Source organism: Actibacterium sp. MT2.3-13A, from assembly GCF_018139985.1.
Taxonomy (GTDB): domain Bacteria; phylum Pseudomonadota; class Alphaproteobacteria; order Rhodobacterales; family Rhodobacteraceae; genus JAGSOU01.
In genome coordinates, this window is sequence record NZ_JAGSOU010000010.1 from 1 (window position 1) to 56,545 (window position 56,545).

Annotated in this window: 51 protein-coding genes and 1 tRNA gene (1 of these 52 cut by a window edge); 35 read left to right on the plus strand and 17 right to left on the minus strand. The window is 68.7% G+C overall.

Annotated elements, in window-relative coordinates:
- From KCI33_RS10335 to KCI33_RS10395, 13 genes are all read left to right on the plus strand, one after another.
- A partial coding sequence (locus tag KCI33_RS10335) for an acyl-CoA dehydrogenase family protein (RefSeq protein ID WP_282960731.1) occupies positions 1-157 on the plus strand: 157 nt, incomplete at its 5' end.
- Positions 157-1,275 (plus strand): CaiB/BaiF CoA-transferase family protein, encoded by a 1,119-nt coding sequence (locus KCI33_RS10340; protein ID WP_212524714.1) that lies wholly within the window; start codon positions 157-159, stop codon positions 1,273-1,275. The genes KCI33_RS10335 and KCI33_RS10340, both read left to right, overlap by 1 nt.
- 283 nt (positions 1,276-1,558) lie before the next feature.
- Positions 1,559-2,590 carry a quinolinate synthase NadA gene (gene nadA, locus KCI33_RS10345; RefSeq protein WP_212524840.1) on the plus strand — a complete coding sequence of 344 codons (1,032 nt, stop codon included), beginning with the start codon at positions 1,559-1,561 and terminating at the stop codon, positions 2,588-2,590.
- A gap of 12 nt (positions 2,591-2,602) precedes the next feature.
- Positions 2,603-4,174 carry an L-aspartate oxidase gene (locus KCI33_RS10350; protein WP_212524715.1) on the plus strand — a complete coding sequence of 524 codons (1,572 nt, stop codon included), beginning with the start codon at positions 2,603-2,605 and terminating at the stop codon, positions 4,172-4,174.
- Complete coding sequence (nadC, locus tag KCI33_RS10355; RefSeq protein WP_212524716.1) at positions 4,171-5,025, plus strand: carboxylating nicotinate-nucleotide diphosphorylase; 855 nt, start codon at positions 4,171-4,173, stop codon at positions 5,023-5,025. The genes KCI33_RS10350 and nadC overlap by 4 nt, the downstream gene beginning before the upstream one ends.
- Before the next feature lie 179 nt (positions 5,026-5,204).
- A complete protein-coding gene (locus tag KCI33_RS10360; protein WP_212524717.1) occupies positions 5,205-5,954 on the plus strand; it encodes an SDR family oxidoreductase in 750 nt (249 codons plus the stop codon).
- Between the two features lie 21 nt (positions 5,955-5,975).
- The gene (locus KCI33_RS10365; protein WP_212524718.1) at positions 5,976-7,184 is read left to right on the plus strand and encodes an acyl-CoA dehydrogenase family protein; all 1,209 of its coding nucleotides are present in this window, start codon (positions 5,976-5,978) and stop codon (positions 7,182-7,184) included.
- A gap of 31 nt (positions 7,185-7,215) precedes the next feature.
- A complete protein-coding gene (locus tag KCI33_RS10370; RefSeq protein ID WP_212524719.1) occupies positions 7,216-8,823 on the plus strand; it encodes an AMP-binding protein in 1,608 nt (535 codons plus the stop codon).
- Position 8,824: 1 nt separating this feature from the next.
- Positions 8,825-9,859, plus strand: coding sequence for a phosphotransferase family protein (locus KCI33_RS10375; protein WP_212524720.1), 1,035 nt, complete (start codon positions 8,825-8,827; stop codon positions 9,857-9,859).
- A gap of 92 nt (positions 9,860-9,951) precedes the next feature.
- Positions 9,952-10,275 (plus strand): hypothetical protein, encoded by a 324-nt coding sequence (locus KCI33_RS10380; RefSeq protein WP_212524721.1) that lies wholly within the window; start codon positions 9,952-9,954, stop codon positions 10,273-10,275.
- 50 nt (positions 10,276-10,325) lie between these two features.
- Complete coding sequence (locus KCI33_RS10385) at positions 10,326-10,889, plus strand: cytochrome c (protein WP_212524722.1); 564 nt, start codon at positions 10,326-10,328, stop codon at positions 10,887-10,889.
- A gap of 1 nt (position 10,890) precedes the next feature.
- Entirely contained in the window at positions 10,891-11,811 is a 921-nt protein-coding gene (locus tag KCI33_RS10390) for a cytochrome c (protein ID WP_212524723.1), read from the plus strand.
- Entirely contained in the window at positions 11,808-13,184 is a 1,377-nt protein-coding gene (locus tag KCI33_RS10395) for a multicopper oxidase family protein (RefSeq protein ID WP_212524724.1), read from the plus strand. The genes KCI33_RS10390 and KCI33_RS10395 overlap by 4 nt, the downstream gene beginning before the upstream one ends.
- 49 nt (positions 13,185-13,233) lie before the next feature.
- Here the strand turns inward: KCI33_RS10395 and queF are convergent, their stop codons facing one another.
- The 5 genes from queF to KCI33_RS10420 all read right to left on the minus strand — a co-directional run bounded on the left by queF (position 13,234) and on the right by KCI33_RS10420 (position 17,062).
- Positions 13,234-13,701 (minus strand): preQ(1) synthase, encoded by a 468-nt coding sequence (queF, locus tag KCI33_RS10400; protein ID WP_212524725.1) that lies wholly within the window; start codon positions 13,699-13,701, stop codon positions 13,234-13,236.
- A gap of 22 nt (positions 13,702-13,723) precedes the next feature.
- A complete protein-coding gene (gene queE, locus KCI33_RS10405) occupies positions 13,724-14,461 on the minus strand; it encodes a 7-carboxy-7-deazaguanine synthase QueE (protein WP_212524726.1) in 738 nt (245 codons plus the stop codon).
- Entirely contained in the window at positions 14,458-14,814 is a 357-nt protein-coding gene (gene queD / locus KCI33_RS10410; RefSeq protein ID WP_212524727.1) for a 6-carboxytetrahydropterin synthase QueD, read from the minus strand. The genes queE and queD overlap by 4 nt, the downstream gene beginning before the upstream one ends.
- Positions 14,814-15,515: a 7-cyano-7-deazaguanine synthase QueC gene (gene queC / locus KCI33_RS10415; RefSeq protein ID WP_212524728.1), complete on the minus strand. Its 702-nt coding sequence runs from the start codon at positions 15,513-15,515 to the stop codon at positions 14,814-14,816. The genes queD and queC overlap by 1 nt, the downstream gene beginning before the upstream one ends.
- Before the next feature lie 92 nt (positions 15,516-15,607).
- Positions 15,608-17,062 carry a hypothetical protein gene (locus KCI33_RS10420; RefSeq protein ID WP_212524729.1) on the minus strand — a complete coding sequence of 485 codons (1,455 nt, stop codon included), beginning with the start codon at positions 17,060-17,062 and terminating at the stop codon, positions 15,608-15,610.
- A 185-nt stretch (positions 17,063-17,247) separates the two neighbouring features.
- Between KCI33_RS10420 and KCI33_RS10425 the strand changes: the two genes are divergently transcribed.
- The 5 genes from KCI33_RS10425 (at position 17,248) to KCI33_RS10445 (ending at position 22,319) form a co-directional block, all read left to right on the plus strand.
- Complete coding sequence (locus tag KCI33_RS10425) at positions 17,248-18,063, plus strand: class II glutamine amidotransferase (protein ID WP_212524730.1); 816 nt, start codon at positions 17,248-17,250, stop codon at positions 18,061-18,063.
- A gap of 35 nt (positions 18,064-18,098) precedes the next feature.
- Positions 18,099-18,566 (plus strand): Mut7-C RNAse domain-containing protein, encoded by a 468-nt coding sequence (locus KCI33_RS10430; protein WP_212524731.1) that lies wholly within the window; start codon positions 18,099-18,101, stop codon positions 18,564-18,566.
- 93 nt (positions 18,567-18,659) lie between these two features.
- A complete protein-coding gene (locus KCI33_RS10435) occupies positions 18,660-19,517 on the plus strand; it encodes a helix-hairpin-helix domain-containing protein (RefSeq protein WP_212524732.1) in 858 nt (285 codons plus the stop codon).
- On the plus strand, positions 19,510-21,186 hold the full coding sequence (locus KCI33_RS10440) for a DNA topoisomerase VI subunit B (protein ID WP_212524733.1): 1,677 nt from the start codon (positions 19,510-19,512) through the stop codon (positions 21,184-21,186). Before KCI33_RS10435 ends, KCI33_RS10440 begins: the two co-directional genes overlap by 8 nt.
- Positions 21,183-22,319 (plus strand): DNA topoisomerase IV subunit A, encoded by a 1,137-nt coding sequence (locus KCI33_RS10445; RefSeq protein ID WP_212524734.1) that lies wholly within the window; start codon positions 21,183-21,185, stop codon positions 22,317-22,319. Before KCI33_RS10440 ends, KCI33_RS10445 begins: the two co-directional genes overlap by 4 nt.
- Here the strand turns inward: KCI33_RS10445 and KCI33_RS10450 are convergent.
- Complete coding sequence (locus tag KCI33_RS10450) at positions 22,316-23,347, minus strand: MBL fold metallo-hydrolase (protein WP_212524735.1); 1,032 nt, start codon at positions 23,345-23,347, stop codon at positions 22,316-22,318. The genes KCI33_RS10445 and KCI33_RS10450 overlap by 4 nt on opposite strands.
- A 268-nt stretch (positions 23,348-23,615) precedes the next feature.
- On the opposite strand from KCI33_RS10450, the gene KCI33_RS10455 reads away from it, so the two are divergent.
- Both KCI33_RS10455 and KCI33_RS10460 read left to right on the plus strand, forming a co-directional pair.
- Positions 23,616-25,184, plus strand: a complete 1,569-nt coding sequence (locus KCI33_RS10455; RefSeq protein WP_249139018.1) for an inorganic phosphate transporter — start codon at positions 23,616-23,618, stop codon at positions 25,182-25,184.
- A gap of 52 nt (positions 25,185-25,236) precedes the next feature.
- Complete coding sequence (locus KCI33_RS10460; protein ID WP_212524736.1) at positions 25,237-26,931, plus strand: Na/Pi cotransporter family protein; 1,695 nt, start codon at positions 25,237-25,239, stop codon at positions 26,929-26,931.
- A 79-nt stretch (positions 26,932-27,010) separates the two neighbouring features.
- Here the strand turns inward: KCI33_RS10460 and KCI33_RS10465 are convergent, their stop codons facing one another.
- From KCI33_RS10465 to KCI33_RS10490, 6 genes are all read right to left on the minus strand, one after another.
- Positions 27,011-27,316 (minus strand): hypothetical protein, encoded by a 306-nt coding sequence (locus tag KCI33_RS10465; protein ID WP_212524737.1) that lies wholly within the window; start codon positions 27,314-27,316, stop codon positions 27,011-27,013.
- A 221-nt stretch (positions 27,317-27,537) separates the two neighbouring features.
- On the minus strand, positions 27,538-28,446 hold the full coding sequence (locus tag KCI33_RS10470) for a glycosyl hydrolase (protein WP_212524738.1): 909 nt from the start codon (positions 28,444-28,446) through the stop codon (positions 27,538-27,540).
- Positions 28,418-30,313 (minus strand): glycosyltransferase family 2 protein, encoded by a 1,896-nt coding sequence (locus tag KCI33_RS10475; RefSeq protein WP_212524739.1) that lies wholly within the window; start codon positions 30,311-30,313, stop codon positions 28,418-28,420. The genes KCI33_RS10470 and KCI33_RS10475 overlap by 29 nt, the downstream gene beginning before the upstream one ends.
- Positions 30,297-31,295 carry a UDP-glucose 4-epimerase GalE gene (gene galE / locus KCI33_RS10480; protein WP_212524740.1) on the minus strand — a complete coding sequence of 333 codons (999 nt, stop codon included), beginning with the start codon at positions 31,293-31,295 and terminating at the stop codon, positions 30,297-30,299. The genes KCI33_RS10475 and galE overlap by 17 nt, the downstream gene beginning before the upstream one ends.
- Positions 31,292-32,275 (minus strand): UDP-glucuronic acid decarboxylase family protein, encoded by a 984-nt coding sequence (locus KCI33_RS10485; protein WP_212524741.1) that lies wholly within the window; start codon positions 32,273-32,275, stop codon positions 31,292-31,294. The genes galE and KCI33_RS10485 overlap by 4 nt, the downstream gene beginning before the upstream one ends.
- 299 nt (positions 32,276-32,574) lie before the next feature.
- Positions 32,575-33,336: a CbiX/SirB N-terminal domain-containing protein gene (locus tag KCI33_RS10490; RefSeq protein ID WP_212524742.1), complete on the minus strand. Its 762-nt coding sequence runs from the start codon at positions 33,334-33,336 to the stop codon at positions 32,575-32,577.
- A 68-nt stretch (positions 33,337-33,404) separates the two neighbouring features.
- Here KCI33_RS10490 and KCI33_RS10495 point away from each other — a divergent pair, with 68 nt between their 5' ends.
- Genes KCI33_RS10495 through KCI33_RS10505 form a run of 3 tightly spaced genes read left to right on the plus strand, consistent with a single transcriptional unit; the run spans position 33,405 to position 37,314 of the window.
- Entirely contained in the window at positions 33,405-34,580 is a 1,176-nt protein-coding gene (locus KCI33_RS10495) for an NAD(P)-dependent oxidoreductase (protein WP_212524743.1), read from the plus strand.
- A 14-nt stretch (positions 34,581-34,594) separates the two neighbouring features.
- Positions 34,595-36,328: a hypothetical protein gene (locus tag KCI33_RS10500; protein WP_212524744.1), complete on the plus strand. Its 1,734-nt coding sequence runs from the start codon at positions 34,595-34,597 to the stop codon at positions 36,326-36,328.
- A 2-nt stretch (positions 36,329-36,330) separates the two neighbouring features.
- On the plus strand, positions 36,331-37,314 hold the full coding sequence (locus tag KCI33_RS10505; RefSeq protein WP_212524745.1) for an SUMF1/EgtB/PvdO family nonheme iron enzyme: 984 nt from the start codon (positions 36,331-36,333) through the stop codon (positions 37,312-37,314).
- 66 nt (positions 37,315-37,380) lie between these two features.
- Here KCI33_RS10505 and KCI33_RS10510 read toward each other — a convergent pair whose 3' ends face one another.
- The gene (locus KCI33_RS10510; RefSeq protein ID WP_212524746.1) at positions 37,381-38,268 is read right to left on the minus strand and encodes a hypothetical protein; all 888 of its coding nucleotides are present in this window, start codon (positions 38,266-38,268) and stop codon (positions 37,381-37,383) included.
- Between the two features lie 284 nt (positions 38,269-38,552).
- Here KCI33_RS10510 and KCI33_RS10515 point away from each other — a divergent pair, with 284 nt between their 5' ends.
- The gene (locus tag KCI33_RS10515; protein WP_212524747.1) at positions 38,553-40,004 is read left to right on the plus strand and encodes a UbiA family prenyltransferase; all 1,452 of its coding nucleotides are present in this window, start codon (positions 38,553-38,555) and stop codon (positions 40,002-40,004) included.
- 16 nt (positions 40,005-40,020) lie between these two features.
- Complete coding sequence (locus tag KCI33_RS10520) at positions 40,021-40,407, plus strand: GtrA family protein (protein ID WP_212524748.1); 387 nt, start codon at positions 40,021-40,023, stop codon at positions 40,405-40,407.
- A gap of 12 nt (positions 40,408-40,419) precedes the next feature.
- Here KCI33_RS10520 and KCI33_RS10525 read toward each other — a convergent pair whose 3' ends face one another.
- On the minus strand, positions 40,420-41,199 hold the full coding sequence (locus KCI33_RS10525; RefSeq protein WP_212524749.1) for a 3-keto-5-aminohexanoate cleavage protein: 780 nt from the start codon (positions 41,197-41,199) through the stop codon (positions 40,420-40,422).
- Positions 41,199-42,518 (minus strand): aspartate aminotransferase family protein, encoded by a 1,320-nt coding sequence (locus tag KCI33_RS10530; protein WP_212524750.1) that lies wholly within the window; start codon positions 42,516-42,518, stop codon positions 41,199-41,201. The genes KCI33_RS10525 and KCI33_RS10530 overlap by 1 nt, the downstream gene beginning before the upstream one ends.
- Before the next feature lie 107 nt (positions 42,519-42,625).
- Between KCI33_RS10530 and KCI33_RS10535 the strand changes: the two genes are divergently transcribed.
- The 8 genes from KCI33_RS10535 to KCI33_RS10570 all read left to right on the plus strand — a co-directional run bounded on the left by KCI33_RS10535 (position 42,626) and on the right by KCI33_RS10570 (position 52,000).
- Positions 42,626-43,489 (plus strand): MurR/RpiR family transcriptional regulator, encoded by an 864-nt coding sequence (locus KCI33_RS10535; protein WP_249139020.1) that lies wholly within the window; start codon positions 42,626-42,628, stop codon positions 43,487-43,489.
- Between the two features lie 44 nt (positions 43,490-43,533).
- Positions 43,534-44,502, plus strand: coding sequence for a TAXI family TRAP transporter solute-binding subunit (locus KCI33_RS10540; protein WP_212524751.1), 969 nt, complete (start codon positions 43,534-43,536; stop codon positions 44,500-44,502).
- A 101-nt stretch (positions 44,503-44,603) separates the two neighbouring features.
- Positions 44,604-47,216, plus strand: a complete 2,613-nt coding sequence (locus KCI33_RS10545) for a TRAP transporter permease (protein ID WP_212524752.1) — start codon at positions 44,604-44,606, stop codon at positions 47,214-47,216.
- Complete coding sequence (locus KCI33_RS10550; protein WP_212524753.1) at positions 47,213-47,644, plus strand: universal stress protein; 432 nt, start codon at positions 47,213-47,215, stop codon at positions 47,642-47,644. Before KCI33_RS10545 ends, KCI33_RS10550 begins: the two co-directional genes overlap by 4 nt.
- A 76-nt stretch (positions 47,645-47,720) precedes the next feature.
- Positions 47,721-47,794, plus strand: a tRNA-Gly gene (locus KCI33_RS10555).
- Between the two features lie 77 nt (positions 47,795-47,871).
- Positions 47,872-49,668, plus strand: a complete 1,797-nt coding sequence (locus KCI33_RS10560; RefSeq protein ID WP_212524754.1) for an ABC transporter transmembrane domain-containing protein — start codon at positions 47,872-47,874, stop codon at positions 49,666-49,668.
- A 126-nt stretch (positions 49,669-49,794) separates the two neighbouring features.
- A complete protein-coding gene (locus tag KCI33_RS10565; RefSeq protein WP_212524755.1) occupies positions 49,795-51,690 on the plus strand; it encodes an acyl-CoA synthetase in 1,896 nt (631 codons plus the stop codon).
- A 106-nt stretch (positions 51,691-51,796) separates the two neighbouring features.
- Positions 51,797-52,000: a DUF2892 domain-containing protein gene (locus KCI33_RS10570; protein WP_212524756.1), complete on the plus strand. Its 204-nt coding sequence runs from the start codon at positions 51,797-51,799 to the stop codon at positions 51,998-52,000.
- 301 nt (positions 52,001-52,301) lie between these two features.
- Here the strand turns inward: KCI33_RS10570 and ettA are convergent, their stop codons facing one another.
- Positions 52,302-53,969 (minus strand): energy-dependent translational throttle protein EttA, encoded by a 1,668-nt coding sequence (gene ettA / locus KCI33_RS10575; RefSeq protein ID WP_212524757.1) that lies wholly within the window; start codon positions 53,967-53,969, stop codon positions 52,302-52,304.
- Between the two features lie 119 nt (positions 53,970-54,088).
- Here ettA and KCI33_RS10580 point away from each other — a divergent pair, with 119 nt between their 5' ends.
- Together KCI33_RS10580 and dacB are read left to right on the plus strand one after the other, a co-directional pair.
- The gene (locus tag KCI33_RS10580) at positions 54,089-54,691 is read left to right on the plus strand and encodes a nicotinate-nucleotide adenylyltransferase (protein ID WP_212524758.1); all 603 of its coding nucleotides are present in this window, start codon (positions 54,089-54,091) and stop codon (positions 54,689-54,691) included.
- A gap of 88 nt (positions 54,692-54,779) precedes the next feature.
- Complete coding sequence (dacB, locus tag KCI33_RS10585; protein WP_349252202.1) at positions 54,780-56,387, plus strand: D-alanyl-D-alanine carboxypeptidase/D-alanyl-D-alanine-endopeptidase; 1,608 nt, start codon at positions 54,780-54,782, stop codon at positions 56,385-56,387.
- Position 56,388: 1 nt separating this feature from the next.
- Here the strand turns inward: dacB and KCI33_RS10590 are convergent, their stop codons facing one another.
- A protein-coding gene (locus tag KCI33_RS10590) for a tellurite resistance TerB family protein (RefSeq protein ID WP_212524759.1) crosses the window boundary here: on the minus strand, positions 56,389-56,545 show its 3' portion. 263 nt of this gene lie beyond the right edge of the window; the window shows 157 of its 420 coding nt (coding positions 264-420); its start codon lies beyond the right edge, outside the window — the gene reads right to left on this strand; its stop codon occupies positions 56,389-56,391.

Sequence of the window (56,545 nt, forward strand, 5' to 3'; positions counted from 1 at the left end):
GGCGCGCGACATGCACGGCGGCAACGGGATCTCCGAGGAGTTCCAGGTCATCCGCCACATGCTGAACCTGGAGACCGTGAACACCTACGAGGGCACCCATGACGTGCACGCCCTCATCCTCGGCCGAGCCCAGACCGGCCTGCAGGCGTTCTTCTGATGGCCGGGCCGCTCGCCGGGCTGAAGGTCGTCGAACTGGCGCGCATCCTGGCCGGTCCCTGGATCGGCCAGGTCCTTGCCGATCTCGGCGCCGAGGTGATCAAGGTCGAGGCGCCCGAGGGCGACGACACCCGCCGCTGGGGGCCGCCCTTCATCGAGCGCGACGGCGACCGCTCCGCGGCCTATTTCTACGCCGCCAACCGCGGGAAAAGCTCGGTCGTCGCCGATTTCCGCACCGAGGAGGGGCGCCAAAGGGTCCGCGACCTCGTGGCGGAGGCGGATATCCTGGTCGAGAATTTCAGGCGCGGCGGGCTGGGGAAATACGGGCTCGACTATGACAGCCTCAAGGCGCTCAATCCGCGGCTGATCTACTGTTCGATCACCGGCTTCGGCCAGACCGGGCCCTATGCCGACCGCGCCGGCTACGATTTCCTGATCCAGGGCATGTCGGGGCTGATGTCGATCACCGGCGAGCCCGGCGGCCAGCCGCAGAAGGTCGGCGTCGCCGTGACCGACGTGCTGACCGGGCTTTACGGCGCGATCGGGATCCTCGCGGCGGTCGAGCAGCGCCACGTCACGGGCCGCGGCCAGCATATCGACATGGCGCTGCTCGATTGCGCGGTGGCCGCGATGGCCAACCAGGCGATGAACTATCTCGTCACCGGGCAGTCGCCGATGCGGCAAGGCAACAGCCACCCCAACATCGCGCCCTACCAGGTCTTCGCCACGGCCGACGGTCATGTCATCGTGGCGGTGGGCAATGACGGCCAGTTCGGCCGGCTCTGCGATGTGCTGGGGCTGGACGGGCTGCCCGCCGACCCGCGGTTCGCCGAGAATTCCAGCCGGGTGCAGAACCGCGACGCGCTGACCGACCTGCTGTCGGCGGCGCTGGCGGGCTGGACCTCGGCGGCGCTTCTCGAGGCGCTGGAACGCGCGCTGGTCCCGGCCGGGCCGATCAACAGCATGGAACAGGTCTTCGCCGACCCGCAGGTCGCCGCGCGCGGCCTGCGAATCGCGCCCGAGGGCGTTCCCGGCGTGCGCGGCCCCTGGCGCTTCTCGGAGGCCGAGCTGAGCTTTGAGCGCTCCGCGCCGCGCCTCGGCGCGGCCAAGGCCACCTAGACCAGGCAGAAGAACCGCCGCGCCGGGGCTGCGCCCGGTCCCCTCGGGGATCGGCGCGGCCCCGCGCCGCGTTGGTGTGAAAAGCGGTTGTCTCCCCGCCCAAGTTTCGTTTTATTGCGCTCTTCGGGGTTGACCTTTCGTCGGCTCCGGTTACAGCGCGCCATTACGAACTGCCACTGCGAGGACGCAAAAGGGCCTCTCCGACCGATCCGGTTGAAAGAAAATTGCCTGGCGCGTCGCGGAACTGCTGACTGAGGAGCTGAAGGTGCTCGACCACTCGACTATGAGAGTCTCCCTGAAAGAACACTACGATCTCGAGCCGTCCGTCGAACTGGCCGAGGCGACGCGCGAGATTTACGACCGGATGGACCGCGTGGTCTCGCCGCCGGACTGGGCGATCTACGCCCCCTATGTGGTGGCCATCAACAAGCTCAAGAAGGAACTGGGCGCGGTCATCCTGGCGCATAACTACATGACGCCGGAAATCTATCACGGGATCGCGGATTTCGTGGGCGACAGCCTGCAGCTGGCGGTCAAGGCCACCGAGGTCGAGCATGACATCATCGTGCAATGCGGCGTGCATTTCATGGCCGAGACCTCGAAGATCCTGAACCCGTCCAAGACCGTGCTGATCCCCGATCTCACCGCCGGCTGCTCGCTGGCCGAGTCGATCACCGCGAAGGACGTCGAGGCGATGCGCGCGAAATATCCCGGCGCGCCGGTCGTCTCCTATGTCAACACCACCGCCGAGGTGAAGGCCGCCTCCGACATCTGCTGCACCTCGGCCAACGCGTTGCAGATCGTGGACGCGCTGGAGGCCGACACGGTGATCATGACGCCCGACCAGTATCTCGCGCAGAACGTCGCCAACGCCTCGAAGAAGAAGGTCGTGTTCTGGGCCGGCTCCTGCATCGTGCATGAGCTCTACACCGCCGAGGACATCCGCGCCTACCGGGCCGATCACCCGGACGTGGCCGTCATCGCCCACCCCGAATGCACCCCCGAGGTCGTGGCCGAGGCCGATTACACCGGCTCGACCAGCGGCATCGTCGACTGGGTCCAGCAGCACCACCCGAAAGAGGCGATGCTGGTCACCGAATGCTCGATGGCCTCGAACATCGCGGACGAGCTGCCGGACGTGGAATTCTCCAAGCCCTGCAACATGTGCCCCTACATGAAGAAGATCACCCTGGAAAAGGTGCTCTGGTCGCTGCACACCATGTCGGCGCAGGTCGAGGTCGAGGAACAGACCGCGGCCAAGGCCCGGGTGGCCATCCAGCGGATGCTCGACCTGTCGAAGAAGCTGGGGCTGTAAGGTCCGCCCGCGATGGAGGAGCTCTCAACGCGCCGCGTCATCATCGTGGGGGCGGGGCTGGGCGCGCTCTATGCCGCGCTTGCGCTGGCGCCGCGCCCGGTGCTGATGATCTCGCCCGAGAGGCTGGGCGAGGGGGCCAGTTCGGCCTGGGCGCAGGGCGGCGTCGCCGCCGCGATGAGCGCCGAGGACAGCCCCGACAGCCATGCCGCCGACACCGTGCGTGCCGGCGCGGGCACCGTCGACGCCGAGGTCGCGGCGCGGACGGTGCGCGAGGCGCGCGAGCATATTCTTGCCCTGACTGATCTGGGCACCCCTTTCGACCGCACGCCCGAAGGCGGCTATGTGCTGTCGCGCGAGGCCGCGCACAGCTTCGCCCGCGTGGTCCGGGTTCGGGGCGACCAGTCCGGCGCCGAGATCATGAAGGCCCTGGTCGCGCAGGTCCGCGCCACGCCCTCGGTGCAGGTTCTGGAGGGCGTGAAGGCGATCGCGCTCGACACCGACGGGGGCCGCGTCACCGGCGTCGCGGTGCAGCGCTCCGGCCCCGAGGGTTCCGCCCCCGCGATGCTGCGCGGCGCGGCCTATCTGCTGGCCGGCGGCGGCTCGGCGGGGCTTTACGCCGTGACCACCAACCCCGCGCGCATCCGCGGTCAGGTGATCGGCATGGCCGCCCGCGCCGGCGCCGTGATCGCCGACCCCGAATTCGTCCAGTTCCACCCCACCGCCATCGACGTGGGCGAGGATCCCGCCCCGCTGGCCACCGAGGCGCTGCGCGGCGAGGGGGCGGTGCTGATCAATCGCCACGGCGAGCGCTTCATGCAGGCCCTCCACCCCGACGCCGAGCTTGCCCCGCGCGACATCGTGGCCCGCGCGATCTATGCCCAGGCCCAGGCCGGGCTGCGCCCGATGCTGGACACCCGCGCGGCGCTCGGCGCGCGGATCAAGACACAGTTCCCGGCGGTCGCCGCGGCCTGCGCCCGCAACGGGCTCGACCCCGCCGAGGCGCCGATCCCCGTGGCCGCCGCCGCCCATTACCACATGGGCGGCATCGCCGTTGACGCCGAGGGGCGCGCCAGCCTCGGCAATCTCTGGGTCTGCGGCGAGGCGTCCTCGACCGGGCTGCACGGCGCCAACCGGCTGGCCTCCAACGGGTTGCTGGAGGCGCTGGTCTATGCCCGCGCCTGTGCGGCGGGGATCGGCCGGGCGCTGGGCCCGGACAGTGCCGGCGCCGGGGAACTCCACCCGGAGTTCCGCCCCGGCGGCGTCATGCCCGACCCTGAGGCCATCGCCGCCCTGCGCCGGGTGATGACCGACCATGTGGGCGTGGTCCGCAACGCCGCGGGCCTGAAGGCCGCGCTCAGAGAGATCGCGCGGCTGGAGGCCGGGCAGCCGGACTGCCCCGCCTTCCTGAACATGACGGCGACCGCTACGCTGATCGCCGCCGCCGCGCTGCGCCGCGAGGAAAGCCGCGGCGCGCATTACCGTGACGATTTCCCCGCCCCCCGGGGCGGGGCCGGCACCCGCACGCGCATCACCCTGGCCGAGGCCCTGGCCCTGCGCCAACAGGTAGAGAAGGAAACCCCATGAGCCACGCAACCGTTCCCGACCTGATCCTCGAACCGATGGTGCGCGGCGCGCTGATGGAGGATCTCGGCGCCTATGGCGACCTGACCAGCCGCGCGGTGATCGCGCCGGGCACCACATACCGCGCGCATCTCAACGCGCGCGAGGCGGGAATCGTCTCGGGGATGCAGATCGCCGCGATGGCCTTTCGCCTGGTCGATCCCGCCCTGCGCGTCACGACCCATGTCGCCGACGGCAGCCCCTGCCGGCCCGGCGATCTGCTGATGGAGATCGAGGGCGACGCCGCCGCGATCCTCTCGGCCGAGCGGGTCGCGCTGAACTTCGCCGGGCGGTTGTCGGGCATCGCCACGCTGACCGCGCGTTTCGTGGCCGCGGCCGAGGGCACCGCCACACGCATCACCTGCACCCGCAAGACCACCCCCGGCCTGCGCCTCGCAGAGAAGCTGGCGGTGCTGCACGGCGGAGGGTTCAACCACCGCTTCTCGCTGTCGGACGCGATCCTGATCAAGGACAACCACATCGCGGCGGCGGGGGGGATCGCGCCGGTGCTGGAGGCGGTCAGGGCCGCCGCCTCGCACATGATGCGGGTGGAGATCGAGGTTGACCGGCTGGACCAGCTCGACGAAGTGCTGGCGGTGGGCGGGGCCGACGTGGTGCTGCTCGACAACATGGACACGCCGACGCTGCGCGCGGCGGTGGAGCGGGTCGCGGGGCGGATGGTGACCGAGGCCTCGGGCAACATGCGGCTCGAGCGCATCGCCGAGGTGGCCGCGACCGGCGTCGACTACATCTCTGTCGGCGCGCTGACCCATTCGGCGCGCACCCTCGACCTCGGGCTCGATTTCGGAGCCTGACCCCAACCGATGCCGCCCCCCCCGCGCCACGGTTTTCCGCCGGGTGCGGGGCTGAGCGCCGGCACGGCAGGAAGGGGGATTACAACCGGCCTCCCGATCGTCCATCATGACCCGGCGGCACCGACCCTCCCGCGGCTCGCGGGGGAGGTTTGCCGCCGGATGGACAGGGGAGGAACCGAATGCTGAAAGCTGATCTGGCGGGGCGGAGGGCGCTTGTGACGGGCGCCTCCTCGGGCCTTGGCCGGCATTTCGCGGGGGTCCTGGCCGCGGCCGGGGCGGAGGTCGTTCTCGGCGCGCGCCGGGCGGAGGCGCTGGAGGAGGCCGTCGCCGGGATCGTGGCCGAGGGCGGACGGGCCTCGGCGGTGCGGCTGGACGTGACCGACGCGGGATCGGTCGCCGCGGCGCTGGCCGGTCCGGCCTTCGACATCGTGATCAACAATGCGGGCGTCACCCATGACGGCCCGGCCCTCGGGACCGCGATGGCAGACTGGGACCGCGTGATCGACACCGACCTTTCGGGCGTGTTCCGCGTGGCGCAGGCGGCGGCGGAGCGCATGGTGGCCGAGGGGCGCGGCGGCAGCATCGTCAACGTGGCCTCGATTCTGGGTCTGCGGGTGGCGGGCCATGTCGCGGCCTATGCCACGGCCAAGGCCGGCGTGGTGCAGCTGAGCCGGGCGCTGGCGCTGGAATGGGCGCGGCACGGCATCCGCGTGAACGCGCTCTGCCCCGGCTATATCGAGACCGACCTGAACCGCGACTTCTTCGCCTCCGATGCCGGCAAGGCGCTGATCCGGCGCGTGCCGCAGCGGCGGCTGGGGCGGCTGTCCGATCTCGACGGTCCGCTGCTGCTGCTGGCCTCGGAGGCGGGCAGCTTCATGACCGGAACCGAGATCGTGGCCGATGGCGGCCACCTTGTTTCATCGCTCTGACCACCCGGAGGGACACACCCCATGGATTTCACCATTTCGCCGCGGATCGAGGATTTCCGCGCCCGCATCGCCCGTTTCGTCGAGGACGAGGTCCTGCCGGTCGAGGCCGACCGCGCCGCCTGGGACGCGCATGGCAACATCCGCGAGGATTATCTGGAGCCACTGCGCGACAAGGCGCGCGGCGAGGGGCTGTGGTGCCTTCAGCTGAGGCCCGAGACCGGCGGGCAGGGCCTCGACAAGGTCGGCATGGCGGTCTGCTACGAGGCGATGAACCGCTCGATCTTCGGGCCGGTTGTGTTCAACTCGGCCGCGCCCGACGACGGCAACATGATGGTGCTGGAAAAGGCCGCAAAGCCCGCGCAGAAGGCGCGCTGGCTGGCGCCGATCGTGGCCGGAGAGGTGCGCTCCTCCTTCGCCATGACCGAGCCGCATCCGGGCGGCGGCTCTGACCCGTCGATGATGCTGACCACCGCGACGCGCAAGGGCGACACATATGTGATCCGCGGGCGCAAGTGGTTCATCACCGGGGCCGACGGGGCGCAGCATTTCATCCTGGTCGCGCGCACCTCGGACGACCCGCGAAAGGGGCTGTCGGCCTTCCTGTTCGACGCCGACCAGCCCGGCTGGCGGATCGAGCGGCGCATCCCGATCCTCGGCCCGGAGGAGCATGGCGGCCACTGCGAGCTGGTCTTCGAGGGGCTGGAAATCCCGGCCGAGAACATGCTGCTGAGCGAGGGTGACGGCCTGAAGCTGACGCAGATGCGGCTGGGGCCGGCGCGGCTGACCCATTGCATGCGCTGGCTGGGGCTTTCGCAGCGCTGCGTCGAGATCGCGCGGACCTATGCCGGCGAACGCTTCGCCTTCGGAGAGCGGCTGGCCAACCGCGAGAGCATCCGCATGATGCTGGGCGACCTGGCGATGCAGATCGAACTGGGGCGGTTGCTGGTGATGAAGGCCGCCTGGGCACTGGACCAGGGCAGCTACGCGCGCAAGGAGGTGTCGATGGCCAAGGTCCATGTGGCCAACCTGCTGCACAAGGCCGCCGACACCGCGATCCAGATCAACGGCGCGCGCGGCTATTCGACCGATACCCCGCTGGGATGGATCTACCGCTACGCGCGGCAGGCGCGGCTGGTGGACGGCGCCGACGAGGTGCACAAGATGGTGCTGGAGCGCAATCTCGCCAAGGAGGGGCGCGATTTCTGGCGCTGGGATGTGTCCGGGGACTGACGCGAGGACAGCGAGAAAAGGGAGGTTTCTCATGCGCAACGAACCGCATCTGGCGCCGCGTGCCGCCAATCACCGGCCGCTCAGCCCGCTCGATTTCCTCGACCGGGCGCTGGCCGTCCATCCCGGGCGCCGCGCCGTGATCTGGCGCGGCCAGAGCTGGAGCTACGAGGGTTTCGGTGCGATCGTGGCGCGCATGGCCGCCTGGCTGGCCGAGCGCGGCGTGGGCGCGGGCGACGTGGTCTCGGTCATGGTGCCGAACCGGCCCGAGATGCTGGCCGCCCATTACGCGGTTCCGCTGCTGGGGGCGGTGCTGAACACCATCAACACCCGGCTCGACGCCGAGGTGGTGGCCTATATCCTCGGCCATTCCGAAAGCCGGCTGCTGCTGGCGGACGCGACCTGTGCCGGCGTGGCGCAACAGGCGGCCTCCGCGGCCGGCGTTCCCGCCGCGATCCTGGCTGAGCCGGGGGAGGGGGCGGGGAAACTCGACCTGCTGTCGGGCCCCGCGCCGGCGCTGCCCGATATGCTGGCGCGGCTGAGCGACGAATGGCAGCCCATCTGCCTGAACTACACCTCGGGGACGACCGGGCATCCCAAGGGTGTGGTCTATCACCATCGCGGCGCCTATCTGAACGCGCTCGGCAACCTGACGGCGCTGGGGTTCACCCGCGAGACGGTCTATCTCTGGACGCTGCCGATGTTTCACTGCAACGGCTGGTGCCACACCTGGGCGGTGACCGCGGCGGGGGGCACGCATCTGTGCCTCGACCGGGTCGAGCCGGCCGAGATATTCGCCCGGATCGCGGCGCATGGGGTCACGCATATGGCCTGCGCGCCGGTGGTGCTTTACATGCTGCTGAACCACCCCGAGCGGCCGGCGCGCGATCCTTCGGCGCCGCGGGTGACGGTCGCCTCGGGCGGCGCCGCGCCCTCGCCCGCGCTGATCGCCGGGCTCGAAGAGATGGGGTTCGAGTTCGTCCATCTCTACGGCCTGACCGAAAGCTTCGGCCCCGCCACGATCTGCGCCCCCGACGCGGCCGAGGTGCCGGAAACCGAGATCAAAGCCGCGCGTCTGGCGCGGCAGGGCAGCCGCCATGTGACCGGCAGCCGGGTGGCCGTGCTGGACGCCAGCGGCGCCGCCCTGCCGGCGGACGGCGTGTCGGTGGGCGAGATCGTTCTGACCGGCAACACCCTGATGGCCGGCTACTACCGCGACCCCGAGGCCACCGAGGCGGCCTTTGCCGGCGGCGTCTTCCACACCGGCGATCTGGCCACGCGCCACCCCAACGGCGAGATCGAGATCCGAGACCGTGCCAAGGACATCATCATCTCGGGCGGCGAGAACATCTCCAGCCTCGAGGTCGAGAACGCGCTGCACCGCCATCCCGCGGTGCTGCTGGCCGCGGTGGTGGCCATGCCCCACCCGAAATGGGGCGAGGCGCCCTGCGCCTTCATCGAGCTCAAGCCCGGCGCCGCCGCCACCGCCGAGGAACTGCAGCTGTTCTGCCGCGACCACCTCGCGCATTACAAGGTGCCGCGCCGCTTCCTGTTCCGCGAGCTGCCGCGCACCGCCACCGGCAAGATCCAGAAATTCGTGCTGCGCGGCATCGCCCGCGACGCGGCAGACGGGGAGGCGTGAGATGACCGGTCAGATTGATTTCGAGCCGGCGACGTTGAAGGCCTTCCTGGACGACAGCTTCGGGGCCGAGGCCGTGTTCGAGTTGGAACGGGTCAGGGGCGGGCAGTCGAACCCCACCTATTTCGTTACCCATGGTGCGGAACGGATGGTGCTGCGCAAGCAGCCCAACGGCCCGATCCTGAAAGGCGCCCATGCCATCGACCGGGAATTCCGGGTGCTGCAATGCCTGCACCCGGCGGATGTCCCGGTGGCGCGCCCGATCCTGTACCATCCCGACCCGGCGCTTCTGGGCACGCCCTTCTACCTGATGGAGCGGATCGAGGGCCGGGTGTTCAGCGACTGCGCGCTGCCCGGCCTGGATCCCGCCGAGCGCCATGCGCTCTGGATGGCGCTGGCCGACGCGCTGGCCGCGATGCACGCCGTGCGCCCCGACGAGGTGGGGTTGGGTGATTTCGGCCGCCCCGGCAATTACTTCGAGCGCCAGATCGCGCGCTGGACGAAACAGTGGCAGGGCTCCTCCAGCGACCCGATCCCCGAACTCGACCGGCTGGCGGAGTGGCTGCCCGCGAACCTGCCGCCCGACGATGGCGCGGTCAGCCTTGCCCACGGCGATTTCCGCATGGGCAATATGATCTTCCACCCGACCGATCCGCGGGTCATCGCCATCCTCGACTGGGAGCTTTCCACGCTGGGCCACCCGTTGGCCGATCTCGGCTTCTGCGCGATGCCCTGGCACACCTCGCCCGAGGAATACGGCGGTATCCTGGGGCTCGATCACGCGGCCCTCGGCCTGCCCACGGAGGCGGAGTTCGTCGCCCGCTACATGGCGCGCAACCCCGGAACCTCGCCGCTGCTGCCCTTTCACAAGGCCTTCGCGCTGTTTCGTTTCGCGGTGATCTTCGTCGGCATCGCGGACCGCGCGCGGGCGGGCACAGCGGCGGGCCACGATGCGGCGCAGATGGCGCCGCTGGCGCGGCGCTTCGCGATCCGCGGGCTGGAGGTCATCGCGGGCGGGCACGGGCCCGCGGTCGGCTGAGGCGGCGGCGCGGCCGGCGGGACGGGTTGTTTGACCTTCCGGGCCGGCCCGTGCATGCTGGCCGCCGGAGCAATGAAAAGGTCCGGCCGCCGATGCGTCTGCTTTCCGTCCTGTCCCTCGCCCTCGTGGCGCTGCTGCTGGTCTCCGGGCTGGCCGGACCCGCGCGGGCGCATGGCGGGGCGCTTGCGGCGCACGCGGCGCTGGCGGGGCCTGCGGTTCCCGATGCAGCACCCGGCGCCGAGCACCGCCACGCCGCCCATTGTCACGGCGGCGCGGCCTGCCTGCCGGCGATCGAGGCCGCCGAGACGGCGCCGCTGCCGCACGACGGCCTGTCGCGCCCGTTGACGGCCGCCTTCGAGCCGCGGCGCGGCCATTTGCGCGCCTTAGCGGCCGAACCGCCGCCTCCGCGCGGCTGATCGTTTCGCCACGGCCTGCGGGCCTGAAATGATCAGCACAGGAGAACAGCATGAACAGCTTTGGAGTTTTGCGCGGCGCCGCGGTGGCGTCGGTCTTTGCCGTGGCCGCCCTGGCCCATTCCAGCGCCGACGGCGTGGTCAAGGAGCGCATGGAGGCGATGGAGGCGATGCGCGACGCGGTGAAACGCGTCGTCCCGATGATGAGCGGGGCCGCGGCCTACGACCCGCAGGCCGTTCGCGCCGCCGCGCGGGTGATCGAGGCGCATTCCGGCGGGGCGCTGACCGCGTTGTTCCCCGATGGCGCGATCGCGCCGCCGTCCGAGGCGCGGCCCCGGATCTGGACCGACTGGGCGCGGTTCAGCGCGCTGGCCGAGGAGTTGGGCGTCGCCGCGCGCGGGCTGGAACTGGCCGCCGGGAACGGCCTGGGCGGCGGTTCCGCCGGCGGCATGATGGGCGCCGGGATGATGGGCGGCGGCATGATGGGCGGGCAGACCGCGCCGGGCATGGGCATGCGCGCCGAGGATATCGGTCTCATGCCCGCCGACGCGGCCTTCGCCATGACCACGCAGGTCTGCTCGGCCTGTCACGACCGTTTCCGCGCCGAGGACGACTGAGATGCCGGCGTTTCTGAAATGGGGCCTCGCTGTGGCCGCGCTGATCGTGGTGGGGGGCGCGGGGGTCGTGCAATGGCCCGTGGACCGGCCGGTCCCGCCCATTCCGCCCGACGGCGCCGCCGCGCGCGGGGCCTATCTGGCCCGCGCCGCGGGCTGCATCGCCTGCCATACCGACAGCGCGCGGGGCGGCGCGCCGCTGGCCGGCGGCGCCCCGATCGAGACTCCATTCGGCGGCTTCGTTCCGCCGAATCTGACCACCGACCCCGGCCACGGCATCGGGGCCTGGACGGCGGAGGATTTCGCCCGCGCGGTGCGGCAGGGCCTCTCGCCCGGGGGGGAACCCTATTACCCGGCCTTTCCCTATGCCTTCTACGCCCATCTGAGCGACCGGGACATCGCCGACCTCTGGGCCGCCTTCCGCACCGTGCCGCCCGTGGCGGAGCCCGCGCCGGGCAACGCGGTCGATTTCCCCTTCGATCAGCGCGCCGGGCTGAAGCTCTGGCGCGCGGCCTTTCTTGAGGCGCAGGACACCGCGCCGGTGCCGGGCCGGTCCGAGGACTGGAACCGCGGCCGCTGGCTGGTCGAGGGTGTCGCGCATTGCGGGGCCTGCCACACCGACCGCAACGCGCTCGGCGCGCGCCGGACCGAGGCGCGGCTGGAGGGCAGCGACGACCTGCCCGGCGGCAAGCGCGCGCCGGCGATCACGCCCGCCGCGCTGGCCCGCGCGGGTTGGAGCGTCGAGACCCTTTCCTATGCCCTGAAATCGGGTGTCCGGCCCGATGGCGACGTGTTCGGCGCGGGCATGGGCGAGGTGGTGGCGCAGGGCACCGCCTGGCTCGAACCGGCTGACCGCCGGGCGATGGCGATCTATCTTATGGACGAGCGCCCCGTGCGGGCAGCGAATGGGAGTGACAGCGAATGAAGATCACACGGCGACAGTTGATGGGCGGGGCGGCCGGCGCGCTGCTCCTGCCCGCGGGGGCGAGGGCGGCCGCGCCCGCTACGCTCAGGGCCGGCCCGGTCGAGCGCCAGCTCGCCCCCGAGGGCTATCCGCCCACCGCGCTCTGGGGCTTCGAGGGCAGCGCGCCGGGGCCGGAGATCCGGCTGACCCAGGGCGCGCGGCTGGAGCGGCGGCTGGTCAACGACCTGCCGCAGCCGACCTCGGTGCACTGGCACGGCATCCGCATCGACAACGCGATGGACGGAGTGCCCGGCCTGACCCAGCAGGCGGTGCCGCCGGGCGGGCAGTTCGACTATGCCTTCCGCCTGCCCGATGCGGGCACCTACTGGTATCACGCCCACAACCGCTCGACCGAGCAGGTGGCGCGCGGCCTTTACGGGCCGCTCATCGTCGAGGAGCCCGAGGGCGCGCCCGAGGTGGACGCCGAGGAGGTGCTGCTGATCGGGGATTGGCGGATGACCCGGGATGCGCAGCTTTCGCCCGATTTCGACAGCCTGCACGACCGCGCCCACGGCGGGCGGATCGGCAATTACGTCACCACGAACGGCAGCGGCGACTGGACGCGCCCGGTGCGGCGCCACGACCGGCTGCGGCTGCGGCTCATCAACGTCGCCAACGCGCGGATCTTCGAACTGGCGCTGCAGGGCCTGGAGGGCTGGGTGCTGGCCCTCGACGGGATGCCGCTGGACCGGCCCGAGCCGGTGCAGGAGACGCTGGTGCTTGCCCCCGCACAGCGGGTCGATCTGATCGTGGACGTGACGGCGGAGGAGGGGGACACCGCCTATCTGGTGCAGCTGACGCGCGAGGGTGGCCTGTCGCAGGCGGCCTTCCCGGTCGCGGGGCAGGGGGCGCAGGCGCGCCGCCCCGCGCCTGCGGCGCTTCCGCCCAACCCCAACACCGGCCTGCCGGAAGTGAGCGGCGCAAGGCGGCTCGACCTGCGGATGGAGGGCGGCGCCATGGGCCGGCTGAGCAGCGCGATGACGGTGCAGGGTCCGAAATCCATGCAGGGGCTGATGCAGGACGGGCTGGTCTGGGCGCTGAACGGCTTTGCCGGATTGCCCGAGGCGCCCCTGGCCGAGGCCGCGCGCGGCGAAGCGCTGCGGGTGATGCTGATCAACGACACCGCCTTCCCGCACGGGATGCACCTGCACGGCCATCACTTCCGCGAGGTTCAGGAACGGGGTCTGGGGCCGCTGCGCGACACGATCCTGGTTGACAGCGGCGCGCGGCGCGAGATCGCGCTGGTCGCCGATAATCCCGGCGATTGGCTGTTCCATTGCCACATGCTGGGCCATCAGGCCGCGGGGATGAAGACCTGGCTCAGGGTCGCCTGAGGCAGGGGACGGGGCGGCGCCGCCCCGCCCCGTTGCCGCCCTGGTGCGCTCAGCCCCGGCCGCGGTAGGGCGGCACGCCCTGATCGGGGATCCAGACGCCCTCGGGCGCGGGCCCGGTCTGGTAGAACACGTCGATCGGGATGCCGCCGCGCGGATACCAGTAGCCGCCGATGCGCAGCCATTGCGGCGCCAGCAGGTCGCACAGCCGCTTGGCGATCGAGACCGTGCAATCCTCGTGGAACGCGCCATGGTTGCGGAACGCGCCGAGGAAGAGCTTGAGCGACTTGCTCTCCACCAGCCAGTCGCCGGGCACATAGTCGATCATCAGATGCGCGAAATCCGGCTGGCCGGTGATCGGGCAGAGCGAGGTGAACTCGGGCGCGGTGAAGCGCACGCAATAGGGGGTGCCGGCCTGCGGGTTCGGCACGCGCTCCAGTTCGGCCTGTTCGGGGCTCTCGGGCAGAACGGTGGCCCCGCCCAGCTGCTTGAGATCTCTGTAGATGTCCTTCTTGGTCATGGCATTCTCCATGTATCAGATGTCAGACGCCGCGCTTGTTGCCCCAGAGCAGGACATGCAGCTGCGGCAGGACGCGCGGCGCGAACCAGCCGTCGGCGGTGACCTTTTCGACCAGCCAGAGCATCCGGCCGGTCAGGTGGTCGAGGTCTATCGGCGCGTCCTCCTGATCGCCCGCGGGCACCATCGGGTTGCCCGGCTGCAGATAGAGCGGCAGGTCGGGGTAGCGGTCGGCGGCCGCGCGGGCATAGGCATAGTCGGCCTCGTCGAAGATCACGATCTTCATCACCGCCTGCGGTCCCTCGCCCGCCGCCGCAAGGCAGGCGTCGAAGGCGGACCAGTCGGTCGCCATCCCGCTCGACGGCGGCTTGGGGCTGAGCACCAGCGTGTCGAGATCGGCGAACCAGTCCTGCGCGACCGAGCCCTGGGTCTCCAGCGCGAAGCGGTAGCCCGCCGTGTGGCCGCGCCGGATCAGCGGGCCGAAGGGCTGGATCGCCGGGTTGCCCCCCGACAGCGAGACGGTCAGCGGCCGCCCGCCGGAAAGCTCCTCGATCCGTGCCCACACATCTTCGGTGGTCATCGGGCGCCACAGGTGGCGGAACTCGCTGTCCACCGCGTGCAGGCTGTCGCACCAGCTGCAACGGTAATCGCAGCCGCCTGTCCGCACGAAGACCGTGGGCAGGCCGATCAGCACGCCCTCGCCCTGGATGGTGGGGCCGAAGATTTCCGCCACGCGGAGGCGGGTGTCGAGGGGCGTGGTCATGGCCGGTATTCCGCCCAGGTCTTGGGCGTCTCGCTGACCCGCACGGCGGCGGTTTCCGGCAGCCGCGCCTTGCACCAGTCGTAGAAATGTTTCGCCAGCCGCTCTGCCGTCACCATGTCGCTGTTCAGCACGTCGTTGAGGTGGCGGTGGTCGAACTGATCGTCGATGTAGCGCTTGAGCGGGGCCAACTCGTGATAGTCGCGCACGAAGCCGTATTCGTTCAGTTCCTCGCTCTGCAACTCCACCACAACGATGTAATTGTGCCCGTGCAGGCGGGCGCATTGGTGATCGTCGGGCAGGTTCTTCAGCTGGTGCGAAGCCGAGAAATGGAACTCCTTGGAGATGCGATACATCAGGCGCCCTCCGCCCGCGCCACGGCGGCACGCCAGAAATCGGGGTCGGCGTAATCGGTGGGGTCCTCGACCCCTGCCAGGTGGAACGCCTCGCGCCGCTCGACGCAGGTGCCGCAGCGCCCGCAATGGGTTTCGCCGCCCTTGTAGCACGACCATGTCTCGGCGAAGGGGGTGCCGTGCTTGGCGCCGGCGGTGACGATATCGGCCTTCGTGCGGTGCACGAAGGGGGTGTAGAGCCGCACGTCGGCATAGCCTTCCAGCGCGTGGCGCTGCATGTCCTCAAAGGCCCGGGTGAAGCCGGGGCGGCAATCGGGATAGATGAAGTGATCCCCGCCATGCACGGCCGTCGCCACCGCATCGGCCTGCTGTACGGCCGCGATGCCGAACGCGATCGACAGCATGATCGCGTTGCGGTTGGGGACCACTGTGATCTTCATGGTCTCCTCGGCGTAATGCCCGTCGGGCACGTCGATCTCGTCGGTCAGCGCCGAGCCGCTCAGGCTCGCGCCGATGCCGCGCATGTCGATCACGTCATGCGGCACGCCGAGGCGCCGCGCGCAGGCGGCGGCGAAATCGAGCTCCTTCACATGGCGCTGGCCGTAGTCGAAGGAGACGAGGCGGGTCAGTGCGTGCTCCTCCGCCACCATGTGGGCGAGCGACACGGAATCCAGCCCGCCGGAGCAGATAACGATCGTTTTCATACGATGGGTCCTTGTTTTTTTACCCGGGTAGGCTGCGACCGGGACGCTGGCATTTACTACGCCCGCCGCATGATCGCAACGGTTTTTGCCGCTCAGGGGCGGGTCATGAGGCGATCGACCACGGTTTCGGCCTGTGCGCTGGCGGCCGCCGTGCTGTCGGCGATCGAGATGAAATGCAGCCCGCGGCCCTGTTCGAAGCCGGCGGGCGTCATGAAGACCACGCCGCGATCCGCGCCGGGCGCCCACAGCAGGTCGCGCAGCAGATCCAGCCCCGCCTCGACGGAGCGGCGCGGCAGCTCCAGATCGGCCAGATGCGCGACGACATAGGAGGGCGGTTCGCCACCCGGGAACAGCCGGTTCATCAGGGTCATCGGGATGGAGACGCCGCCCCAGCGGCCGTTGCATTCCAGCCAGTGCAGCGCCGGCGCGGCGAGATCCGCGCCGGACAGCACCGCGTCGAAACTGCAGCGCCCGAAATAGCCGAGATCCTGTAACACCTGCCCCAGCATCGCCCCCTCGTGGCAGAACCGGGCGATCCAGCCCGCATCGCCCTCGGCGGGGACGGCCCCGGCAAAGCGCCCCTCCGGCCCGGCGAGGCGCTGGTGGAATACGCCCTCGATCACCGGCCGCCCGTCGCCGGGATGCGGGATCCAGAGCTGGAGCGACGGGCTTGTCAGCACGTTCTCCTGCCAGACCTGCACCAGCATCGGAAAGCTGGGCGGGGCGCCGGTGATGGCCAGGCGCTCAAGCAGGTGGCGATGCAGCGCGCGGGGCGACATCCCCGCGACATCCGCCGAGAAGACCGGGAAATTCCCCGCTGAGCCGGCGCTGTCGGGGAGCTTGAGGACGAGCCGCCGGCAGCCGCGGGCGATCTCGTGCACCCGGGCGGTCAGCGCCGCGGCGCTGTGGGCCACGACCTCGCGCGGGGCGGCGCCCGCCCCGAAAAGCGCGCGCACGATCCGCGTGAAGGCCGCCTTGTCGTTGGCCAGCGCCGACAGCGACGGCAGCGGTCCGGCGACGCGCACCGGCGCGCCGGTCTCCGCGCCCAGCCGCCGCGCCAGCGCCCAGATTGCGCCCGTCGAAAGATGCGGCACGAGGGTCGCTCCGCCCGCGCCTTCGACGAAGGCGCGCATCGCGGCGAAGGCCGCTTCGTCCTTCAGGCAGCGGATCTGGGCGGGCAGGTATCGTCCGCCGGGCGCCGGGGCGACCGGCAGATAGCGGCGCCGTCCCAGCCCGAGGCGTCCCTCGGCATAGGTCTCGAATGCCGTGTTCCGCCGCCCGCCGATCACGACCATGTCGCCGTCGCCGGCCAGCATCGCGAGCCGGTATTCGAAGACGCCTGCGCCGCGCCGCGCCAGCAGCGGGATCTCGCCGGGATCGCCCAGGAACACGAAGGGTCCCGGCGCCAGGCCCGGCCGCGTGTGCGGGCCGAAGAAGAGCCTGTCGCGCGCCAGGCGCCGCTCGGGCAGGACCGCCCGCGCGACGGCGGCACAGCGTGCGCGCTCGTCCGGGCCCAGCACGGCGGTATGGCGGGGCACGACCGGCATGCGATCCTGCCCACCGCCTCCGGCCCTCCGCTGTGGCGTCTTGCGATTGCGCACTCTGCCGTCCCGCGATGCGTGATACGATACGGTTTCAGCCTAGCAGGGGCCCGTCAATAGGCCTTGATGCACGTCAAGGACCACCTTCGGAGGCGGGGCCATTCTGGGGCGGATAGCGACAGGAGTCTCTCATGTGTCGGCTTTACGCTTTCAAGGCCAACGAACCGACCCGCGTCGAATGCAGCCTCGTGCACGCGCAGAACGCGCTGATGGCGCAGAGCGCGGGCGATGCCGAGGGGCTGGTGCATGGACACGGCTGGGGCGTGGCCGATTACGCCGACGGCGTGCCCCTGGTCGAGAAACAGACCTGGGCGGCCTTTCACGGCGAGCATTTCGCCAAGGCCGCAGCGCGGGTCTACGCGCATACGGTGGTGGCGCATGTGCGCCGGGCCACGGTCGGCGACCAGAGGATCGAGAACACCCATCCGTTCCACCACGGCCGCTGGATCTTTGCCCATAATGGCACGGTGCCGAACTTCCTCAAGGTCCGCGACCTGATGATGCCGGAGATCGACCCGCTGCTGCGCAACGACATCAAGGGCACCACCGACAGCGAGCATGTGTTCTACTACATCCTGTCGCTGCACCTGCGGCAGCCGCAAGTGCCGATGATGGACATCGTCGAGCAGGCAATCGTCCGGATCGTCCACTGGTCCGCGCAGGTCGACCGCGAGAGGGCGGTGGGGCTGAACATCGTGCTGACCGATGGCGACACGCTGGTTGGCAGCCGCTTCGGCCGCACGCTCTGGCATCTGGAGCGCGAGCTGGTGTTCAAATGCCCGATCTGCGGGCGGTCGCATGTGCATCACGAGGTCGGATCCGACTACCGCGCGGTGGAGGTCGCCTCCGAACCGCTGACCCAGGAGAACTGGCACGAGGTGCCCGACCGCGTGGTCTACAGTGTGGACGAGGATTACTATCTGCTGACCCGGCATGTGGCGTTCTGAATGGGCGCGGCATGACCGCGGGGAGGTGCGGCGCGATGAGGTTTCTGTGCGACGCAATGCTCGGCCGGTTGGCGCGCTGGCTGCGGGCGGCGGGGCACGACACGCGGCTTGCCGGCGACGCCGAGGACGACCGGCAGTTGCTGGCCACCGCCGCCGCGGAGGAGCGCATCGTGTTGACGCGCGACCGCGGATTGGCGGCGCGCCGCGCCGGGCGGGGCCGGGTCTTCCTGCTGCACGGCGACGCGATCGGAGCGCAGGCGCGCGAGCTGCGGCGCGACCTCGGCCTCGACTGGCTGCACGATCCGTTCAGCCGCTGCGTGGTGGACAACGCGCCGCTGCGGGCCGCGCGCCCCGAGGAGGCCGCGGGCCTGCCGCCCGGGCCGCGCGAGACCGGCGGGCCGGTCGCCCGCTGCCCGGTCTGCGGGCGGCTCTACTGGGTGGGCGACCATCACCGGCGGATGCGGCGGCGGCTGGAGGGCTGGCAGGAGGGGGCGGCGCCGTGAGCGACCCCGCGTCCGCCCGCCAGCGCAAGACTGTGGAAATGGCGCGCGTCCGGGGGCACACTCGGCCCCGGGCGCCGTCGCCGGAAGGGAGGGATGATGCAAAGCCTGCTGTCGCGTGACCAGATCGCCGACCGCCTGCTGGAGGCGGCCGAACTGCTGGAGGGGCAGGGGGCGGACCGCTTCCGGGTCCGCGCCTACCGCATGGCCGCGGAGACCGTCCGCGCTCTCGGCGAGCCCCCCGAGGACATCCTGGAGCGCGCGGGGCTGGACGGGCTGATCGCGCTGCCCAACATCGGCCTGCGGCTGGCCCGCGCCATCGACGAGATGGTGGCGACCGGGCGCTGGGCGCAGCTCGAACGGCTGCGCGGCGAGTCCGAGCCGGAAAACCTGTTCCAGGCGGTCCCCGGCGTCGGCCCCGAGACCGCGCGCGCCATCCACGACACGCTGAATATCGACACGCTGGAGGCGCTGGAGATCGCCGCCCATGACGGGCGGCTGGAGACGGTGCCGGGCATCGGCCCCCGCCGCGCCGCCGCGATCCGGGCCGCGCTCGGCGCCATGCTGGCGCGCCGACGCCGGCGCGGCGACGACGATCACGAGGAACCCGCGGTGGGTCTGCTGCTGGAGGTGGACGCGCTTTACCGCCAGCGCGCGCAGGCGGGCAGCCTGCAGCGCATCGCGCCGCGCCGGTTCAACCCCTCGGGCGAGGCGTGGCTGCCGGTGATGCATGTGGACCGCGACGGCTGGTCCTTCACCGCGCTCTTTTCCAACACCGCGCTCGCGCATGATCTCGGCCGCACCGACGACTGGGTGGTGATCTATTTCGGCCACCCCGGCGGCCCCGAGCATCAGCGCACCGTGGTCACCGAGACCCGCGGCCCGCTGGAGGGCAGGCGCATCGTCCGCGGCCGCGAGACCGAGTGCAAGCGCCATTATTTCGCCGATGCCTAGCTCCGCCGCCCCCGCCGCTTCGCCCGCCGTCACCGCCTTCGACATGGCGGCGCGCCAGCGCGAGATCTCGATCTCCGAATTCTTCCTCAAGAACCGCCATCTGCTGGGCTTCGACACGCCGGCCAAGGCGCTGGTCACGGCGGTGAAGGAGGCCGTGGACAACGCCATCGACGCCTGCGAGGAGGCCGGCATCCTGCCCGAGATCCGCGTGGAGCTCAGCCGCCGCGGCCGGATCTACACCGTCGCGGTCGAGGACAACGGCCCGGGCATCGTCGAGGCGCAGATCGGCCGCATCTTCGGCAAGCTGCTCTACGGCTCGAAATTCCACAAGCTCAGCCAGTCGCGCGGTCAGCAGGGCATGGGGATCTCGGCGGCGGGCATGTATGGCCAGCTGACCACCGGCGCGCCGCTGCACATCCTCAGCCGCATCGCGGGCGAGGCGAAGGCGACCGAGCTTTACGTCGCCATCGACACCCGGAAGAACCGCCCCGACGTGCACCGCAAGAAGCGCCTCAAGTGGGATCGCCCGCACGGCACCCGCGTCGAGATCGAGCTGGAGGGCCACTACCAGTCCGGGCCGCATTCGATCGACGCCTATCTGCGCCAGACCGCCATCGCCAATCCGCATGTCTCGATCGTCTTCGAGGGGATGGAGGGGCACCGGCTGGCCTTCCCGCGCAGCATCGACACGCTGCCGCCCCGCCCGAGGGAGATCAAGCCGCACCCCTACGGGCTGGAGCTGGGCCGGCTGATCCAGATGCTCAGCGCGACCGAGGCGCGTTCGCTCGCGCGCTTTCTGGTGCAGGAATTCTCAAGCGTGGGCGACAAGACCGCCGCGCGGATCATCGCCGCGGCGGGCCGGCGGGTCTCCGCGCGCTCCTATCCCAGGCACATCGCCCACGCCCAGGCGGTCGCGCTGCACCGGGCCATCGAGAAAACCCCGATCGCCGCGCCCCGGACCGACTGCATCGTGCCCATCGGCGAGGCGCAACTGCTGAAGGGGTTGCAGGGCGAGGTGCCGGCGGATTTCTACGCCGTCACCACGCGGCCCGCCGCCACCTATCGCGGCAACCCGTTCCAGGTGGAGGTGGCGCTGGCTTATGGCCGGCCGGGCGAGGCGCATGTGGAGGTCGACGACAGCGGTCACATGCACAGGACGCGGGCGCGCGGGACCGGCGAGGACCTGCTGGGCGAGCGCGACGCGCCGGTCTACCTGCTGCGCTACGCCAACCGGGTGCCGCTGCTTTATCAGCAGTCGAGCTGCGCCATCGCCAAGGCGGTGATCCACACCAACTGGCGCGGCTACGGGCTGCGCCAGCCCAAGGGCGGGCTGCCGGTCGGGCCGATGGCGGTTCTGGTCCATGTCGCCTCGGTCTGGGTGCCCTATACCTCGGAGGCCAAGGAGGCGATCGAGCCCACCCCGGAAATTTTCCGCGAGATCGTTCTGGGCCTTCAGCAATGCGGGCGCGACCTGGCGCAATACCTGCACCGCAAGGCGCAGCTGAAGCGCGAATACGAGCGCCGCGCCTATATCGAGCGCTATCTGCCGCATATCGGCGGCGCCTTGCAGGAGATCCTGTCGCTGAGCGACGACGAGCGCGACCGCGCGATGCAACGGCTCGACGATGTGATGCACGAAAGCCGGATGAAACGGGGGGCCGCGACATGAGCGACAAGCCCGACGGGGCCGCGCCCCGCGCGCTGGACGAAAAGACCATCGCCCTGATCCGCGAGGTCGCGGCCGGGATCCGCGCCAGCATCGAGGCTGGGCGGCTGCCCTCCATCAGGCTGCCGGTGCGCAGCCTGCGCAACGTCAGCTACGACGCCGCGAAGGGCTATTTCGAACTTGGCGCGGCGCGCAAGACGCGCACCCTGACGGTGAACACCGCCCGCTCCTTCGCGCAGACCCTGCGGCTGATGGCGACGTCGCAGAGCATGGTCGAGAACGACGATTTCGCCACCAAGCGCGAGGCCTATTACATCTCAAAGAACTGGGGCGATTGCCGGTTCGACAAGCAGGCCGAGTCCGACGCCATCATGGACGATATCGAGGCGCTGGCCTCGATGCATGGCCTCTCGCGCGAACAGCTGAGATTCTACCCCGAGGCGCATGGCGGCGCGGTCGCGGGCGCGCTGAGCGTGATCGACCGCAACCCCGCCACCGGCGAGACGATCGAGATCGACTGCGCCCGTCTGGGCAGCGGCGCCTATGCCATCCCGCGCTCGGTCGAGGGGCTGGAGTTCCGCACCGGGGCCCGCTTCATCCTGGCGATCGAGACCGGCGGCATGTTCCAGCGCCTCAACAACCACCGCTTCTGGGACAGCGCCAACTGCATCCTGGTCGAGATGGGCGGCGTGCCCACCCGATCGACGCGGCGCTTCATCCGGCGCCTGGCGGACAACGCGGACCTGCCGGTCTATTGCTTCGTGGATTGCGACCCCTACGGCTTCACCAATATCTACCGCACGCTCAAGGTCGGATCGGGCAATGCCGCACATATCAACCGCTTCTTCTGCGTGCCGCAGGCGCGGTTCCTGGGGGTGACGCCGCAGGACATCCTCGATTTCGGGCTGGAGGATGCCACCCACCCGCTGTCGAAGACCGATATCAAGCGCGCCCGCGACGCGCTGAAGAACGACCCCTTCATCCGGTCGAACCCCGCATGGGTCGCAGCCATCGAGCAGCTGCTCGGGATGGGGGTGCGCGCCGAACAGCAGGCGCTGGCGAAGTGGGGGCTGAACTATGTGATCGAGGATTACCTGCCGCGCAAGCTTGCCGCCACCGGCGGCTTCCTGCCCTAGGCGCCGGCGCTCGGGGTCTCCTGCCCTGCGAAGGCGCGGGCGAACTGGGCCAGGATCTGATCCTCCACCCCCGCGTAGCGCGGCGAGATATGCATGGGTTCGGCCCGGCGCGCGCCGGCGCGGCGGGCCAGCCGCCCGGCCTGGCCGGCGGTCAGGTGGCCGCGCTCCAGCGCCAGCGCGTCCTCGCCGGCGGCGAAGGTGGTCTCGATGAACAGCAGGTCGGCATCCCGGGCCAGCGCGACGATCCGGCGCTGGTTCTCCTGCGTGTGCCGGGCGTCGGTGACATAGGCGATCTTCTGCCCCGGCTCGAAGCGCAGGCACTCGCGCCTGAGCAGGCCGAGGGGGAGGTTGCGCTCAGCGACGCCCCCTGGGGTCTTCCACGCCGCGCGGATGATCCGGTCGTCCGGGTCGCCGCGCAGGGCCGCGGCCTTCAGCTCGTTCAGCCAGGGGCCGGTGCCCAGCCCGAGCGCGTCCAGCCGGTTCTTCCACAGGTTCACATGGCTGCGCTCCTGCAGGGCGTAGGCGATGGACGGGATGCCGTGATCGAGGCTGGCCCGGCGCACGGTCAGGGCTTCCTCCGCATGCACGATGTCGCCGTCGAGGGGGAAGGTGCTTTCGCCGCTGGCACGGAAACGGTCCGCCAGCCGGAACTCGGCGCGCCGCGAGGTGCCATCCTCGGCGGTCTCGGTGACGATGAAGGTCAGGTTGCCGGGCACGCGGTGGGCGAGGTTCCAGCTATAGGCGGCGAGCTTGTGGCCAATCGCGGCGATCAGCCCCTCGGGGCCAAAGAGCCGCACCCGCCGCGCCCGCCCGATCAGCACGCGCAGCAGGTGATCGAACCCGATCAGGTGGTCCACATGCATATGCGAGACGAAGACATCGGTGATGCGCAGGATCTTTTTCACCGGCAGCGCGGTGATGTCGCCGAGATCGAACAGGATCGCGCGTTTCGAAAACCGGAATGCCACATAGACGACCGGATCGCCGGAGGGGCCGTTCGCCAGAAAGGGGTGGTATTGCGGCGTCATGCCTGTCCTGTTCCGTTGCGCGGTTTCGCCCGAACGCGCCGGGCGCGGCCCCGCGCCACTGCCGTCGCGCGTGTCCATCCGACTTGCGGGGCCGTCGCCTGGGATACTACCAGTTCCGTGGCCGCGGGCCATCCTCCCGGTGCCCCGGCCGGCGCGGGCCACCCCCCGCAACCTGTTGACGACTTGATCTGAATCATTGCCGCTGCCAGACACCCGGCAAACTAATGCCGCTGTAAGTAGCGACCGGCAGTGTGGGGAGGGTGAGGCATTGCTGCAAACCGACAAGGTGGAATCCGCCGTCCGGATCAATCGCGCGGAACTGTTCCGCTTCGGCACGGCGCTGATCTTCATGGCGGCGGTCATGTTGTTCACCATCGTCCGGGCCGAGGGCGGGCACGACAGCGTGCTGCTGGTCATCGCCGCCATGATCGGCGGTTACATGGCGATGAACATCGGCGCCAACGACGTGGCCAACAATGTCGGCCCGGCGGTCGGCTCGCAGGCGATCACCCTGACCGGCGCCATCGCCATCGCCGCCTTTTTCGAGGCGGGTGGCGCCATCGTGGCCGGCGGCGATGTGGTGGGCACCATCAAGAAGGGGATCATCGACCCCGCGATGGTGGCCGACCGCGACACCTTCGTCTGGGTGATGATGGCGGCGCTGCTGGCCGCGGCGGTGTGGCTGAATTTCGCCACCGCCGTGGGCGCGCCGGTCTCGACCACCCATTCCATCGTCGGTGGCGTGCTGGGGGCGGGGATCGCCGCCAGCGGCTGGTCGATCGCGGATTGGGGGCAGGTGGGCCAGATCGCGGCGAGCTGGGTGATCTCGCCGGTCATGGGCGGGCTGATCGCGGCCGGCTTCCTCTATCTGATCAAGCGCACGATCACCTACCGCTCGGACATTCTGGGCGCGGCGCGGCGGATGGTGCCCATCCTCGTCGCGCTGATGGCCTGGGCCTTTGCCACATACCTGATGCTGAAGGGCGTCACGCAGATCTGGAAGGTCTCCTTCGGCATGGCCACGCTGATCGGGCTGGGGGCGGGGCTGGCCACCTACGCGCTGCTGCGCCCTCGCATCCTGCGCCGGACCGAAGGGCTGGCCAACCACAAGGACAGCGTGAACGAGCTGTTCACCGTGCCCCTGATCTTCGCCGCCGCGCTGCTGAGCTTCGCGCATGGCGCCAATGACGTGGCCAACGCGGTCGGGCCGCTGGCGGGCATCAACGAGGCGATCGTGGGCGGCGCGGTGGCGGCCAAGGCGGCGATCCCGGTCTGGGTGATGCTGGTGGGCGCGCTGGGCATTTCGCTGGGGCTGGCGCTGTTCGGGCCCAAGCTGATCCGCACCGTCGGCAGCGAGATCACCGAACTCGACAAGATGCGCGCCTTCTGCATCGCCATGGCGGCCGCGATCACGGTGATCATCGCCTCGCAGCTGGGCCTGCCGGTCAGTTCCACCCATATCGCGGTGGGCGGCGTGTTCGGCGTCGGCTTCCTGCGCGAATACATCAAATCGAGCTATGCGCGGATGCTGGACGAGATCCGCGAGCATCACGTCGACGAGCACCCGGAGGCGGTCGAGGCATTTCTGTCGAAATTCGAGGCCGCCGACGTCACCACCAAGGGCGAGATGCTGCGCGAGCTGAAGCGCGCCTCGGCGGCCGGCAAGCGGCTGCTGGCCAAGAGCGAGCGCAAGGGCCTGCGGCAGGTGCACCGGATCGAGCTGGTCAAGCGCGCGCTGATCCTGCGCATCGTCGCGGCCTGGCTGATCACCGTGCCGCTGGCCGCGACGCTGGCCGCGATGTTCTTTTTCACCATCCGTGGCATGATGATGCCATGAGCAATGATCGCAGTCTGATCGCAACGGGACGCCTGAGCCGCGCGGGCAGGCCATGATCGGCATCGACGAGTTGGCCCTCGCGACCGGGCTTGTCGGCGGGCTGGCGCTGTTCCTGTTCGGCATGGACATCCTGGCCCAGGCGCTCAAGCAGGTCGCCGGCGACTATCTCAAGGCGCTGCTGGCGCGGATGACCCGCAACCGCTTTCTCGGCCTGACGGCCGGGGCGCTCGTGACGGCTGTCATCCAGTCCTCGTCGGTGACCACGGTGCTGCTGGTGGGCTTCATCTCGGCCGGGCTGATGAGCATGTCTCAGAGCGTGGCGATGATCCTCGGCGCCAATATCGGCACCACGGTCACGGCGCAGATCCTGGCCTTCAAGGTCACCGCGCTGGCGCTGCCGATCCTGTCGGCGGGCTTCTTCGTCTCCTTCCTGGCGACCCGCGCGGATTTCCGGGAATACGGGCGGATCGCGCTGGGCATGGGGCTGGTGTTCTTCGGCATGTCGATCATGAGCGACGCCGTTTCGCCGCTGCGGAGCTACCCGCCCTTTCTCGACGTGATGGCGTCGCTGGAAAGCCCGGCGATGGCGGCGCTGGTGGGGGCCGGGTTCACCGCGATCGTCCAGTCCTCCTCGGCCACGACGGGCATCCTGATCGTCATGGCGGGGCAGGGGCTGGTCGGGCTGGAGCCGGCGATCGCGCTGGCGCTGGGAGCCAATATCGGCACCTGCGTGACCGCCCTGCTGGCCGCCATCGGCAAGCCGCGCGAGGCGGTGCGCGCGGCGCTGGTGCACACGCTGTTCAACGTGGTGGGCGTGGTCATCTGGATCGGCTTCACCGATCAGCTGGCCGGGCTGGCGCGGGCGATCTCGCCGGTTCGGCCCGATCTTGACGGCGTTGCGCGCAGCCTGGCCGAGGTGCCGCGCCAGATCGCCAACGCGCACACCTTCTTCAACGTCGTCAACGCCCTGGTCTTCATCGGCTTCACGCCGCAGATCACCCGGCTGGTGGAGCGTCTGGTGCCGATGCGCCCGCCGAAGATCGAGCCGCGCTACGCGCCGCGCCATCTCGATCCGCAGCTTCTGGGGGTGCCGGCGATCGCGCTCGATGCCGCGCGGCTGGAGATCCTGCGCCTCGGCGCGCTGGTGCGCGAGATGTACGCCGCCGCCTTCCCGACCCTGCTGACCGGCAGCCCGCTACAGATCGACAGGCTGCGGGTGATGGACCGGCCCGTCGATCTGCTGCACCGCGAGATCCTCGGCTATCTGCGCCAGATCAGCCTGGGCGACCTGACGTCCGAGCAGTCCGAACTGCTGATGGCCTATATGAAGATCGCCAACGACCTGGAGCATATCGGCGACCAGATCGCCATCGGCATGGTCACCTCGGCGCGCAAGCGGATCGACGAGAACGTGGTGATCAGCCCGGCCACGCTGGGCGTGCTACGCCACCTGCACGACGAGGTGCACAAGGCGCTCATGGGCAGCCTGCAGGCGCTGGAGGAGGGCGATCTCGACCGCGCGGCGGCGGTGCGCGCCATGAAGGAGGAGGTCACACAGCGAATCGAGGAGGTCTCGCGTCACCAGATGCAGCGGCTGCGCACCCAGGAGCCGCGGCGGCTGCCCACCTATGCCCGCGAGATCGAGCTGACCGAGGCGCTGGACGACATCTTCCGCACGATCCGCCGCATTTCCCGGACCCAGCTGATGGCGGGCGCCGGAAAGCGGCGCGCGCCCCAGGATGCCTGAGATCGAACGCGCCTGTATCGGCCGTGCCGTTGCCGGTGCTCAGCCCGCGGCGATCGTGCCCGGGCCGAGGCCGCCGGCCTCAGCGCGAAAAACAGGTGGAGCGCTGGCCGAAGCCGCTGGCCGAGCAGATGTAGCTGCCGTTGCCGTGGCGGCTGTCCAGGCTGCGGGCCAGCAGGCGCTGGCGCGCGACATCGGCGCTGGGCTGCTTGACCGGGTTGAGCCAGAGCGCCACGGAATCCGCCGTCGCGCGGCTGGCGCTGGCGGCCTCAGCCGCCGGCGTGTCGCTGTTCGCGCAGCCGGGCAGCGGCAGGAGGGAGATGCCAAGGAAAAGGGCGGCCAGGCCGGCGGCGGCGGGGCGGCGGGCTGAAAACTTATGGGTGTTCACTGCTTGATCCTCACACTGCTAATTCCAGGTTCCCGCAGGGACAGACCGGAAAAGCGGCAACTTTGCGGGAGTAATCGCTGCCTGAGTGTGCCCGTTGATCGTGGCTTATTTGGGTTCTGCCTCATACGAAATGTGGCAAAAGCGCGTCGTCCGCTTCTGCCACATCGGTTTTCTTAAAAGGCCGGCGCCGCCCGGGCAAGCCGGGCGGGCCGAGGCGGCGATTATTCGCCGATCACATGTGCGCGGAACTTCCAGTTCGGGCGGCCATAGCCATCGGGCCAGGGGTAGACCTCGACCTGGTTGAAATAGACCACCGCGCGGAGGTTCGGGAATTCAGGGTATTTCACCCGGATCTCGGAATCCCACTTGTCGACATAGGCCTGGTTCCCGACATAGCCCAGTTCGGCCACGACGATCGGCTTGCCGAACTTGTCGGCCATCTCGTAGCGCGGGCCGAGGATGTCCTTGAAGGATTGCTCCTTGCCCAGGATGTCGCGCTCCCACGCCTGCAACCCGAAGACCGACAGGCCGACGAGATCGACATAGTCGTCGCCGGGGTAGTATTCGGCCAGGTCGTCATAGCCCAGCGGCGACCACATGAAGTTCAGGTTCGGCGCCTGGGCGCGGCAGACATCGACCATGCGCTTGTAGGCGTCGATGTAGGTCTGGGGCTCCCAGTTGGCCCAGATGAACTGGCCGCTCTCGTCCTCCATCTCTTGCGCCCAGCGCACGGTGACGGGGCTTTCGAACAGGTTGAGCACGGCGCATATCGAACTCATGTAGCGGTCGTATTCGCCGGTGCGGATGCCGCGCATCAGCCGTTCGGGCGTGTTGCGCTCGCTGCGGCTCCAGGTCCAGGGCTCGATCGTCACGAGAACGGAGCGGCCCCGCTCCAGCGCGTAGGCGTCGGCCTCGATCAGGCTCGGCAGGAAGACGTCTTCCCAGGGGAGGAAGAGGTGCTCGATGGTGACTTCCGGGTCATCCGAGAATTCGCCATCAGGGTCGTAAATGCCAAAGGGCATCTCGCCCTTGGGCGCGGCCGCGGCCGGTCCGGCGAATGCCGAGATCGCGGCGAACGCGACCACCAGAGGGCGAGCGGCCCTAATCAGCCATGATTTCTTGAAATCCATTTTTACTCCTCCTAAAGAGCGCTGCGAATTCGGATGCCATTTCCGACAACCGTTCGTAATCAATAGTGTATCGCACAGTGCCCGGTTCGCCCATACCCGCGCCGGAAACAACGAAACGGATTTCGGTAAACTGGTATCGGCCCAGTCCCGTTGACAAATAATGAAGCCCCTGCATGCCGCGGGCCGAGCCGCCGAGGACGATCAGCGCGAACAGCCCCGCGATGGTCAGCATCTGCAGCCCGTGGCGCGGGAAGTTGGACAGCAGCGGAATCCGGTTCTCCCTCAGGTGGTGCACGATGACGATGGTGAAGAGCACCGTGTAGAGCAGGGCGTTGATCAGCGACAGCAGGTAGAACCCCGCCGCCTCGTGCACGTCGTCGATCAGCCAGACCGGCAGGCTCGACCCTGCGGCCAGCAGGAAATAGGGCGCCAGAACCCGGGCCGGCAGTTCGGCGGCGGCGGCATCGCCCTTGGGGGTGATGCGGAAATCGACGAATCCCCCGGTCAGCCGGTCGCGCACCGCCATCAGACAGCCCCACAGCACCCAGGGCCACTGGGCGCAGGCGAACAGCGCGCGCTCCCAGCTCAGCACCTTGCCGTCGCGCGGGCGGAACAACCCGTTGCCGCGCACCTGGTAGGCGATCCAGATGAGCACCAGCATCGGCGGAACGCTGTGCCCGAGGAAGGCCGGATAGGTGATGTCCGCGAAGCGCATGTCGAACACCACTGCCAGCAGCGGGATCAGGAAGGTCAGCGCCATGAAGCCCGCAAACAGCGGATACCAGAGCTGCGAGAACAGGAACTGGAATTTCAGCAGCGGCCGCAGCCCGGCGAAATAGCGCGGCGTGTAGCGCAGCAGCAGGCTGACGAGGCTGCGCGACCACTGGAATTCCTGCGTCAGCATGTCGGCGAAGGTCGCCGGCCCGTCGCCATGGGCGATGGCGTCGATGGCGTGCACACCCTTCCAGCCGAAGGAATTCATCATCAGCGAGGTCGAGTGATCCTCGGCCAGCTCGGGCCCGAGCCCGCCGATCTGCTTCAGCGCGGCGGTGCGCACCGCGTAATGCGAGCCGATGCACATCGGCGCCCAGCCGTTGCTGTAGCCCGACTGCAGCGCGCCATGGAACATCGATTCCGAATAGAGCCGGGTGCGCGCCGCCCAGCTTCGGCCGGCGTTGCGCGAACAGATGCTGGGCGCGCTGACATAGCCCACGGCGGGATCGCCGAAGGGCTCCAGCATGGCCCGCAGATAGCCCGGATCGGGCACATGGTCGGCGTCGAGCTGCGAGACGAAATCGTAATTCTCGTAGCCGTAGGTGTCGTAGAAGAAGGCGAGGTTACCCTCCTTGCAGCGGGTTCGCCGGGGCCATTCGCTGCGGTGGTAGTCGGGCCGGTCCTTGCGGGTGGAAATCCGGACGCCGTGCGTCTCGCACCATTCGACGGTCTCGGGCTGCGGGTCCTCGTCGGCCAGCCAGGTGTCGTGGGGATAGTCCTGCGCCAGCATCGCCTCCAGCGTCTGGCGCACCACGGGGAAGGGCTCGGCCGGGGTCTTGGTGGTGACCATCGCCACCCGCGCCGGACCCAGATCCTCGACCCTGTGGGCGGTGCGGCTGGCGCGCGGGAAGATCAGCAGGAAATACACCTGCAGGAAGAAGATCCAGCCCACGGCGGCGGTGACGGTGATATAGCGAACGGCGCCGATCATGTTGCCGGGCTCCAGCCACCACAGCCAGAAATTCCCGATCAGCGCGATCCAGAGCGCGATGGCGACGCGGTATTTCCAGCGCGCGCGGCGGCTCAGGAGAGGTTCGAGCGTTCTGCCGCCGCCCTGCGCGGGGGCGGAGCGGCGTTCAGGCGTGGCGGGCATCTCGGACCTCGACGCCGAAGGTCGGCGCGGCATGGCGGATGATCGTGGCGAGGTCGGACAGGCGGGGCCGGAAGCCCAGCGCACGTTCCGCCCGCGCCGTGTCGGCGTAGAGCACCGGCGGGTCGCCGGGGCGGCGCGGCCCGATCCGCGTGGGCACCTCGCGTCCGGTGACCTCGCGGATGGCGCGGGTCACCTCGAGGATGGAGCTGCCGGTGCCGCTGCCGAGGTTCAGCGCCAGGCTGCCCCCGCCGCCCAGCAGGTGGTTCAGCGCCGCGACATGGCCGTCTGCCAGGTCACAGACATGCACATAGTCGCGGATGCAGGTGCCGTCCGGCGTCGGGTAGTCGTCGCCGTAGATGTCGAGATGCGCCAGCGCGCCGCCGGCGGCCATCAGGGCCAGCGGGATCAGATGGGTCTCGGGGCGGTGCTTTTCGCTGAGTTCGCCGTCGGGGTCGGCGCCGCAGGCGTTGAAATAGCGCAGGATGACATGGGTCATGCCATAGGCCGCAGAGAAGTCGCGCAGCATCTGCTCGCCGATCAGCTTGGTCCGGCCATAAGGGTTGATCGGGGTCTGCGGCGCATCCTCGGTGATGGGCAGGATGTCGGGAATGCCGTATGTGGCGCAGCTGCTGCTGAACACGATCCGGCCGACGCCGCGGCTGCGGCAGGCGCGGAGCAGGCTGAGGATGCCGCCCACGTTGTTGTCGTAATACGCCTCCGGCCTGATCACCGATTCGCCGACATAGGCGAAGGCGGCGAAATGCATCACCGCGTCGATCCGGTGCTCATCCAGCGCCGCTGCCACCCTGTCCGTGTCGCGCACGTCGGCCTCGATCAGGGGCCCCCAGCGCACGTCCTCGCGGTTGCCGGTGCACAGGTTGTCCAATGTCACCGGTGTGAAACCCGCGGCGGCCAGCGCCTTGCAGGCATGGCTGCCGATGAACCCGGCGCCGCCGGTGACCAGGACCCGCGCTGCCGTCATCCGCCCGCCACGACGCGCAGTTGGCCCGGGCCGAGCAACAGGTCGCGGAAATAGGCGATCGTCAGGTCAAGTCCTTCCGAAATGTCCACCCGCGGGCGGCAATTCAGGAGTTCCCTGGCCAGGGTGATGTCTGGTCTGCGGTGATAGGGATCGTCGATCGGCCGATCCCGGTAGGTCAGTTTCGACGACGAGCCGGTCTTCCGCAGGATCATCTGGGCCAGTTCGTTGACCGTGTATTCCTCGGGATTGCCGAGGTTGACGGGGCCGGCGATCTCGTCCGGCGTGTCCATCATGCGGCACATGCCCCGGATGAGGTCCTCGACATAGCAGAAGGAGCGCGTCTGCTCGCCGTCGCCATAGATCGTGATGTCCTCGCCGCGCAGCGCCTGAACGATGAAGTTCGACACCACCCGCCCGTCATCGGCGCTCATCCGCGGGCCATAGGTGTTGAAGATGCGCACGATCTTGGTGATCAGCCCGTAGCGCTGGCGGAAATCGTGGAACAGAGTCTCGGCGGCGCGCTTGCCCTCGTCGTAGCAGGAGCGCGGGCCGACCGTGTTGACGTTGCCCCGGTAGTCCTCGGACTGGGTTCTGACCGAGGGGTCGCCATAGACCTCGGAGGTGGAGGCTTGCAGGATCCGCGCGCCCTTGTCGAGGGCCATGTTCAGCATGTTTTGCCCCCCGATCACGCTGGTGTTGAACGTGTGCACGGGGTCAAGCGTGTATTTCGCCGGCGAGGCTGGGCAGGCGAGGTTGTAGATCCGGTCGACCCGGCCCGGCAGGTGCAGCGGCTGGATGATGTCGTGCTGGATGAACTGGAAATCCGGCCGGTCCACCAGATGCGCGATGTTGTCCAGACTGCCGGTCAGCAGGCTGTCGATGCAGATGACCCTGAAACCGTCCTCCAGCAGGCGGTCGCACAGATGCGAACCCAAGAACCCGGCGCCGCCGGTCACAATGGCCGTCTGCTGATTTTCCATGGCCGGTTACCTTCCCTATCCCTCAGAACCAATTAACTAATTTATTCACATATAGAGTAGACTGCATTTCATGTGGCGCAATGCGCCATTTTGGACAGATCTCGATCTCGGGAAACGCGCCATGTGATCTCTTGATGGGGGGAGACGCGGCCATCACGGGACAGGCTTGCGGTCTCTTCAACTGCTTCCTCGCCGACGGCCTCCGGTTAGGGCGGAGGTCCTGTTACAGCGGCAGTCTAGCCTAACCCGGGTCTCCGCGCAACGCGCGGGAATGGCAAAGTTCTTTTGTCTGAGGGGATTTACGGCCTTGGCGGTGCCGTCTCGGAGGAGGGTCGGGGCGGCGCCGCGGCGCGCAGGGCACGGGCGATCAGGGCGGGCACGCCGGGGTGCAGCCCGATCGGGTCGAGGATGTCGCCGGCGAAAGCGGCGGCCTCCAGCGCCGCGGGGATGTCGTCGATCACATGGCCGCGGCGGGCGGCGAAGAAGGGCAGGCACAGCGCCTGCGCGCCCATCCCGGCGGCGGCGTCGCGCAGGAAGGGAGGCTCCTCGACATAGCCGGTGCGGATGTCGGCGAAATCGGTCAGCGCGGCCAGCGCGCGGGCGAAGCCCTCCGTCGCGCGGGCCGAATTCCGGCTGCGCCCCGAGCCGTGGCCGGCGATGATCACCCTGCTCTCGCGGCTGGCCCAGCCGCGCGCCCGGGCAGCCTGCGTCAGCGCCCCCGCCGCCAGGGCGGGCAGCGCGGGGTCGAGGCCGAGCGGCGCCAGCACGCGCCCCGCCCGGTTCCCCAGCCGCGCGGGCAGCTGCGAGGTCACGAACCAGCCGTCGGTCATGAACAGCGGGTAGACCAGCGGCGGCGCGGCACAGGCGCCCAACGCCGCCTCCAGCGCGCCGGGCGCGGCCAGCGTCGCGCCGCGGACCCGCCAGCCGGGCAGTTCGGCGCCGACCCGGCGGGCCAGCGCCGCGATCTCGGCCTCGGCCGGCGCGGGGTCGCCGGGCTGGCCGTGGGCCACGATCAATGCCTCGGGAGGCGGGGCGCTGGGGCGGGGGCGTGTTCCGGTCATGGCGGGGCTCCGGGGCTGTCCGTGGTCTTGATGCAGATCATTGTGCCACGGCGGCGCGGTCAACACGATTGGCGCGCGAACAGGTGCAGGGCGGCATCGCGCCGCCCGGCGAGAAGGAGACATGGCAGGTGCGGATGATGAAGGCAAGCGGGGCAGGCGCGGCGATGGCATATGCGGCCGAGGGGGCCGCGGGCGGGGGCGCGCCGGGCGCCCCGGTGCTGGTGACCGGCGGGTCGGGCTTCCTGGGTATCAACCTGGTGCGCTACCTGCTGGCGCGCGGCCATGCGGTGCGCAGTCTGGACCTGATGCCCTTCGACTATCCTGAGGCGCCGCAGATCGAGGAAATCCGCGGTGACATCCGCGACCCCGAAACCGCCGCACGGGCGATGGCGGGGGTGAAGATCGTGGTGCATTGCGCCGCCGCGCTGCCGCTCTACACGCCCGAGGAGATCCACTCCACCGAGGTGCAGGGCACCCGCGTGCTGCTGGAGGCCGCCGAGGCCGCGGGGGTGGAGCGGTTCATCCATATCTCATCCACCGCCGTCTACGGCGTTCCCGACCATCACCCGATCTACGAACACGACCCGGTTTCAGGCGTCGGCCCCTACGGCCACGCCAAGATCGAGGCCGAGGCGGTCTGTTCGGAATTCCGCGACCGCGGCATGTGCGTCTCGGTGCTGCGGCCGAAATCCTTCATCGGGCCGGAGCGGCTGGGCGTGTTCGAGCTGCTCTACGATTTCGCCGCCTCGGGGCACAATTTCCCGGTGCTGGGATCGGGCGACAACCGCTATCAGTTGCTCGATGTCGAGGATCTGTGCGAGGCGATCTACCGCTGCGCCACGATGGAGCGGGACCGCGTGAACGACGTCTTCAACGTCGGCGCCGAGGACTTCACCACCATGCGCCAGGATTTCCAGGCGGTGCTTGAGCGCGCGGGCTTTGGCAAGCGCATCGTCGGCCTGCCGGTCGGGCCTGCCATCGCCATCCTGCGCGTGCTTGAGAAACTGCACCTGTCGCCGCTTTACGCCTGGGTCTACGAGACCGCCGCCAAGGACAGTTTCGTGGGCACCGACAAGATCCGCGACAGGCTGGGCTTCACCCCGCGCTATTCCAATCGCGAGGCGCTGATCCGCAACTACGACTGGTATGTGGCCAACCGGAACACGATTTCCAAAGCCTCGGGCGTGACCCATCGCGTGCCGTGGAAGCGCGGCGCGCTGAAACTGGCCCGGCTGGTGTTTTGAGAGGGAGGATTTCGATGACGCGAGATATTCGTCGCAGCATTTTCGGCGGACTTGGGCGCGCCTGGCGGGCAGGGGCGCTCATCGCCCTGGCAACCGCGGGCACGGCGCAGGCGCAGGAGGGGGCGCAGGCCCGCCATCCCGCCGCCCCGCCCGAGCAATGGGCGCAATATGTGGCCGACGTGCCCAAGACGATCATCGAGCTTCAGCCGTTTCGCACCTCCCAGAGCGCGGCGCTGGACAGCGGCGGCGCGGTCGAGTTGATCAACCTCAACCCCAACATCAACGCCTGGTTCCTGCTGCGGGTGGGCGGGCAGGATTACCACCTGGAAAACCCCGACCCCGAGGGGCGGACGGTGACGCTGGGCGCCGGCCCCGCGCTGGCGGTTTCCGGGAAGCAATGCATACCCTGGGCGGGGGATAATCCCGAGCTGGCGCGCGCGCGCGCCACCGGCCTGCCCTTCGCGCCGATCTGCGGCGGAGGGCTTTTCCTGCTCAACAAGGCGTCGGGGACGCGCTCGACGCTGGAGGGGGTCACCGATTTCCTGCGTGACCATGTCTGGGCCGGCGAGCAGATCGTGCGTATCGTGCGCGACACGCTTTACAAGGACAGCTTCATCGAGACCGGCAAGGTCACCAATGGCGCCCCCGGCGCCACCGCGCCCGACGGGCCGGCGCCCGCGCGCATCGCTGCGGCCCACGCCAGTTCGCGCATCGCGCCCTCGGGGCTGGGGCTGGCGCTGGGCAATACCGACAAGGGCAACCTGTCGCAGGGCGCGTGGTATCCGGTGGTCGGTCTGCCCGGGGTCTTTGCCAGCGCCATACAGCCGCGCGCGATCAGCGAGGAGGTGCTGAAGGGTCCCGGCACCGCCAACTGGCTGGACGGGGTGGAGAGCGGCGCGGTGGATTTCTTCGTCGCCTTCGACCTGTCGCGCTATGGCATGGGTTTCGCGCTGGGCACCGACCACCCGCGTCTCGACTGGTCGCCGCGCCCGCCCTGGAACGTGCGCGTCAAGGGCCTGCCGGGGCCTGACGGGATCGCCAGCTCGGCGCCGCTGATGCGCTCGGGCATGGTCAGCCCGGCCGAGGTGGGGCGCACGGTGGCGGCCTTCGCCGCCGGCTTCAAGCGTTCGCACGGGGCGTTCAAATACGGCGACCTGCGCGAGGCTTACAAGGGCCGGCATTACGGCTTCATCGAGGATGGGGTGATCTTTTCCAAGCTCTGGCCGGACCTCTCCACGCTCTACATGCTGGATGACGGCCAGATCGGGATGAAGACCTGGACGGTGAAGGACAACGCGCTGCTGCCAAGGCTGCGCTGGGCGCGGCAGAACGGCGTGGCGCTGATCGAGGGGGGCATCCCCGGGCCGCGCGTGACCCAATGGGGGCCGGGCAACTGGTCGGGCTCGGCCAATGCCGATCTGCGCACCCTGCGCGCGGGCGCCTGCCTGCAGAGCAAGAGCGGCCGGCGCTATCTCGTCTACGCCTATTTCTCCGCCGCCACGCCCTCGGCCATGGCGCGGACTTTTCAGGCCTATGGCTGCGATTATGCTATGCTGCTGGACATGAACGCGCCGGAACTGACCTACCTGGCGCTTTATGTGCCGCGCGGCGGCGAGATGCGGGTCGAGCATCTGATCACCGCCATGAGCGCGAACGACAAGACCACGGGCCGCGGCGATCTGATCCCGCGCTTCATCGGCTTTCCCGACAGCCGCGACCTGTTCTACATTTACAGAAAGGCGGATTAGAAATGAGAGCTTTCAGATTTGCCGCGCTGGCGGCGGCGGTCCTGGCCCTGGCGCCCGCCGCCCGGGCCGAGACCCAGTTCGAGCAGAACAACCGCATCCTGCTGGACCAGTTGGCCGAGGTGCACAACCTGACGCCGAAGCAGAAGGCCGATGTCGAGGCGATCTTTCGCCGCTCGGGCTATATCGGACAGGGCAATCCGGCGATAGTGCGCCACCCGATGAGCGTCGAGGAATGCCAGGCCCGCGCGCCGCAGGGTGGCAAGGGTTACGCCAATCGCCAGTTCGAAAAGATCTGCGGCGGCAAGTACATGGCGCCGCTCTACGATCCGCGCACCGAGAAGCCCGAGGATGCCAAGGCCTGCATCGACCAGTTCGAGTTTCCCGACATCCCCTGCACCTATCCGGTGACCTGGGTGAAGGCCGTGGAGGCCGCTGAGATATGTTCGGCGATGGGCAAGCGGCTTTGCGACGCGCATGAATGGGAGGGCGCCTGCGCCGGCGCGCTGGAGCCGCCCGACTATCCCTTCGGCGCGGGCTCGGTCGCGGCGATGCGAAACATCCACAATTCGAAATACGCGGCGACGAAAAGCTGGGCCTACGGGCCGGAATACCAGCGCGGCGTTTGCGCCGCCGACAGCACGAAAAGCCCCGGCTGCAACGGCGGGGGCTGGAACGGCTGCGGCACCAACACCTATCCGACCGGCGCCTTTCCGGGCTGTGTCAGCAAGCTGGGGGTCTATGATCAGCACGGCAACGCGGCCGAGCACATGAACCTGCCGATGAAGCCCAGCGAGATGGCGAGCAACGGCTCGAAGACCCTGGGCGTGACCGAGATGAAGGGCAGCTGGTTCATCTGGGACAAATACCGCGCCCATCCCGACTGGTGCCGCTGGCGCGCGCCCTACTGGCATGGCAGCAGGGTGATGAGCCCGGGCAGCCATTCGAACTACCACCTCGGCTTCCGCTGCTGCAAGACGGTGGACTGAGCCGGGGGCCGCTGAAACGAAATGGCCGGCCCGTTGCAGGGCCGGCCATTTCCGTCTTGAAGGGCGTCAGCGCAGCGAGGCGAGCAGGCGCTCGGGCTGGCTGATCGGGCCTTCGCGGCTGAGCACGCCGGCAATCTGCGGATCCTGCAGGAGCTGGGTCAGCGGGCGCTCTTCGCCGTTGACGAAGGCGGTTCCGCTGACCAGCCGCACGCCGTGGCTGTAATCGGCATAGCTTTCGCCGTGCACGGTGCTCAGCGGCTGGATCGGCTTTCCGCCGGGGCGGTGCCAGCCGTAGATGGCGACCCGGCCCAGCTTGCTGCGCAGGCGGGTGGTCAGCACGATGTCCTTCTTCTGCCCGGCGGTCAGCGCCGCGCGGTCCTTGCCGGTCTTGGCGCGCTGGGCCTCGACGGTCTGGTTGTGGCGCCAGAAGTAATCGGTGGATTCCATCTGCGCGCCGGGGGTCATCGGCGCGGGCGCGAGGTGCACCACCGCCTGCTGGTAGATCGCGTCGACCATCGCCGTGGTCGGCAGGATGAAGCCGAAGCTTTCGGCCAGCGCGGCGGCGGTGGGCAGCCCCATCGGGACGCGCACATAATCGCTGTCGCGGCCCACGGCGAGGTAATCGGGGGTGACGCAGATGACGATGTCGAGATCCTCGCCGCTGGCGGTCTTGCCGGACAGCTTCACCGGGGTCAGGTGGCGCAGGAAGTCGGGCACGTTGCCGGATGCGACCTCCTCGGCGACGGCAGCATCGCGCGCCGGGCCGCGCAGTTTCATGATCTCGTTCACGAAATCGCTGCCTGCGGGGGCCTCGCTCTTGCGCGCGGGGATGCGGCTGGCAAGGTCGGCGGAGCACTGGTTGGGGGAAAGGGCGCTGGCGGAGGCATGCAGCTGCTGGGGGAGCAGCGCACCAAAAAGGGCGGCCACCCAGACTGCTCTGAGGTTCTTGATCATATGGCTCTTCTTTTCAATTCGGATTGTTTTTCCTGTCCCACAGCTATCCCTTGCCCTTGCGGAACCTGTCAACGCGCCCCCCGGCGCGGTCGGCGGCAACCCGCCCAGCATTCGGGCCGGTTTGGCAAGGCTTCGCCGAAAATGGCCCGTTCGGGGCCGCGAGGTGCCCTGAAATCGGCGGATTTTTGCGGCTGGCAGGCAGAAGGCATCGCCTGCTATGGTCGGAACAGCGCGGCCCGGGCGGCTGCGTCATTGACCGAAACCGAGTTGTGAGAATCCCTTCCGTGGACGCATCCGACCACTCCTCCGACATCCCGCTCGTCTGTGATCTGGACGGGACCGTCACGCCGGCCGACACGACCTATGAGTTGATCCTGCTCTATCTCAAGGCGCATCCGGTGACGGGATGGCTGACCATCCTGCGCTGGCTGCGCCGGGGCAGGGGCCACCTCAAGGCGCGGCTGGCCGAGGCGGTGGGCGCCCGGCTGGACACCGCGCAGCTGCCGCTGGACGAGGGGTTTCTGGACTCCGGCCTGTTCCGCGAGGCGCGGCGCAAGGCGCTGGTCTCGGGCGCGCCGCAGGCGGTGGTCGAGAGCGTCTCGATCCGGCTCAGCGGCTTCGAATGCGCCGCCGGCAGCACAGCGGAGCGCAACCTGACCGCCGAATACAAGGCCGCCTATCTGCGGCAGACCTTCCCCGAGGGGTTCGACTATGTCGGCGATAGCCGCGACGACCTGCCGGTCTGGCAGGCAGCGCGCCGAGCCTATGCGGTGAATGCCGATCCGCGCACGGTGCAGGCGGCGCAGGCGCGCGGCATCGAGATCGAGACGCTGAGCCCGCGCCGGCCCTTCCTCGGGCCGCTGCTGCAGGAGATGCGCCTGCATCAATGGGCCAAGAACGGGCTGATCTTCCTGGTGCCGCTGCTGAGCCTGTCGGGCTTCTCCTGGGAATGGGCGCTGAACCTGGTGCTGGCCTTCGTGTCGCTGGGACTGGTGGTCAGTTCCACCTACCTGCTGAACGACCTGCTGGACCTCCAGGACGACCGGCTGCACCCGATCAAGCGCAAGCGGCCCTTCGCCGCCGGGGCGCTGACGGTAAAGCAGGGGCTGCTGTCCATCATCGGCCTGTCGCTGACCGGGCTGGGCATGAGCCTGGTGGTGGGGCCGGTCCTGACCGTGGTGCTGCTGTTCTACGCGGCGGTCTCGATGGGCTATTCCTTCATGTTCAAGCGCGTGGTGGTGCTGGATGCCTTCGTGCTGGCCTTCCTGTTCTGCCTGCGCGTGCTGATCGGCGTGCTGGTCACGGGCGCGACCACCAACGCGTGGTTCTTCACCGCCGTCGCCACCTTCTTCCTCAGCCTCGCGCTGGGCAAGCGCTGCATCGAACTGGAGCACAAATGGTCGGGCGAGGTGGAGCGCCATCTGGAGGCCCTTTCGGGCCGGGGCTATTGCGGCCGGGATTTCCCGGTGGTGCTGGGTCTGGGCATGACCGTGGGCATGATCTCGCCGCTGATCACCATGATTTACGCGCTGCTGTCCGAGGATTCGATCGTCGAGAGCACGGTGGTGGCCTTCGTCATCAGCACGACGCTGATGTTCTGGATGGGGCGGTTCTGGATCCTGGTGAACCGCGGCGCGATCGACGACGACCCGGTCTATTTCGCCCTGAAGGACGGGATCAGCCGGGCGTCGCTGCTGGTCATCCTGGCCGCGGTGCTGGTCGAGCAGATGGTCTGAGAACGGGGGATCACGGGTGCAGTTCTTCCGTTTCCTGATGGCCGGGGGCACGGCGGCGCTGGTGAATATCGTCAGCCGCTACCTGCTGGATTTCGTCATGCTGTTCGAGGTGGCGGTGGTGATCGCGCATCTGATCGGCATGGTGGTGGCCTATGTGCTCAGCAAGCTGTTCGTGTTTCAGCCGAGCGGCCACAGTGTCCGGCAGGAGGCGGTGCGCTTCGCCATCGTCAACATGTTCTCGCTGCTGATCGTCTGGAGCATCAGCGTCGGGCTGGCGCGGATCGTGTTTCCCGGCATGGGCTTCGCTTGGCACGCCCATGACATCGCGCATGTCACCGGCGTGTCGGTCACCGCTGTGACCAGCTATTTCGGGCACAAGTATTATTCGTTCCGGGCGGGTTGAGCGGGCTCGGGCTCAGGCGGGCTCGGGCAGCTTCAGGGCCGCGCGAAGGCGCATCACGCGCTCGGCGTTGTCGCGGGCGATCTGGCCGTCCTCGTTGACCAGCGAATTCTCGAACCCCACGCGCAGCTTGCCGCCGGCCTCATGCGCCGCGCGCAGGCAGGCGGTTTCGCCCTGGCCGAAGGCGCAGACCGCCCAGTCAGGCGCGATGCCGTGGCGTTTCAGCCCGTCAAGGAACGGTGCCAGCGTATCGGGCGTGCTGGTCTGGCCGGGCGTGTAGCGGCCGAGGACGAAGAGCAGCTGCAACCCCGGATCGGCGAACAGGTCTTCGGGCAGGGTCCGGTGCAGGAGGTCGATCTCAACCGCGTCATAGAGGATGTGCTGCATCGCGATGCCGCGTCCGGCGCAGGTCCGGTAAAAGGCCGCGGCCTCCTCGGTCGGCGTGTCGCGCAGGATCTCGCGCAGCGCAGCGGAGACCATGTCCGCCCCCGCCTCCAGCGCCACCTGGCGCTGGTGCGGCGCGGCGTAGATCCCGTTCGCCTCGGTCGTGACCTGGAGCGCCATGCCGGGCACCGCCCGGCGCAGCTCGGCCAGCGCCTCGCGGTAGCGCCCGGCATCGAGCAGATGACGCTGTTCCGCGTCGCGCAGATGCAGGTGCAGCCCGTCGGCGCCGGCGTCGCGACAGGCACGGGCGGTGGCGACGATCTCGTCCAGCGTCACGGGCAGGGCCGGGTGGTCGGCCTTGGTGCGGTTGGCGCCGTTGGGCGCGACCATCAGAGGGGGCAGGGCCCGCATCACAGCACCGCGTCGAAGGTGGCCGACAGCTTGCCGACCAGCTCGTCGATATGGGCGTCCTCCAGGATGAAGGGCGGGGCCAGCAGAACGTGGTCGCCCAACCGCCCGTCGATGGTGCCGCCCATCGGATAGCAGATCAGTCCGTTCTCGAACGCCTTTTTCTTCACCGCCTTGTGCACCGCGCGCTCGGGTGCGAAGGGACGTTTCGTCTCGCGATCCGCGACGATCTCCAGCCCGCGGAACAGTCCGCGGCCGCGGATGTCGCCGATATGGGGGTGCTGGCCGAAGGCATCCTTCAGTGCCGCCTCCAGCCTGTCGCCCATGACGCGGGCGCGCTCGGTCAGCCCGCCGTCGGTCAGTTTCGTCACCACCACGTCGGCGGCCGCGCAGGCGGTGGGGTGGCCGATATAGGTGTGGCCGTGCTGGAAGAAGCCGCTGCCGCCCTCGATTGCGTCATAGATCCGGCCCGAGCACAGCATCGCCCCGATCGGCTGATAGCCCGCGCCCAGTCCCTTGGCGATGGTCACGATGTCGGGGCTGATGCCCTCCTGCTCGCTGGCGAAGAAGCTGCCGGTGCGGCCCATGCCGCACATCACCTCGTCGAGGATCAGCAGGATGCCGTGGCGGTCGCAGATCTCGCGCACGCGCTTGAAATAGCCCGGCACCGCCGGCATCGCGCCGGCCGTGGCGCCCACCACCGGCTCGGCCACGAAGGCGATCACCGTGTCGGGGCCGAGCCGGTGCAGTTCGGCCTCCAGCTCATCGGCGACGCGCAGGCCGTAGTCCTCGGCGCTCTCGCCCGCTTGGCGGCCACGGTATTCGTAGCAGGGCGCGATATGCGAGGTTTCGATCATCAACGGCGCGAAGGGCTCGCGGCGCCATTCGTTGCCGCCCGTCGCCAGCGCGCCCAGCGTGTTGCCGTGATAGCTCTGGCGGCGCGCGATGAAGTGGCGACGCTGGGGCTGGCCGACCTCAATGAAATACTGCCGGGCGAGTTTCAGCGCGGCCTCCACCGCCTCGGACCCGCCGGAGACGAAATAGACCCTCTCGATCCCCTCGGGCGCATGCGCGATCAGCCGGTCGGCCAGCGCCTCTGCCGGCTCTGAGGTGAAGAAGCCGGTATGGGCGAAGGCCAGCCTGCCCACCTGTCCGCGGACAGCTGCGATCACCTCGGCGTCGGAATGGCCGAGGCAGGAAACCGCGGCACCGCCCGACCCGTCGAGATAGGCCTTTCCGTCGGCATCATAGAGGTAGACCCCCTCGCCGCGCAGGGCGAGCGGGGGCGGGGCCTTGGTGTGGCGGGGGAAGACGTGGCTCATGGCGGACTCCGTAGTTCGGGGCACTATGAAACAGATGAATCAATCATTGACAACAAATGAAACGAATGAAACAAGATTTGTGATCGCGAACCGGGGAGCATTGGGGTTTGACGGCAACATTCGAGCAGCGCCTGGCCGAGAATTACGAGCAACTCAGCGCCAAGCTGAGGCTCGCCGCCGATTACGTCGCCGAGCACCCCGTCGATACCGCCACCCGCAGCCTGCGCGCCGTGGCGCAGGACAGCGGGCTGGCGCCGGCCACCTTCTCGCGGCTGGCGCGGGCGCTGGACTACGACGATTTCGAACAGCTGCGCGATTCGATGCGCGACAAGATCGGCCGCCGCGTGCACAGCTTCGCCGACCGGGCCGGGCGGCTGCAGCAGGATCACGGCGACGGGCCGCGCGGGTTCTTCGACGCCCATGCGGCGGCCTGCATGACCAACCTGCAGCGCCTGCATGACGACATGGACATCGCGCTTCTGGAGCGGGCGGTCGACCGCCTGCACCGCGCGCGCACCGTGACGGTGCTGGGTGCGCTGGGCTCGACCGGCATCGTCGAATACCTCGCCTACATGGCGAATTTCTGCTCCGGGAACTGGCGCATGGCGGGGCGCATGGGGGCCTCGCTCGGTGGTGCGCTGGTGGGGCTCGACAAGCGCGACGCGCTGGTCATCGTCACCAAGCCGCCGTTCTCGACCAATGCCATCCGCGCCGCCGAACTGGCGCGTGAGCAGGGCGTCTACGTCGTGGTGATCACCGACACCTACACCTGCCCGGCCCTGCGCCACTCCTCGGCCGGTTTCGTCGTGCCCACCGACAGCCCGCATTTCTATTCGTCCTATGTGGCCACGCTGTTTCTGGCCGAGACCATCGTCGGGATGCTGGTCAGCCGCGCCGGCCCCGCCGCGCGCGAGCGGATCGCGCAGATCGAGCAGAGAAATCACCGCCTGGAGGAAGTCTGGGACGGTTGAGCAACCAGGCAACGACATCAAACCATCAAACAAGGGAGTTTGTGATGTTTTCGAAGTTCAAGTTCACCGTGGCGGGGGCTGCGCTGGCCACCGCGATGGCGCCCGCGGCCATGGCCGAGGAGTTCATCACCATCGGCACCGGCGGCGTGACCGGCGTGTATTACCCCACCGGCGGCGCGATCTGCCGCCTGGTGAACAAGGGCCGCAAGGAGCACGGCATCCGCTGCTCGGTCGAATCGACCGGCGGCTCGATCTACAACATCAACACCATCCGCGCCGGTGAGCTGGAATTCGGCGTCGCCCAGTCGGACTGGCAGTATCACGCCTATCACGGCACCTCGAAATTCGAGGAGCAGGGCGCCTTCGAGGGGCTGCGCGCGGTGTTCTCGGTGCATCCCGAGCCCTTCACCGTGGTCGCCCGCGCCGATGCCGGCGTGACGACCTTCGACGACCTCAAGGGCAAGCGCGTGAACATCGGCAACCCCGGCTCGGGCCAGCGCGGCACGATGGAGGTGCTGCTGGAAGCCAAGGGTTGGACCACCGACGATTTCGCGCTCGCGACCGAGCTGAAGGCCGCCGAGCAGTCGGCCGCGCTCTGCGACAACCAGATCGACGCGATGGTCTATACCGTGGGTCATCCCTCGGGCTCGATCCAGGAGGCCACCACGGCCTGCGACTCGGTGCTGGTCAGCGTGAACGGTCCGACCATCGACAAGCTGGTCGAGGAGAACTCCTACTACCGCAAGGCCACCATCCCCGGCGGCATGTATCGCGGCAACGACGCGGACGTGACCACCTTCGGCGTGGGCGCGACCTTCGTGACCTCGGCCGACGTCTCCGAAGAGGCGGTCTACACCGTGGTCAAATCGGTCTTCGACAATTTCGAGGACTTCAAGAAGCTGCACCCGGCCTTCGCCAATCTCGACCCGAAGGAAATGATCAGCGCCGGCCTGTCGGCCCCGCTGCACCCCGGTGCCGCGAAATACTACAAGGAACAGGGCTGGATCGACTGAGCCCCGGCAACCGAAGGGGCGCAGCGCATGCGCCCCTTTTCCTTTTGAGGTATTGAGAACAGGACGCCGCGGGTCTCGCGGCCAGCCGGGGAGAGCGCGCAATGGTGGACGACAAGAACAAGGGCACGCCGCTGAGCGAGGAAGAGCTGCAGGAGCTGGTGGCCTCATCCGATTCCGGGGCGCGCAGCCCGGCCGGAGAGGTCGGCCTGTTCCTGGCCGCGGTGGCGGTCATCTGGTCGCTGTTCCAGGTGGTGCTGGCCTCGCCCGTCGCCAACTATGTGCTGCCCGGCGATGTTATCAACAACAGCCGCCAGATCCACCTCGCCTTCGCGATCTTCCTGGCCTTCACCGCCTATCCGGCGCTGCGCACCAGCCCGCGCCATCATATCCCGGTGCAGGATTGGGTCATGGCCATCGCGGGCGCGGGGATCGCGATGTATGGCTACATCTTCTACCAGAAGATCGTCGATGCCGGGGGGCTGGCCGACAACTCGGACAAATGGTTCGCGCTGGCCGGCCTCGTCCTGCTGTTCGAGGCCGCCCGTCGTGCGCTGGGGCCGGCCATGGCGATCATCGCCACGATATTCCTGGCCTATGTGTTCTTCGGCTCCTCCGGCTGGGTGCCCGAGGTGATCCGCTGGAAGGGCGCCTCGCTGCAAAAGGCGATGAGCCACATGTGGATCACCTCCGAGGGGGTGTTTGGCATCGCGCTGGGCGTCTCGACCAAGTTCGTCTTTCTCTTCGTGCTGTTCGGCGCGCTTTTGGACAAGGCCGGCGCGGGCAACTATTTCATCAAGATGGCCTTCGGCGCGCTCGGCCACCTGCGCGGCGGCCCGGCCAAGGCGGCGGTCGTGGGCTCGGCCGCGACCGGCCTGATCTCGGGCTCATCCATCGCCAACGTGGTCACCACCGGCACCTTCACCATCCCGCTGATGAAGCGCGTGGGCTTTTCCAGCGAAAAGGCCGGCGCGGTTGAAGTGGCAAGTTCGGTCAACGGCCAGATCATGCCGCCGGTGATGGGCGCCGCCGCCTTCCTGATGGTGGAATATGTCGGCATTTCCTACGTCGATGTGATCCGGCACGCCTTCCTGCCCGCCGCGATCAGCTACATGGCGCTGGTATACATCGTCCATCTGGAGGCGGTGAAGAGCAACATGCCCACGCTCGGCAGCCGGGTGGTCAGCCTCGGCAAGACGATCGGCGGCATGGCCGCCTTTTTCGCCGGGTTCGCGGCGCTGTGCTACGGCGTCAAGTTCCCGGTGGGCTGGGTCGTGGCGCTGGTCCCCGAGGGCGCGGGCTGGGTGCTGGCCGCGCTGATCTTTACGGCCTATGCGGCGCTGCTGTGGCTGGCCGCGCAAACCGCCGATCTGGAGCCCGACGACCCCAATGCGCCGGACGTGGAACTGCCCGTGGTGGGCGAGATCTACAAATCCGGCCTCTATTTCCTGCTGCCCATCGTGGTGCTGGTCTATTTCCTGATGATCGAGCAGAAATCGCCCGGTCTGTCTGCGTTCTGGGCGACGGCGCTGCTGTTCGTCATCCTGCTGACCCAGCGCCCGCTGAAGGCGATGTTCCGCGGGCAAAGCGAGACGGCAGATGCCTTCCGCGCCGGTGTCGCGGATCTGGTGCAGGGCCTGATCGACGGCGCGCGCAACATGATCGGCATCGGCCTGGCCACCGCCACCGCCGGCGTGATCGTGGGCACGGTGACGCTGACCGGGGTCGGGCAGGTCATGGCCGACCTGGTGGAGTTTCTGTCGGGCGGCAACCTGATCATCATGCTGGTCATGGTGGGGCTGCTGAGCCTCGTCCTGGGCATGGGGCTGCCGACCACGGCCAACTACATCGTCGTCAGTTCGCTGATGGCCGGCGTCGTGGTGGAACTGGGCGCGCAGAGCGGGCTGATCGTGCCGCTGATCGCGGTGCACTTGTTCGTGTTCTATTTCGGCATCATGGCCGACGTGACCCCGCCCGTGGGGCTGGCGAGCTTCGCCGCCGCCGCGGTGTCGGGGGGGGATGCGATCCGCACCGGCTTCACCGCCTTCTTCTACAGCCTTCGGACCGTGGCGCTGCCCTTCGTGTTCATCTTCAACACCGACCTTCTGCTGATCGACGTGACCTGGGCGCAGGGCATCCTGGTGGCGGTCGTGGCCTCGGTCGCGATCCTGGTCTTCACCGCGGGCACGATGGGCTGGTTCCTGACCCGCTCGCGGCTCTATGAAAGCGTGGCGCTGGTGCTGGTGTCCTTCGTGCTGTTCCGGCCCGATTTCTTCATGGACCGGATCCAGCCGCCCTTCGAGAGGGTTGCGCCGGCCGCGCTGGAACAGGCGCTGGACAGGGCCCATCCCGGCGCCGAGCTGCGGGTGGTGGTCTCCGGCCCCGATTTCGACACCGGCGAGATCAAGGAGACGACGCTGCTTCTGGCGGTCGAGGGAGAGGGCGCGGGTGCCGAACGGCTGGACGGTTTCGGGCTGCTGCTGATGGAGGAGGGCGACGCCGTGAAGATGGACGAGCCGATGTTCGGCTCGCCGTTTTCCGAGGCACTCAGCAGCTTCGACTTCTACGGGGATGACCCGGTGGTGCTGAAATCGGTCAAGGCGCCGGCCGACCAGCTGCCCAAGGAGATCCTCTTTGTGCCGGCGCTCGCCCTGCTGGGCCTGATCGCCTATCTGCAATCGGCCCGCGCGCGCCAGGAAAAAGGAGTTCCCGCATGAAAGGCCCCGTTCTCTGTGCCGTCGATATCTCCAACAAGGGGCAGGACATCGAGGTCCTGAAGGCCGCCGCCCGCATGGCCGAGATGGAGGGCGCGCAGCTCGACGTCATCACCGTGGTGCCCGACTATGGCATGAGCGTGGCCGGCAGCTATTTCGACCCCAAACACCACGCCAAGGCCGTGGCCGAGACCAGGCGCCTGCTGAACGAACTGGTCGAACAGGCGATCGGGGCCGAGGCGAACAAGGCGGTGCGACACATCGTGGCCACCGGGCGCGCCTATGACGAGATCCTGCATGTCGCCAGGACCGACGGCGCGGGGCTGATCGTGATCGGCGCGCACAAGCCCGATTTCAAGGATTACCTTCTGGGTCCGAACGCCGCGCGGGTGGTGCGCCATTCCAAATGTTCGGTGCTGGTCGTGCGCTAGGCGCCGGGCGCGCGGCCCGGACCGCCAGTTCGATCTTGACCGCGCCGCGTCCATGCAATAGCCACGGCCCTGTCTGGCGGGTATGGTGAAATGGTATCACACGAGCCTTCCAAGCTCTTGGTGCGGGTTCGATTCCCGCTACCCGCTCCAGCCTCTCCCCGCGACGGAACGCCCTGCTTGTTGTCCTGTGCCTGACGCCGTAAGACAGGCCAAACGGGAGAGCATGCATGGCGCGAAGAAACGGGCAGGTTGTCGAAGAGCGGGAAAAATCCAAACGCGTGGGCGCGTTGCAGGGGCTTGCGCCCTTCCTCGTCCCCTACAAGGCGCTGATGGCCGGTGCGCTGGTTGCGCTGGTGCTGACCGCCACCGTCTCGCTGATCCTGCCGCTGGCGGTGCGCCGCGTCGTCGACGGGTTCGAGACCGAGGCCGCCCGGCTGCTCGATCAGTATTTCCTGGCCGCGCTCGGCATCGCGGGGCTGCTCGCGCTGGGCACGGGGCTGCGCTACTACCTTGTCACCCGGCTGGGCGAGCGGGTGGTGGCCGACATCCGCAAGGCGGTGTTCGACCGCATGATCGGGATGAGCCCGGCCTTCTACGAAAAGATCATGACCGGCGAGGTGCTCAGCCGGATCACCACCGACACCACGCTGATCCTCAGCGTGATCGGCTCGTCGGTCTCCATCGCGCTGCGCAACATGCTGATCTTCCTCGGCGGGCTGGTGCTGATGCTGCTGACCTCAGCCAAGCTGACGGCGCTGGTTCTGCTGCTGGTGCCCGCGGTGGTGGTGCCGATCATCGTGCTGGGCCGCCGCCTGCGGAAGCTGAGCCGCGAGAACCAGGACTGGATCGCCGCCTCCTCCGGCAGCGCGTCCGAGGCGCTGCTGTCGGTGCAGACGGTGCAGGCCTTCACCGCCGAGCGCCAGACCAGCGCGCATTTCCATGACGTTACCGAGAAGAGCTTCGTCTCGGCGAAGAAGCGCATCGGCACCCGCGCGGTTATGACGGTGATCGTGATCTTCCTGGTCTTCGCCGGCGTGGTGGGCGTGCTGTGGATCGGCGCGCGCGACGTGCGCGCAGACGCGATGAGCGTGGGCGAGTTGGTGCAGTTCGTCATCTTCTCGGTCATGGTGGCCGGCGCCGTGGGCGCCCTGTCCGAGGTCTGGGGCGAGTTGCAGCGCGCCGCCGGCGCGACCGAGCGCCTGGTCGAGCTGCTGCGCGCCGCCGACAGCGTGACCGACCCCGCACAGCCGCTGCCGCTGCCCGCGCCGGTCCAGGGCGGGATCGCCTTCGAGAACGTCACCTTCCACTATCCGGCGCGGCCCGACACGGCGGCGCTGGACGGCATCGACCTGAAGGTCCGGCCGGGCGAGACGGTGGCGCTGGTCGGCCCCTCGGGGGCGGGCAAGTCCACCATCATCCAGTTGCTGCTGCGCTTCTACGACCCGGATCGCGGCCAGATCACCCTGGACGGCGTGGCGCTGAACGCGATGACGCGCGACACCTTCCGCCGTGCGGTCGCGCTGGTGCCGCAGGATCCGGTGATCTTTGCCGACACCGCGCGCGAGAACATCCGCTTCGGCCGGCCCGACGCCACCGACGCCGAGGTCGAGGCCGCCGCCCGCGCCGCGGCCGCGCATGACTTCCTGTCCAAGCTGCCCGAGGGCTACGACAGCTATGTGGGCGAGCGCGGCGTGATGCTGTCGGGCGGGCAGAAGCAGCGCATCGCCATCGCCCGCGCCATCCTGCGCGACGCGCCGGTGCTGCTGCTGGACGAGGCGACCTCGGCGCTGGATGCCGAAAGCGAGCGCGCGGTGCAGAACGCGGTCGAGGCGATGTCCGCCGACCGCACCACGCTCATCGTTGCCCACCGGCTGGCCACGGTGAAGAAGGCCGACCGCATCGTCGTCTTCGACGAGGGCCGCATCGTGGCCGAGGGCACCCATGACGAGTTGGTCAAGGGCGGCGGGCTTTACGCCCGGCTGGCGCGGCTGCAATTCACCGACGGGGCTGTCGACGCCGCCTGACGTGGCGGCGCGCGCGCCCTGACGTTGCGTATCGGCGGGGCAGGCGGCTTGCGGTGGCGCGCGTTTCTTTCCATCCTAAATCCAAGAGGATGCCCGCAAAGGGCACAGGGGAGGGGAGATCACAGCATGGGCCGTTTCGCATCCATCGCGGACCGCGATGCCATAGAACAGGAGATGGCGTGGCAGGCGCGCGGCCTGCCGGCCACCGTCTACGGCGTGCTCAGCCGCACCGCCGGGCGGCACGGGGACCGCAACGCGATCTCCTTCCAGATCACCTCGGGCCCGAAGGATCGCGCCGAGACCCTGACCTGGCGGGCGTTCCACGCCAAGGTGACCCAGGCGGCCAACATGTTCCGAGCCCTCGGCGTGCATGAGGGTGACGTGATCGCCTATGTCCTGCCCAACTGCAACGAAACCGCCATCACCCTGCTGGCGGGCGCCACCGCGGGCATCGTCAACCCGATCAACCCGCTCCTGGAGCCCGAGCAGATCGGCGCCATCCTGCGCGAGACCAATGCCAAGGTGGTGGTCACGCTGAAAAGCTTTCCCAAGACCGACATCGCCCAGAAGGTGGCCGAGGCGGTGAACCACGCGCCGCATGTCACCACCGTTCTGGAGGTCGACCTGTTGCGCTATCTCGGACCGCCGAAAAGCTGGATCGTGCCGCTGATCCGGCCCAGAAACGACGGCGCGCACCATGCCGACGTTCTGGATTTCCACGCCGAGATGGCCAGGCACCCCTCGGACCGGCTGGAATTCGACGAGGCGCAGCGGGACCGCGTCGCTGCCTATTTCCACACCGGGGGCACAACCGGCATGCCCAAGGTGGCGCAGCACAAGCACTCGGGCATGATCTACAACGGCTGGCTGGGCGACAGGCTGCTGTTCGAAGCCGATCACAACGTGATCTGCCCGCTGCCGCTGTTCCACGTCTTCGCCTGCCACGTCATCCTGATGGCGATGGTGACCTCCGGGGCGCATGTGATCTTTCCCACGCCCGCGGGCTATCGCGGCGACGGCGTGTTCGACAATTTCTGGAAGCTGGTGGAGCGCTGGAAGGTGACCTTTATCATCACCGTGCCCACCGCCATCGCCGCGCTGATGCAGCGCCCGGTGGATGCCGATGTCTCCAGCCTGCGGACCGCCTTTTCCGGGTCGGCGCCGCTGCCGGTGGAGCTTTACAACCGTTTCGAGAAGGCCACCGGCGTGACCCTGGTCGAGGGCTACGGCCTGACCGAGGCGACCTGCCTGGTGTCGTGCAACCCGCCGGACGGCCAGAAGAAGATCGGCTCCGTCGGCATCCCCTTCCCCTATACCGACGTGCGGATCCTGCATTGCGATGCCGAGGGCAATATCGGCCGCGAATGCGGCGTGGACGAAGTCGGCGAGATCTGCGTGTCGAACCCCGGCGTGTTCGAAGGCTCGACCTATACCGAGGAGGCCAGGAATCTCGGCCTGTTCGCCGACGGGAGATACCTGCGCACGGGCGATCTGGGGCGGCTCGACGCCGAGGGCTATCTTTACATTACCGGCCGGGCCAAGGACCTGATCATCCGCGGCGGTCACAACATCGACCCCGCCGAGATCGAGGAGGCGCTGGCCGGCCATGAGCAAGTGGCCTTTGCCGGGGCGATCGGGCAGCCCGACAGTTTCGCGGGCGAACTGCCCTGCGCCTATGTCGAGCTGGTGGCGGGCGCGACGGTGACGGCCGAAGAGCTGATGGATTATGCAAAGGTGCATGTCCACGAACGCGCTGCCGTCCCGAAACACATTGAAATACTTGGAGAATTGCCAAAGACCGCGGTGGGAAAGGTGTTCAAGCCCGCGCTGCGAAAGCTGGCCATCGCCCGGGTCTATGACGCCGCGCTATCCGAGGCTGGGCACGCCGCGCGCGTGGGCGAGGTGATCGAGGACAAGAAGCGCGGGCTGGTGGCCCGGCTGGTCAGGACCGGCGATGTGAACGAGGAGGCGGTCACGCATCTGCTGGGCGAATACACCCGGCCGTGGGAATGGGCGGAGTGAGCTGCGCCCTCTTTTATTCAATATCTTGAATGTGAGGCGGTCTTGATCTATTTTCTAGGGGAAACGGGCGCGCGGTGCGCCCGGTCCAAGTTGTAGGAACCCTGCCATGACCCTTGACCGCGCCGTGATGGCCTTCGCCGGCATCATGATCCTGCTGAGCGTCGTTCTGACCGTCTACGTCTCGCATTACTTCGTCTGGTTCACCGTGTTCATCGGGTTGAACCTGCTGCAATCGACCTTCACCGGGTTCTGCCCGGCGGCGAACATTTTCAAGAAGCTGGGCGCGAAATCCGGCTGCGCCTTCGAATGACGGTTAACGCCGGATCGGGGCATGCGACCTCCGTGTGATGTGACCGGCACATGAGTCCTAATAACGCCGCGCGATGCCCTCGCGCGGCGTTAACGTTTGCGCGGCAGGCTGGCGGGGAAAGGAGCCCCGCCGATGATCGCCTCCCATCCGCGCCCCGGCGAGGACCGCAAGCTGGGCAAGGCCGAGTTGCGGCATTTGAAGATGGCGCAGGGGGCGGTTTGGGACGGCGGGTGAACATAATCCGTCCCGGGCCGCGCCCGCCCCAAAGGGGGGCGCGGCCCTTTGTCGGTCAGGGCGCCGCTTAGCGGGTGAACTTCTTGTACTTCACCCGCTTCGGCTCGACGCTGTCGGGGCCGAGGCGGCGGATCTTGTCCTGTTCGTATGCCTCGAAGTTGCCTTCGAACCATTCCACATGGGCCTCGCCCTCGAAGGCCAGGATGTGGGTGCACAGACGGTCGAGGAAGAAGCGGTCGTGCGAGATGATCACGGCGCAGCCGGCGAAATCCTCAAGCGCCGCTTCGAGGGCCTGAAGGGTCTCGACATCGAGGTCGTTGGTCGGTTCGTCGAGCAGCAGCACGTTGCCGCCGGCGCGCAGCAATTTCGCCATGTGCACGCGGTTGCGCTCACCGCCCGACAGCAGACCCACCTTCTTCTGCTGGTCGCCGCCCTTGAAGTTGAAGGACGAGCAATAGGCGCGGGAGTTCACCTCGGCGTCGCCCAGCTGGACGATGTCGAGCCCGTCTGAGATCTCCTCCCACACGGTCTTGTTGGGATCGAGCGCGTCGCGCGACTGATCGACATAGGACAGCTGCACCGTGTCGCCGAAGGTGATGGCGCCTTCGTCGGGCTGCTCCTGGCCGGTCAGCATGCGGAACAGCGTGGATTTGCCGGCGCCGTTGGGGCCGATCACGCCGACGATGCCGCCGGGCGGCAGGGCGAAGGTCAGATCCTCGACCAGCAGGCGGTCGCCATAGGCTTTCTTGAGGTTCTCGACCTCGATCACCTTGCCGCCGAGGCGCGGGCCGTTGGGGATGATGATCTGGGCGCGGGAGAGCTTTTCGCGCTCGGACTGGCTGGCCATTTCCTCATAGGCGTTGATCCGGGCCTTGGACTTGGCCTGGCGGGCCTTGGCGCCGGCGCGGATCCATTCCAGTTCGCGCTCCAGCACCTTCTGGCGGGACTTGTCCTCGCGGCTCTCCTGCTCCAGGCGCTTCGCCTTCTGCTCCAGCCAGGAGGAATAGTTGCCCTCGTAGGGGATGCCGCGGCCGCGGTCGAGTTCGAGGATCCAGCCGGTGATGTCGTCGAGGAAATAGCGGTCGTGGGTGACGATCAGGATCGTGCCCTTGTATTCGATCAGGTGCTTTTGCAGCCAGGCGATGGTCTCGGCGTCGAGGTGGTTGGTCGGTTCGTCCAGCAGCAGCATGTCGGGCGCTTCGAGCAGCAGCTTGCACAGCGCCACGCGGCGTTTCTCGCCGCCGGAGAGGGTTTCGACCGGCGCGTCGTCGGGCGGGCAGCGCAGCGCCTCCATCGCGACGTCGATCTGGCTGTCGAGATCCCACAGGTTGTCGGCGTCGATGGCGTCCTGCAGGGTGGTCATCTCCTCCATCAGTTCGTCCGAGTAATCCTCGGCGATCTGCATGGCGATCTCGTTGAAACGGTCGAGCTTTGCCTTCTTCTCGGCCACGCCCAGCATGACGTTGCCGCGCACCGAGAGCGTGGGGTCGAGTTCCGGTTCCTGCGGCAGATAGCCGACCTTGGCGCCCTTGGCCGCCCAGGCCTCGCCGGTGAAATCCTTGTCGATGCCGGCCATGATGCGCAGCAGCGTCGATTTACCGGCGCCGTTGACGCCGACGACACCGATCTTGACGCCGGGGAGGAAGGACAGGCGGATATTCTCGAAGCATTTCTTGCCGCCGGGATAGGTCTTGGAGACTCCATCCATGTGATAGACGTATTGATACGATGCCATTGGCCGCCTCTTTGCTCGCATGACTGGTGGTTGGGGGCCACAGATAGCGATTTAGCTGGACAAGGGCAATGTGGCGCGGGTTAGGGTGGGCGCCGATTTTCAGGGGAGGAAAGCGGCACATGCGGCAGGGCTGGCCCATCGCGCGGGCGGGGCAGGCGATCGGCCTGCTCGGCGGATCCTTCGATCCGCCGCACGCAGGTCACGCGCATATCACCCGCGAGGCGCTGAAGCGGTTCGGTCTGGACGGGGTGTGGTGGCTGGTCAGCCCCGGCAATCCGCTGAAACACGAGGGGCCGGCGCCGATCGCGCGCCGCATGGCGGCGGCGCGGGCGGTGATGGATCACCCGCGGGTCGTGGTCACGGATATCGAGGCGCGCATCGGCACCCGCTACACCGCCGAGACGCTGGCGGGGCTGATGGCGCGCTATCCCGGCGTGCGCTTCGTGTGGCTGATGGGGGCGGACAACCTGGCCGGGTTCCACCGCTGGGACCGCTGGGACTGGATCATGGAGAACGTGCCGATCGGCGTGATCGCCCGACCCGGCGCCGGGCTGGCGGCGCGGCGGTCGAAGGCGGCGCTGCGCTATGCGCCGTGGCAGGTGCCGCCGCGCGCGGCGCAGGGGCTGGGCCGGATGGCGGCGCCTAGCTGGTGCTTCGTCAACGTGCCGATGGTGGACATCTCGTCGAGTGCGATCCGCGCGCGCGGGGAATGGCGGCGCTGAGGGGACGGTCGCCGCGTCATGGCGGGGTGCGGCGGAGGCGGCGGGGTGGCACCCACCCTGCGGATTCGGCGCTTGGTGGCGGGGTGGGTTGGCACTGACCCCGAGGATCGGGCTGCGTTGGGCCGATCCGGCGCTTTGCGGCGATTGCGGCGCGACGGCGCTTGCCGGGCGGGCGGCGATTTGCTTCACTCCGGCCATGACGAACCGCTTTCAGAACGTCTCGCGCCGGTGGTTTCTGGGCGCCTTGATGGCCGGTGGCGCGCAGGCCGCGCTGGCGGCCCCTCCGGCCGTCTCGCTGCGGCCCGCGCCGCGCCCGGCCGATTACCGCAAGCTGGCCGCGCCGGGCGCCGACGAGTTGATCGCCAGGGCGGGGCTGAGCGGCGAGGTCGGCTTCGCCGTGGCCGATGCGACAACCGGCCGGATGCTGGAGGCGCACAACCCGCTGCTGGGCCTGCCGCCAGCGAGCGTGACCAAGGCGATGACCGCGCTTTACGCGCTGGAGACGCTGGGGGCCGATTACCGTTTCGGCACGCGGCTGCTGGGCACCGGGCCGGTTGTGGGCGGCGAGCTCAAGGGCGATCTGGTGCTGGCGGGGGGCGGGGATCCGACGCTGAACACCGACATGCTGGGCGATCTGGCGGCCAAGCTGAAGGCGGCGGGGGTGCATGCGGTCAGGGGGCGGTTCCTGTATCATGCCGGCGCGCTGCCCGAGGTTCCGGCAATCGACCCCGGACAGCCCGCTCACGTCGGCTACAATCCGGCGATCTCGGGGCTGAACCTGAATTTCAACCGGGTGCATTTCGAATGGCAGCAGGCCTCAGGCGGCTACACCGTGACCATGGACGCGCGCGCCGAGCGCTACCGCCCCGCCGTCAGCGTGGCCGAGATGGAGGTCGTGCGCCGGGATCTGCCAGTCTACACCTATTCCTCGAAGGGCGAGGTGGACCACTGGACGGTGGCCAGCGGTGCGCTGGGCAAGGGCGGCGCGCGCTGGCTGCCGGTGCGCCGGCCCGCGCTTTACGCCGCCGAGGTGTTCCAGACGCTGGCGCGGTCGCACGGGATCGAATTGGCCCGGCCGGCCGCCGCGCAGACGTTGCCGCAGGGGACCGTCCTGGCCGAGATGGAGAGCGCGCCGCTGCGCGAGGTCCTGCGCGAGATGCTGAAATACTCCACCAATATCACAGCCGAGGCGGTGGGTTTGACCGCGAGTCTTGCGAGGGGGGCGCAGGTGACGAGCCTTGCCGCCTCGGGCCGCGAGATGAGCGCCTGGCTGGCCGGGCGTCTGGGCACGCGCAAGGCCGATTTCGTCGATCATTCGGGGCTGGGCGAGGGCTCGCGCATGAGCGCGGGCGACATGGTGCGCGCGCTGGTGGGGGTGGGCCCGGACGGCCCGCTCAAGCCGATCCTGAAGGATGTCTATCTGCGCGACGACCAGGGTCGCGCGCTGAAAAGCCACCCGGTCAAGATCAGGGCCAAGACCGGCACGCTGAACTTCGTCTCGGCGCTGGCGGGCTATGTCACCGGCGCGGACGGGACGGAGCTGGCCTTCGCGATTTTCACCGCCGACAACGCGCGGCGCGCCGATATCCGTCCAGAGGACCGCGAGCGCCCGGCGGGCAGCCGCAGCTGGACCGGCCGCTCGCGCGCGATGCAGATGGAACTGGTGGAGCGCTGGGCGACGCTCTATTGCGGCTGAGCTACAGCGTCGCGTGCCGCGCCCGCGCGCCGCGTTCGATGGCGGCGGCGTTCAGGCGGCTGATGTCCAGCTCGTAGCGGATCTCTTCGAGCAGGCGCAGCTCGGTCTCGTAGAGATGGCCGTCGGCGGCGGCCACGTCGCAGGCCATCGCATAGGCG

What these genes read in the sequence shown, in the direction of transcription:
- KCI33_RS10340 (WP_212524714.1), top strand. Translation starts at nt 157, where the DNA reads ATGGCCGGGCCGCTCGCCGGGCTGAAGGTCGTCGAACTGGCGCGCATC.
- nadA (WP_212524840.1), top strand. Translation starts at nt 1,559, where the DNA reads ATGAGAGTCTCCCTGAAAGAACACTACGATCTCGAGCCGTCCGTCGAA.
- KCI33_RS10350 (WP_212524715.1), top strand. Translation starts at nt 2,603, where the DNA reads ATGGAGGAGCTCTCAACGCGCCGCGTCATCATCGTGGGGGCGGGGCTG.
- nadC (WP_212524716.1), top strand. Translation starts at nt 4,171, where the DNA reads ATGAGCCACGCAACCGTTCCCGACCTGATCCTCGAACCGATGGTGCGC.
- KCI33_RS10360 (WP_212524717.1), top strand. Translation starts at nt 5,205, where the DNA reads ATGCTGAAAGCTGATCTGGCGGGGCGGAGGGCGCTTGTGACGGGCGCC.
- KCI33_RS10365 (WP_212524718.1), top strand. Translation starts at nt 5,976, where the DNA reads ATGGATTTCACCATTTCGCCGCGGATCGAGGATTTCCGCGCCCGCATC.
- KCI33_RS10370 (WP_212524719.1), top strand. Translation starts at nt 7,216, where the DNA reads ATGCGCAACGAACCGCATCTGGCGCCGCGTGCCGCCAATCACCGGCCG.
- KCI33_RS10375 (WP_212524720.1), top strand. Translation starts at nt 8,825, where the DNA reads ATGACCGGTCAGATTGATTTCGAGCCGGCGACGTTGAAGGCCTTCCTG.
- KCI33_RS10380 (WP_212524721.1), top strand. Translation starts at nt 9,952, where the DNA reads ATGCGTCTGCTTTCCGTCCTGTCCCTCGCCCTCGTGGCGCTGCTGCTG.
- KCI33_RS10385 (WP_212524722.1), top strand. Translation starts at nt 10,326, where the DNA reads ATGAACAGCTTTGGAGTTTTGCGCGGCGCCGCGGTGGCGTCGGTCTTT.
- KCI33_RS10390 (WP_212524723.1), top strand. Translation starts at nt 10,891, where the DNA reads ATGCCGGCGTTTCTGAAATGGGGCCTCGCTGTGGCCGCGCTGATCGTG.
- KCI33_RS10395 (WP_212524724.1), top strand. Translation starts at nt 11,808, where the DNA reads ATGAAGATCACACGGCGACAGTTGATGGGCGGGGCGGCCGGCGCGCTG.
- queF (WP_212524725.1), bottom strand. Translation starts at nt 13,701, where the DNA reads ATGACCAAGAAGGACATCTACAGAGATCTCAAGCAGCTGGGCGGGGCC.
- queE (WP_212524726.1), bottom strand. Translation starts at nt 14,461, where the DNA reads ATGACCACGCCCCTCGACACCCGCCTCCGCGTGGCGGAAATCTTCGGC.
- queD (WP_212524727.1), bottom strand. Translation starts at nt 14,814, where the DNA reads ATGTATCGCATCTCCAAGGAGTTCCATTTCTCGGCTTCGCACCAGCTG.
- queC (WP_212524728.1), bottom strand. Translation starts at nt 15,515, where the DNA reads ATGAAAACGATCGTTATCTGCTCCGGCGGGCTGGATTCCGTGTCGCTC.
- KCI33_RS10420 (WP_212524729.1), bottom strand. Translation starts at nt 17,062, where the DNA reads ATGCCGGTCGTGCCCCGCCATACCGCCGTGCTGGGCCCGGACGAGCGC.
- KCI33_RS10425 (WP_212524730.1), top strand. Translation starts at nt 17,248, where the DNA reads ATGTGTCGGCTTTACGCTTTCAAGGCCAACGAACCGACCCGCGTCGAA.
- KCI33_RS10430 (WP_212524731.1), top strand. Translation starts at nt 18,099, where the DNA reads ATGAGGTTTCTGTGCGACGCAATGCTCGGCCGGTTGGCGCGCTGGCTG.
- KCI33_RS10435 (WP_212524732.1), top strand. Translation starts at nt 18,660, where the DNA reads ATGATGCAAAGCCTGCTGTCGCGTGACCAGATCGCCGACCGCCTGCTG.
- KCI33_RS10440 (WP_212524733.1), top strand. Translation starts at nt 19,510, where the DNA reads ATGCCTAGCTCCGCCGCCCCCGCCGCTTCGCCCGCCGTCACCGCCTTC.
- KCI33_RS10445 (WP_212524734.1), top strand. Translation starts at nt 21,183, where the DNA reads ATGAGCGACAAGCCCGACGGGGCCGCGCCCCGCGCGCTGGACGAAAAG.
- KCI33_RS10450 (WP_212524735.1), bottom strand. Translation starts at nt 23,347, where the DNA reads ATGACGCCGCAATACCACCCCTTTCTGGCGAACGGCCCCTCCGGCGAT.
- KCI33_RS10460 (WP_212524736.1), top strand. Translation starts at nt 25,237, where the DNA reads ATGATCGGCATCGACGAGTTGGCCCTCGCGACCGGGCTTGTCGGCGGG.
- KCI33_RS10470 (WP_212524738.1), bottom strand. Translation starts at nt 28,446, where the DNA reads ATGGATTTCAAGAAATCATGGCTGATTAGGGCCGCTCGCCCTCTGGTG.
- KCI33_RS10475 (WP_212524739.1), bottom strand. Translation starts at nt 30,313, where the DNA reads ATGCCCGCCACGCCTGAACGCCGCTCCGCCCCCGCGCAGGGCGGCGGC.
- galE (WP_212524740.1), bottom strand. Translation starts at nt 31,295, where the DNA reads ATGACGGCAGCGCGGGTCCTGGTCACCGGCGGCGCCGGGTTCATCGGC.
- KCI33_RS10485 (WP_212524741.1), bottom strand. Translation starts at nt 32,275, where the DNA reads ATGGAAAATCAGCAGACGGCCATTGTGACCGGCGGCGCCGGGTTCTTG.
- KCI33_RS10490 (WP_212524742.1), bottom strand. Translation starts at nt 33,336, where the DNA reads ATGACCGGAACACGCCCCCGCCCCAGCGCCCCGCCTCCCGAGGCATTG.
- KCI33_RS10500 (WP_212524744.1), top strand. Translation starts at nt 34,595, where the DNA reads ATGACGCGAGATATTCGTCGCAGCATTTTCGGCGGACTTGGGCGCGCC.
- KCI33_RS10505 (WP_212524745.1), top strand. Translation starts at nt 36,331, where the DNA reads ATGAGAGCTTTCAGATTTGCCGCGCTGGCGGCGGCGGTCCTGGCCCTG.
- KCI33_RS10510 (WP_212524746.1), bottom strand. Translation starts at nt 38,268, where the DNA reads ATGATCAAGAACCTCAGAGCAGTCTGGGTGGCCGCCCTTTTTGGTGCG.
- KCI33_RS10525 (WP_212524749.1), bottom strand. Translation starts at nt 41,199, where the DNA reads ATGCGGGCCCTGCCCCCTCTGATGGTCGCGCCCAACGGCGCCAACCGC.
- KCI33_RS10530 (WP_212524750.1), bottom strand. Translation starts at nt 42,518, where the DNA reads ATGAGCCACGTCTTCCCCCGCCACACCAAGGCCCCGCCCCCGCTCGCC.
- KCI33_RS10540 (WP_212524751.1), top strand. Translation starts at nt 43,534, where the DNA reads ATGTTTTCGAAGTTCAAGTTCACCGTGGCGGGGGCTGCGCTGGCCACC.
- KCI33_RS10545 (WP_212524752.1), top strand. Translation starts at nt 44,604, where the DNA reads ATGGTGGACGACAAGAACAAGGGCACGCCGCTGAGCGAGGAAGAGCTG.
- KCI33_RS10550 (WP_212524753.1), top strand. Translation starts at nt 47,213, where the DNA reads ATGAAAGGCCCCGTTCTCTGTGCCGTCGATATCTCCAACAAGGGGCAG.
- KCI33_RS10560 (WP_212524754.1), top strand. Translation starts at nt 47,872, where the DNA reads ATGGCGCGAAGAAACGGGCAGGTTGTCGAAGAGCGGGAAAAATCCAAA.
- KCI33_RS10565 (WP_212524755.1), top strand. Translation starts at nt 49,795, where the DNA reads ATGGGCCGTTTCGCATCCATCGCGGACCGCGATGCCATAGAACAGGAG.
- KCI33_RS10570 (WP_212524756.1), top strand. Translation starts at nt 51,797, where the DNA reads ATGACCCTTGACCGCGCCGTGATGGCCTTCGCCGGCATCATGATCCTG.
- ettA (WP_212524757.1), bottom strand. Translation starts at nt 53,969, where the DNA reads ATGGCATCGTATCAATACGTCTATCACATGGATGGAGTCTCCAAGACC.
- KCI33_RS10580 (WP_212524758.1), top strand. Translation starts at nt 54,089, where the DNA reads ATGCGGCAGGGCTGGCCCATCGCGCGGGCGGGGCAGGCGATCGGCCTG.